At 47.4% G+C, this 57,671-nt stretch carries 55 protein-coding genes and 1 pseudogene (1 of these 56 running past the window's edge); 31 read left to right on the top strand and 25 right to left on the bottom strand.

What is annotated here, in order from left to right; genetic code table 11:
* The 3 genes in view from G358_RS0125860 to G358_RS0125850 are tightly spaced (at most 35 nt apart) and all read left to right on the top strand, a layout consistent with a single transcriptional unit that may run on beyond the window.
* Positions 1 to 574, top strand: partial view of a sensor histidine kinase gene (locus tag G358_RS0125860; protein WP_019640167.1) — the 3' portion only. Its footprint begins 1,148 nt before the window's first position; the window shows 574 of its 1,722 coding nt (coding positions 1,149-1,722); its start codon lies off the left edge, out of view; it ends in the stop codon at positions 572 to 574.
* 35 nt (positions 575 to 609) lie between these two features.
* Positions 610 to 2,031, top strand: coding sequence for an ABC transporter substrate-binding protein (locus tag G358_RS0125855; RefSeq protein ID WP_019640166.1), 1,422 nt, complete (start codon positions 610 to 612; stop codon positions 2,029 to 2,031).
* Positions 1,988 to 3,577, top strand: coding sequence for a response regulator (locus G358_RS0125850; RefSeq protein WP_019640165.1), 1,590 nt, complete (start codon positions 1,988 to 1,990; stop codon positions 3,575 to 3,577). The genes G358_RS0125855 and G358_RS0125850 overlap by 44 nt, the downstream gene beginning before the upstream one ends.
* A 93-nt stretch (positions 3,578 to 3,670) precedes the next feature.
* Here G358_RS0125850 and G358_RS0125845 read toward each other — a convergent pair whose 3' ends face one another.
* The 12 genes from G358_RS0125845 to G358_RS0125790 all read right to left on the bottom strand — a co-directional run bounded on the left by G358_RS0125845 (position 3,671) and on the right by G358_RS0125790 (position 15,001).
* A complete protein-coding gene (locus G358_RS0125845) occupies positions 3,671 to 3,925 on the bottom strand; it encodes a GlsB/YeaQ/YmgE family stress response membrane protein (RefSeq protein WP_019640164.1) in 255 nt (84 codons plus the stop codon).
* A 104-nt stretch (positions 3,926 to 4,029) separates the two neighbouring features.
* Complete coding sequence (locus G358_RS0125840) at positions 4,030 to 6,183, bottom strand: CotH kinase family protein (RefSeq protein WP_019640163.1); 2,154 nt, start codon at positions 6,181 to 6,183, stop codon at positions 4,030 to 4,032.
* Positions 6,180 to 6,881, bottom strand: a complete 702-nt coding sequence (locus G358_RS0125835) for a DUF4956 domain-containing protein (protein ID WP_019640162.1) — start codon at positions 6,879 to 6,881, stop codon at positions 6,180 to 6,182. Before G358_RS0125835 ends, G358_RS0125840 begins: the two co-directional genes overlap by 4 nt.
* A 5-nt stretch (positions 6,882 to 6,886) precedes the next feature.
* Entirely contained in the window at positions 6,887 to 7,600 is a 714-nt protein-coding gene (locus G358_RS0125830; RefSeq protein ID WP_019640161.1) for a polyphosphate polymerase domain-containing protein, read from the bottom strand.
* A gap of 519 nt (positions 7,601 to 8,119) precedes the next feature.
* Positions 8,120 to 8,944, bottom strand: a complete 825-nt coding sequence (locus G358_RS0125825; protein ID WP_019640160.1) for a Cof-type HAD-IIB family hydrolase — start codon at positions 8,942 to 8,944, stop codon at positions 8,120 to 8,122.
* A 28-nt stretch (positions 8,945 to 8,972) separates the two neighbouring features.
* Complete coding sequence (locus G358_RS0125820) at positions 8,973 to 9,551, bottom strand: YdcF family protein (RefSeq protein WP_084662903.1); 579 nt, start codon at positions 9,549 to 9,551, stop codon at positions 8,973 to 8,975.
* A gap of 25 nt (positions 9,552 to 9,576) precedes the next feature.
* Entirely contained in the window at positions 9,577 to 10,419 is an 843-nt protein-coding gene (locus G358_RS0125815) for a carbohydrate ABC transporter permease (RefSeq protein ID WP_019640158.1), read from the bottom strand.
* Positions 10,416 to 11,288, bottom strand: a complete 873-nt coding sequence (locus G358_RS0125810; RefSeq protein ID WP_019640157.1) for a carbohydrate ABC transporter permease — start codon at positions 11,286 to 11,288, stop codon at positions 10,416 to 10,418. Before G358_RS0125810 ends, G358_RS0125815 begins: the two co-directional genes overlap by 4 nt.
* Positions 11,289 to 11,372: 84 nt before the next feature.
* Complete coding sequence (locus G358_RS0125805) at positions 11,373 to 12,737, bottom strand: ABC transporter substrate-binding protein (protein WP_019640156.1); 1,365 nt, start codon at positions 12,735 to 12,737, stop codon at positions 11,373 to 11,375.
* A 292-nt stretch (positions 12,738 to 13,029) separates the two neighbouring features.
* Positions 13,030 to 13,629: a glycerol-3-phosphate responsive antiterminator gene (locus G358_RS0125800; RefSeq protein WP_084662902.1), complete on the bottom strand. Its 600-nt coding sequence runs from the start codon at positions 13,627 to 13,629 to the stop codon at positions 13,030 to 13,032.
* Positions 13,630 to 13,864: 235 nt separating this feature from the next.
* On the bottom strand, positions 13,865 to 14,431 hold the full coding sequence (locus G358_RS0125795; RefSeq protein ID WP_019640154.1) for an HXXEE domain-containing protein: 567 nt from the start codon (positions 14,429 to 14,431) through the stop codon (positions 13,865 to 13,867).
* A gap of 123 nt (positions 14,432 to 14,554) precedes the next feature.
* Positions 14,555 to 15,001 carry an OsmC family protein gene (locus tag G358_RS0125790; RefSeq protein ID WP_019640153.1) on the bottom strand — a complete coding sequence of 149 codons (447 nt, stop codon included), beginning with the start codon at positions 14,999 to 15,001 and terminating at the stop codon, positions 14,555 to 14,557.
* A gap of 159 nt (positions 15,002 to 15,160) precedes the next feature.
* Here G358_RS0125790 and G358_RS0125785 point away from each other — a divergent pair, with 159 nt between their 5' ends.
* The 12 genes from G358_RS0125785 to G358_RS0125720 all read left to right on the top strand — a co-directional run bounded on the left by G358_RS0125785 (position 15,161) and on the right by G358_RS0125720 (position 27,185).
* On the top strand, positions 15,161 to 15,907 hold the full coding sequence (locus G358_RS0125785; RefSeq protein ID WP_019640152.1) for a YqcI/YcgG family protein: 747 nt from the start codon (positions 15,161 to 15,163) through the stop codon (positions 15,905 to 15,907).
* 85 nt (positions 15,908 to 15,992) lie between these two features.
* Positions 15,993 to 16,619, top strand: a complete 627-nt coding sequence (locus tag G358_RS0125780; RefSeq protein WP_019640151.1) for a LysE family transporter — start codon at positions 15,993 to 15,995, stop codon at positions 16,617 to 16,619.
* Between the two features lie 154 nt (positions 16,620 to 16,773).
* Positions 16,774 to 17,250 (top strand): hypothetical protein, encoded by a 477-nt coding sequence (locus G358_RS31960; RefSeq protein ID WP_026342472.1) that lies wholly within the window; start codon positions 16,774 to 16,776, stop codon positions 17,248 to 17,250.
* A complete protein-coding gene (locus G358_RS31955; protein WP_026342471.1) occupies positions 17,210 to 17,518 on the top strand; it encodes a hypothetical protein in 309 nt (102 codons plus the stop codon). Before G358_RS31960 ends, G358_RS31955 begins: the two co-directional genes overlap by 41 nt.
* Entirely contained in the window at positions 17,515 to 17,637 is a 123-nt protein-coding gene (locus G358_RS34325) for a hypothetical protein (RefSeq protein ID WP_019640150.1), read from the top strand. The genes G358_RS31955 and G358_RS34325 overlap by 4 nt, the downstream gene beginning before the upstream one ends.
* Positions 17,638 to 17,646: 9 nt before the next feature.
* Positions 17,647 to 17,781: a hypothetical protein gene (locus G358_RS34320; protein WP_019640149.1), complete on the top strand. Its 135-nt coding sequence runs from the start codon at positions 17,647 to 17,649 to the stop codon at positions 17,779 to 17,781.
* 1,005 nt (positions 17,782 to 18,786) lie between these two features.
* The gene (locus tag G358_RS0125750) at positions 18,787 to 20,628 is read left to right on the top strand and encodes a sensor histidine kinase (protein WP_051107735.1); all 1,842 of its coding nucleotides are present in this window, start codon (positions 18,787 to 18,789) and stop codon (positions 20,626 to 20,628) included.
* Between the two features lie 336 nt (positions 20,629 to 20,964).
* Positions 20,965 to 22,299 carry a response regulator gene (locus G358_RS0125740; protein WP_019640146.1) on the top strand — a complete coding sequence of 445 codons (1,335 nt, stop codon included), beginning with the start codon at positions 20,965 to 20,967 and terminating at the stop codon, positions 22,297 to 22,299.
* 118 nt (positions 22,300 to 22,417) lie between these two features.
* Positions 22,418 to 23,257, top strand: a complete 840-nt coding sequence (locus tag G358_RS0125735; RefSeq protein WP_033404524.1) for a carbohydrate ABC transporter permease — start codon at positions 22,418 to 22,420, stop codon at positions 23,255 to 23,257.
* A 1-nt stretch (position 23,258) separates the two neighbouring features.
* Positions 23,259 to 24,125, top strand: coding sequence for a carbohydrate ABC transporter permease (locus tag G358_RS0125730; protein WP_019640144.1), 867 nt, complete (start codon positions 23,259 to 23,261; stop codon positions 24,123 to 24,125).
* A 116-nt stretch (positions 24,126 to 24,241) separates the two neighbouring features.
* On the top strand, positions 24,242 to 25,687 hold the full coding sequence (locus tag G358_RS0125725) for an ABC transporter substrate-binding protein (protein ID WP_019640143.1): 1,446 nt from the start codon (positions 24,242 to 24,244) through the stop codon (positions 25,685 to 25,687).
* A 160-nt stretch (positions 25,688 to 25,847) separates the two neighbouring features.
* Complete coding sequence (locus G358_RS0125720) at positions 25,848 to 27,185, top strand: amino acid permease (protein ID WP_019640142.1); 1,338 nt, start codon at positions 25,848 to 25,850, stop codon at positions 27,183 to 27,185.
* A 298-nt stretch (positions 27,186 to 27,483) separates the two neighbouring features.
* On the opposite strand, the gene G358_RS0125715 is transcribed toward G358_RS0125720, so the two are convergent.
* Complete coding sequence (locus G358_RS0125715; RefSeq protein WP_019640140.1) at positions 27,484 to 28,221, bottom strand: helix-turn-helix transcriptional regulator; 738 nt, start codon at positions 28,219 to 28,221, stop codon at positions 27,484 to 27,486.
* Between the two features lie 313 nt (positions 28,222 to 28,534).
* Here G358_RS0125715 and G358_RS0125705 point away from each other — a divergent pair, with 313 nt between their 5' ends.
* The 4 genes from G358_RS0125705 to G358_RS0125690 all read left to right on the top strand — a co-directional run bounded on the left by G358_RS0125705 (position 28,535) and on the right by G358_RS0125690 (position 33,091).
* Positions 28,535 to 29,740 carry an AraC family transcriptional regulator gene (locus G358_RS0125705; protein WP_019640138.1) on the top strand — a complete coding sequence of 402 codons (1,206 nt, stop codon included), beginning with the start codon at positions 28,535 to 28,537 and terminating at the stop codon, positions 29,738 to 29,740.
* A 42-nt stretch (positions 29,741 to 29,782) separates the two neighbouring features.
* Complete coding sequence (locus tag G358_RS0125700) at positions 29,783 to 30,835, top strand: ABC transporter substrate-binding protein (protein ID WP_019640137.1); 1,053 nt, start codon at positions 29,783 to 29,785, stop codon at positions 30,833 to 30,835.
* On the top strand, positions 30,832 to 31,656 hold the full coding sequence (locus tag G358_RS0125695; RefSeq protein WP_019640136.1) for an alpha/beta hydrolase: 825 nt from the start codon (positions 30,832 to 30,834) through the stop codon (positions 31,654 to 31,656). Before G358_RS0125700 ends, G358_RS0125695 begins: the two co-directional genes overlap by 4 nt.
* A gap of 391 nt (positions 31,657 to 32,047) precedes the next feature.
* Entirely contained in the window at positions 32,048 to 33,091 is a 1,044-nt protein-coding gene (locus tag G358_RS0125690; RefSeq protein ID WP_019640135.1) for a DUF4850 domain-containing protein, read from the top strand.
* A 216-nt stretch (positions 33,092 to 33,307) separates the two neighbouring features.
* On the opposite strand, the gene G358_RS0125685 is transcribed toward G358_RS0125690, so the two are convergent.
* The 3 genes from G358_RS0125685 to G358_RS0125675 all read right to left on the bottom strand — a co-directional run bounded on the left by G358_RS0125685 (position 33,308) and on the right by G358_RS0125675 (position 36,163).
* The gene (locus tag G358_RS0125685) at positions 33,308 to 34,879 is read right to left on the bottom strand and encodes a hypothetical protein (RefSeq protein WP_019640134.1); all 1,572 of its coding nucleotides are present in this window, start codon (positions 34,877 to 34,879) and stop codon (positions 33,308 to 33,310) included.
* 124 nt (positions 34,880 to 35,003) lie between these two features.
* On the bottom strand, positions 35,004 to 35,384 hold the full coding sequence (locus G358_RS0125680) for a hypothetical protein (RefSeq protein WP_019640133.1): 381 nt from the start codon (positions 35,382 to 35,384) through the stop codon (positions 35,004 to 35,006).
* A 194-nt stretch (positions 35,385 to 35,578) separates the two neighbouring features.
* Positions 35,579 to 36,163 (bottom strand): DoxX family membrane protein, encoded by a 585-nt coding sequence (locus G358_RS0125675; protein ID WP_019640132.1) that lies wholly within the window; start codon positions 36,161 to 36,163, stop codon positions 35,579 to 35,581.
* A gap of 921 nt (positions 36,164 to 37,084) precedes the next feature.
* Between G358_RS0125675 and G358_RS0125670 the strand changes: the two genes are divergently transcribed.
* Together G358_RS0125670 and G358_RS0125665 are read left to right on the top strand one after the other, a co-directional pair.
* Positions 37,085 to 37,768 carry a hypothetical protein gene (locus G358_RS0125670; protein WP_019640131.1) on the top strand — a complete coding sequence of 228 codons (684 nt, stop codon included), beginning with the start codon at positions 37,085 to 37,087 and terminating at the stop codon, positions 37,766 to 37,768.
* Between the two features lie 699 nt (positions 37,769 to 38,467).
* Positions 38,468 to 39,232 carry an SDR family oxidoreductase gene (locus G358_RS0125665; RefSeq protein ID WP_019640130.1) on the top strand — a complete coding sequence of 255 codons (765 nt, stop codon included), beginning with the start codon at positions 38,468 to 38,470 and terminating at the stop codon, positions 39,230 to 39,232.
* Positions 39,233 to 39,408: 176 nt separating this feature from the next.
* On the opposite strand, the gene G358_RS0125660 is transcribed toward G358_RS0125665, so the two are convergent.
* The 4 genes from G358_RS0125660 to G358_RS0125645 all read right to left on the bottom strand — a co-directional run bounded on the left by G358_RS0125660 (position 39,409) and on the right by G358_RS0125645 (position 41,749).
* Positions 39,409 to 39,777: a VOC family protein gene (locus tag G358_RS0125660; protein ID WP_019640129.1), complete on the bottom strand. Its 369-nt coding sequence runs from the start codon at positions 39,775 to 39,777 to the stop codon at positions 39,409 to 39,411.
* A 3-nt stretch (positions 39,778 to 39,780) separates the two neighbouring features.
* Positions 39,781 to 40,101, bottom strand: coding sequence for a luciferase domain-containing protein (locus G358_RS0125655; RefSeq protein WP_019640128.1), 321 nt, complete (start codon positions 40,099 to 40,101; stop codon positions 39,781 to 39,783).
* Entirely contained in the window at positions 40,098 to 40,487 is a 390-nt protein-coding gene (locus G358_RS0125650; RefSeq protein ID WP_084662900.1) for a MarR family winged helix-turn-helix transcriptional regulator, read from the bottom strand. The genes G358_RS0125655 and G358_RS0125650 overlap by 4 nt, the downstream gene beginning before the upstream one ends.
* A gap of 404 nt (positions 40,488 to 40,891) precedes the next feature.
* Positions 40,892 to 41,749 carry an alpha/beta fold hydrolase gene (locus G358_RS0125645; protein WP_019640126.1) on the bottom strand — a complete coding sequence of 286 codons (858 nt, stop codon included), beginning with the start codon at positions 41,747 to 41,749 and terminating at the stop codon, positions 40,892 to 40,894.
* A gap of 700 nt (positions 41,750 to 42,449) precedes the next feature.
* Here G358_RS0125645 and G358_RS0125640 point away from each other — a divergent pair.
* The 5 genes and pseudogenes from G358_RS0125640 to G358_RS34660 form a co-directional block, all read left to right on the top strand.
* Positions 42,450 to 43,079 carry a TetR/AcrR family transcriptional regulator gene (locus G358_RS0125640; protein ID WP_019640125.1) on the top strand — a complete coding sequence of 210 codons (630 nt, stop codon included), beginning with the start codon at positions 42,450 to 42,452 and terminating at the stop codon, positions 43,077 to 43,079.
* 73 nt (positions 43,080 to 43,152) lie between these two features.
* Positions 43,153 to 44,076 carry an ABC transporter ATP-binding protein gene (locus G358_RS0125635; RefSeq protein ID WP_019640124.1) on the top strand — a complete coding sequence of 308 codons (924 nt, stop codon included), beginning with the start codon at positions 43,153 to 43,155 and terminating at the stop codon, positions 44,074 to 44,076.
* Between the two features lie 10 nt (positions 44,077 to 44,086).
* Positions 44,087 to 44,797: an ABC transporter permease gene (locus tag G358_RS0125630; RefSeq protein WP_019640123.1), complete on the top strand. Its 711-nt coding sequence runs from the start codon at positions 44,087 to 44,089 to the stop codon at positions 44,795 to 44,797.
* Positions 44,798 to 44,835: 38 nt separating this feature from the next.
* On the top strand, positions 44,836 to 45,678 hold the full coding sequence (locus G358_RS0125625; protein WP_019640122.1) for an enoyl-CoA hydratase/isomerase family protein: 843 nt from the start codon (positions 44,836 to 44,838) through the stop codon (positions 45,676 to 45,678).
* 169 nt (positions 45,679 to 45,847) lie between these two features.
* Positions 45,848 to 45,961, top strand: a pseudogene (locus G358_RS34660) (IS3 family transposase); the annotation flags it as partial.
* A gap of 309 nt (positions 45,962 to 46,270) precedes the next feature.
* Here the strand turns inward: G358_RS34660 and G358_RS0125620 are convergent.
* Positions 46,271 to 47,185: a Nif3-like dinuclear metal center hexameric protein gene (locus G358_RS0125620; protein WP_019640121.1), complete on the bottom strand. Its 915-nt coding sequence runs from the start codon at positions 47,183 to 47,185 to the stop codon at positions 46,271 to 46,273.
* Positions 47,186 to 47,348: 163 nt separating this feature from the next.
* Here G358_RS0125620 and G358_RS0125615 point away from each other — a divergent pair, with 163 nt between their 5' ends.
* The 4 genes from G358_RS0125615 to G358_RS33270 all read left to right on the top strand — a co-directional run bounded on the left by G358_RS0125615 (position 47,349) and on the right by G358_RS33270 (position 52,708).
* A complete protein-coding gene (locus G358_RS0125615) occupies positions 47,349 to 48,920 on the top strand; it encodes a class I adenylate-forming enzyme family protein (RefSeq protein WP_084662899.1) in 1,572 nt (523 codons plus the stop codon).
* Positions 48,921 to 49,158: 238 nt separating this feature from the next.
* On the top strand, positions 49,159 to 50,772 hold the full coding sequence (locus tag G358_RS0125610) for a xylulokinase (protein WP_019640119.1): 1,614 nt from the start codon (positions 49,159 to 49,161) through the stop codon (positions 50,770 to 50,772).
* A 527-nt stretch (positions 50,773 to 51,299) separates the two neighbouring features.
* Positions 51,300 to 51,776: a hypothetical protein gene (locus G358_RS30905; protein ID WP_420836074.1), complete on the top strand. Its 477-nt coding sequence runs from the start codon at positions 51,300 to 51,302 to the stop codon at positions 51,774 to 51,776.
* Positions 51,777 to 52,459: 683 nt separating this feature from the next.
* A complete protein-coding gene (locus tag G358_RS33270) occupies positions 52,460 to 52,708 on the top strand; it encodes a hypothetical protein (RefSeq protein WP_157274488.1) in 249 nt (82 codons plus the stop codon).
* A gap of 358 nt (positions 52,709 to 53,066) precedes the next feature.
* Here the strand turns inward: G358_RS33270 and G358_RS0125585 are convergent, their stop codons facing one another.
* From G358_RS0125585 to G358_RS0125565, 4 genes are all read right to left on the bottom strand, one after another.
* On the bottom strand, positions 53,067 to 54,068 hold the full coding sequence (locus G358_RS0125585) for a quinone oxidoreductase family protein (RefSeq protein WP_019640113.1): 1,002 nt from the start codon (positions 54,066 to 54,068) through the stop codon (positions 53,067 to 53,069).
* A 51-nt stretch (positions 54,069 to 54,119) separates the two neighbouring features.
* The gene (locus G358_RS31940; RefSeq protein ID WP_019640112.1) at positions 54,120 to 54,725 is read right to left on the bottom strand and encodes a TetR/AcrR family transcriptional regulator; all 606 of its coding nucleotides are present in this window, start codon (positions 54,723 to 54,725) and stop codon (positions 54,120 to 54,122) included.
* A 480-nt stretch (positions 54,726 to 55,205) separates the two neighbouring features.
* Positions 55,206 to 56,066 carry a sulfurtransferase gene (locus G358_RS0125570; protein ID WP_019640110.1) on the bottom strand — a complete coding sequence of 287 codons (861 nt, stop codon included), beginning with the start codon at positions 56,064 to 56,066 and terminating at the stop codon, positions 55,206 to 55,208.
* Positions 56,067 to 56,090: 24 nt separating this feature from the next.
* On the bottom strand, positions 56,091 to 56,303 hold the full coding sequence (locus G358_RS0125565; RefSeq protein ID WP_019640109.1) for a hypothetical protein: 213 nt from the start codon (positions 56,301 to 56,303) through the stop codon (positions 56,091 to 56,093).
* Between the two features lie 185 nt (positions 56,304 to 56,488).
* Here G358_RS0125565 and G358_RS30890 point away from each other — a divergent pair, with 185 nt between their 5' ends.
* Positions 56,489 to 57,139, top strand: a complete 651-nt coding sequence (locus G358_RS30890) for a hypothetical protein (RefSeq protein WP_019640108.1) — start codon at positions 56,489 to 56,491, stop codon at positions 57,137 to 57,139.
* The last annotated feature ends 532 nt before the right edge of the window (positions 57,140 to 57,671 follow it).

Raw genomic sequence — 57,671 nt, 5'->3', positions numbered from 1 at the left:
TTCTCTGGAATCGATCAATTCCATGGCCGTACTGCAGGGGAATAAAAGTATTAGCAAGATGGTCGTATCTCTTGGCAAACTGCTGCGGATCAGCATTAGCGAGAATCAGGAGTTGATCCCGCTGCAGATGGAGATGGAGCACGTCCGGCATTATATGGATATTCAGAAATTCCGTTTTGAGGATAAGTTTACTTATGACATGCACATATCGGATTCGCTTAAATACTATAAGACGCAAAAGCTGATTGTTCAGCCTATTGTGGAGAATGCGTTATACCATGCGATCGAACCAATGGAGGGCAGCGGAACGATCACGATCAGATCGCAGGAACAGGGCAGTGATATTTTTATATACGTTATGGATAATGGACCTGGCTTCGATCCGGAGACGCTGCGGAAAATGTGGAATAAAGATTGGGGCAATCTAAGGAAATACCGGGAAAACGGCGTCGGCCTTAAAAATGTTCATGAACGGCTGCGTATCCAATTTGGCGGGCATTACGGCATCATGATATGTTCTTCCCCGGGATTCGGGTCTACGATCCGAATTCGCATACCTAAAATTGTTTCGTAATGAACTTAACAATAGGTAAGAAAGGGGGAACAGTTATGAAATGGTTGCTGAATTGGGGTTGGATGCTGCTTTATACTACTGTTCTTGCCGTATCCGTTATAATCATAACAGCGGGCAACCGAGATCCGATTGAGGAGAATCAGAGCGAGAAGATCACTTTAACTTTTCGCCATTTTTGGATCAAGGAGCATGATCGGCCGATGCTGAACATTTTTGAGGACGTAGTGTCAGAGTATCAGAATGCCCATCCCAATGTAAAGGTGAATTTCGAAGGGATGGACCAGACTACGCATCGGGAACAGAAGCTGAAGAGCGAAATGGTAACCGGAACACCGCCTGATATGTTCGTGCTGTTTGGCGGGGCTGAAATCGAGCCTTACGTTCGGGCTAACCGCCTGATGGATTTAAGCCAATTTGTCAAAAATCGGGGATTGAAAGCGAAATACCGTGATCTGCAATTGTGGACCTTCGATAAGCGCGTATACGGGCTGCCGATCGAAGGAAATGCGGAGCCTTTGTATTACAATAAGATGATTTTTAACGAGCTTGGGCTTAAAGAGCCGAGTACGTTGTCCGAATTGGATCATGTGATTTCTGTTTTAAGGGATAATGGCTATATTCCATTTGCACTGGGCAATGAAGATCGCTGGCCGGCGGCTATTTTTGCTCATTATTTAATGGATCGGTATGCCGGGCCAGAATTGATCCAGGCCTTATCGCATGGGGATGACAATTACGACTTCCGCAATGAAAAATATTTGCAAGCTTATGAGCATTTGGACAGATGGGCGAAGTCAGGAGCGTTTGCCGCTTCGGCAAACGGCTACTCTACCGAAGAGGCCATTGCCCAGTTTACAAGCGGCAAAGCAGCCATGTATTTGAATGGGAACTGGGACATAAACCTATTTCACCGAAACGAAAAAGATACAAAATCTGCGACCAGTTTTCAGGATGAAGTGGGGGTTATTCCCTTTCCAGTTTTACGGCAAGGGGAGACAAAATCCATAGCAGGCGGATATACAATTGGGATTGGGCTGTCCTCCAATTTGGAGGATGCCAAGAAGGAGGCCGCCCTGGATTTGCTGGAGTATTTTTATACGGAGGAAGTGCAGAGCCGCATTGTATATGAAGGCCTGCGGCTGCCATCTATAAAGATCAGCTTTGACCCCGAAAGAACAGGTCCTGTATTTGCCCAGGTCATTACATTAATGGAGAAGAGTACACAGAGCTTTGTTCCATATGACAACGTACTGTCACCTGAGGTCAAAAGATCCTTTTTGAAGGGTTTGAAGGAAATGATCGGGGGCCAACTAGATGCGGGGGAAGCACTGGAGGAGCTGCAGCTCAGCTCAGAGCTTTATTGGGATCTGCGCAGTAGTTCTTTGCCCTTTAAGAATTCGGGAGGTGCAGTAAATGAGCTCGACGGAAGCGAAGTACAGAGTAATTCTGGTCGATGATGAGCCGATTATTCTACGAAGCTTGAAAGCGGCCATCCCTTGGGAAGAGCTTAATTTGGAAATTGCAGGCGAAGCCCGAAATGGGGAGCAGGCTCTTCAGTTAGTGCGGGAGACATCACCACATATGGTTATTAGCGATATTCGTATGCCTGGCCAGGACGGTATTTCCTTAATGAAGGAAGTATTGTCTGAAAATCCGCAAAGGTTATTTATTTTTATAAGCGGTTATGGTGAGTTTGAGTATGCTAGAGAGGCGCTCCGAGAGGGAGCTTTTGATTATTTATTGAAGCCGATTGATCATGATGAATTGATTGAGATGATTTTGCGGGCCAAGCGGCATTTGAACAGGCAGCAGGAGAACGACAAGCTGCTGCATTCTGTGCAAGTATTGTCTTTACTGGCCCGGGAGCGTTTATTCGCTGAATTTATTGAAGGAAATCAAAGCCCGCTGCAGCATATGCGCTGGTTGGAAAATAGTGAATTAGAGCAAGGGTATTTCATGGCTGTTGTTCAGCTCGATCACTTCTTAAAATTGAATGAGCAATGGCCGATGGATGAGAAGCGCCTCTGGTTGTTTGCTATTCGTAATATTGTCAGCGAATGGTCGTTGAATCAGGGGGGGCTAACAACATTTCCGTTCCATAGCGGGGAATGGGTTATATTATTTCCTAATACGCTAAGCGACAGAAAAGAAAGTCTGGGAAAGGACTTAATTGGGCAAATTAAAACAAATACAAAGCTGTCGTGCTCTGTAGGCTTTAGTCGAAGCAAGATCGGCATCGATCAGTTGAACGAAGCATACCAAAGCGCTGTTGAAGCATTGTATCAACGCTTTTATTCTGGTGAAGAAGGGGTATACGTCTACTCAAAGAGTGAGGAGACTTACTCCGCTTCTAATGTGAAATATCCGACGCAATTGGAGGAAGCGCTTCTGGAATGCGTCCGTACTTTGGATCGCCAGCAAATGCTGTATCTTTTTGATGAGATAAAAAGTTATTTGGAGCAACAGGCATTAACTAAGGAGCAGGCAGAGCGAATGATCGTCGAGCTTACTATTGTATTGTATCGGCAATTCGAAGGCATGAACCTGATGCTGGAATGGTCGATGGAAGGCTTGCTGCAGGAGCTCTACGCCTCATCCACTCTTAACGAGATGATTGCTGTACTGAAGAAATGCTTCGGGCAGTGGATCATGGAGAGTAAGGAGAATTATTCGCGCGGAGATGTGCAAGCTGTTATTGCCAAAGCCACCTCTTACATTATGCATAATTATCATAAAGATCTTAGCATTGAGGAGGTTTGCGAGTTGGCGGAGCTTAGCATAAGCCACTTTTGTATGCTGTTTAAGCAAGAAACAGGCTATACCTTCCTGGAGTATTTAACGCAATGCCGGATCGAAAAGGCGAAGTTTATTTTACAAAATACGAATGTGAAGGTGTATCAGGTAGCTCCATTAGTCGGGTATCAGGACCCAAGGTATTTCAGTCAGGTATTTAAAAAGATTACGGGCAAAACCCCTTCCGAATACCGGGAGGAGGCCGGGTAGTTTCGGCTCCACATCAAAAATTGCAGCATATAATAAAAACGAACGGCCGGTATTTCCGGCCGCTCTTATTTTGATAAATTTATTAACCGCTTACTAACGGTTCCGCTGCATCGAACCCATTATTAAACTCACGATAAAGACTAATACGATCGCGCCAATTAGTGCGGGAACGAAGTAGAAACTGCCGATGACCGGGCCCCAGTTGCCGAGAATAAGACTGCCCAGCCATGCACCGATAAAGCCCGCAACAATGTTACCGATAATTCCGCCGGGAATGTCCCTGCCCATAATGAGTCCGGCTAACCATCCAATTATACCTCCGATAATTAATGACCATAAAAAACCCATCATTATCACCTCATCCTTAGGATTAGTACGCCTGTTTACTATTAACCACCTTATGCATTTTTAAACATTTCGTTACTCGTTTGAAATCTCGAAGTTTGAAAATGCTACAGCCGCTTTCGCCGGAAATAAAATACGAATGCACAGGCTGCAAGCAGTACAAGCAATGATAGGCCTGCCGTTATGGCTTCTGTTGTCGTGCTGCCCTGCTGCTGGCTTTGCTGGCCAGCCCACCCAAATTCGCCTGGATTGCCGAATCCTTCAGGAGGGCTAAAGCCCATGCCGTCCGGGGAACGCCTTCCTCCCTGGAATCCCTCTTGGGGCGCTTGCCCGTCAGGAGCAGCAGTTTCCGGGTTGCCGAAGGAAGGGGCGGTCCCTTGCTGTGCCGGTGCTTCATGCTCTGACTCTGCCCGGTTAGCGCCTTGCCCGTTCTGTGAAGGGATGGGGGCCTGTGTCAGGGCACTCTGCCCTGCTTGCACTCGGTCTGCACCCTGCTGCTGATTTAGCGCCCCTTGGCTCTCCGGCCCTGCAGCTGCGCCTTGCTGTGTTTTCGCCCCTTGCTTGTTCCGGGCAACTCCAGCATCTTGCTGTCCTGCAGCTGCGCTTTGCTCTCCAACGGCTGCGGGAGCATCGACATGATTGCGGATGTCCGGTGCTGCGCCAGCCCCGAATCTGCCACCTATACCCCCGCCCATACCACCACCGCTGCCCGAACCATCCCCGGAGGAAGGAAGCGTTCCGGCGAGCTGCTGGGCAATGTTGTCGACCTGCTTCGCATTGGTCGCCATCAAATCCGTCACGCCTTGCAGATATTCCTCATACGTGTAGAATGCGTTAGGGTCCTGCTCAACGTATTCAGAGATCAACTGCTTCAATTGCTCCACGCGAGCGGAAAAGCTGTCCTCCGACAAATAACCTCCGATCGCCTCTTTAATGATGTCATGATATTTCTTTTTATAAGCATCCACCGCAAGCAGCTTGGCGACGAGAGGCCGATCAGCCAGTGCCCCTTGGGTAGGCTCGTCGATCAGCAGCGCTGTACCGGAATGTCCCGGTATTGCATTTGCCGCTGGATCCCCGTTGATTTCAGAACGTTCTTCTGCCTCGCTGGTTTGAAATTGCGACGGAGCAGCGGGGTTATTGCCTGTATCTTTGCCTGTACTTCCGTCTAGGTCATTTTCAGTGCCGTTCCCCGCTATAGGGTTGAGCCACAGCCCTCCTTGTTCAATGCCTCCAGCCGTGCCTCCACGGCCTCCAGACATGCCGCCGCGTCCCATGCCCATGCCGCCGCCCAATCCGCCGAAGGCCATGTTGTAGTCCCAAGGCAGAATCGAGAACACGCCGTCTTCCTCGTACAAATAGTAGTTCTGCTTATTTCCGCCGATGTAGCTGTCGGTATTGTTCGTGACCACGTTCAAGGCGATATACTTCAAGGCCTCCTCGACAAAGATCACACTTTCGTAATCGGTGCCATGATTGAGCTCGTCCAGCATATCGGTCAGCACGTTGCCATTCTCGGACTTGGACTTCAATTCCAACCCGGTATATAAATCGGGATCATCGCCCAGCCATATCAAATCGCTGCCGCTCCCTGTCATTACGCCTTTATACAAGGCACCGTAAGCATGATCGAAATGGCGCTCCAAGTACGCGGTCCCGATCTGCTCCATGGCCAGGTAGAAGCCCCAAAGCTCATCATTGATATAAATGTTGACGAATGAATATTTCGGCGTCGGCAGACCCATCGTTTCCGCCAGCTCGTAGGCGAGATATTCCCGCATAGAAGAGGCGTCGCTGTAATTGTTGTTCAGGTTGATTTTTTCCAGTCCGCCCAAGGTTTGATTCACGTATTCGTTAAAAGACAGCTTAAAGCTGTACCTGTCCGAATCGCTCATTTGCACCACGCTGCGCAGGGACAAGTTTCCTTTCGTACGGATGCCGATATTGTCGATCTGCTGTCCGTTGTAATTGACGGAGGCCGGTTTATATTCCTCGGCGCTGGCATTGTCCAGCATGTCCTGAAAATCGTCAGGATCAATCGTAATTTTGACGTCGATGACCTTATCTTTGGGAAATACGACCTCGTCGAGATACTCGGCCGCCGCTGTTCCAGAGGCTAGGTTATAAGCGCTGGTGGCAGCCGTGCCGTTATTGCTGGAAGATACGGATGCCGGCACATGGGCAGCGGAGCACGCGGCGAGCCCAATGGACATAAGTACAAGGGACAGGCTCTTTAGAGCGCTCTTCAGCCTAAAGGTCATGATACATAATCCCCGTTGTAGCTGATCAGCACCGCGTTTCTCACTCCGTCCAGCTCGGAGATCCGGTTGACGAACACGCCTTCACTGTCGCGGAGGCGAACCTCCAGCGTCATCTCGATGTTGCCGGGAGATACGGTTTTTTGCTTCACATTATAGCGTTTGACAAGTCCGGATATGGCCCGGTGAATCGCCTGCTCGCTTTCATCGCCGCTGCAGTTGATCACAAGCAGATAAGGGGTTTCCAATGCAGAGTTCTTGATGAACAGGAACAGCACCAGCCCAATAATGACGGAGCCAATGGCCGCTAGCGTATAGAAGCCAGCCCCAGTGACGATGCCTGCGGCAGCGGCCCAGAACAGGAAGATCAGATCGGTAGGATCTTTGATCGGCGTTCTGAAGCGGACGATCGACAGGGCGCCGACCATGCCAAGCGACAGGATCAGGTTGGAATTGATCGCGATGATGACCATCGCCGTCACCAAGGTCATACCGATCAAGGAGACGTTAAAGCTTTTTGAGTACAGCACGCCGCTGAATACCCTTTTGTACAGAATATAAATAAATAAGCCAATGATAAATGCGATGCCCAGTGTGATAAGAATTTTGGACAGGCTGATATCGGATGTAAAGTTGTTTAGCACCGACTTCTTGATAATGTCGCTAAAGGTGGTAGATGATGCATTTGTGGTCGTTTCCATAGTGATTAATAATCCTCCCATGAGTTTTCTTTAAGATATTTGCAGCAAATGACGTATTTCGATGCGGATTGGCGGGTAAGCCCATCAAACTGGATCGCGGCCCGGATTGTCTCAGGGATGAATTCATCGTATTTGACTTCCAGAATGATGAGCTTATCGTCAATCGCGGATACCGGTCGCAATTGATGATCGAAAATATCGATCGCATGCAGCCCGGTTCTTAAATCCTTGTCAAATGTAATCCGGACGTTGCCATTTGCAAAGACGAACGGCTCGCGCACGTAATCCACGATGACCTTTGGTCTAAGCAGCCGGTGGTTCATCTGCTGATAGAGCTCCATTAGAAGCGGCTTCTCCGGTACATTAAGGACTTGGAAGTCGCCGTCAAGGATTGAATGGTACATATCGCGGGTGATGGGCTCCTTCACCTTGGCGATGTAGTCGTTCAGCTTGATTTTTTTCTCAAAGTGAATCACGTCGTCCTGCATATTGTAGATGCGAATGCGGTATTTGCTGCGCTGGCGGATTCCCCCCAGCTTTTCGTGCAGCGCCGTATTATCAATGTCGTCGAAATAGAGGCTGCGGATGTGGTACTCCCCGTTAGAGCCTGTATGCCGATCATGATCCATCAAGTTGACCAGACGCTGCCGCAAAAGGAAATATTGCTGCCGGTTGATTAAAAATTTGAGTTCGTGCCGAAAGTTGAGTTTTGTGCTCATGATGCATGTACACCTCTTTTCTTGGGAAATTGGCTATATCGTTCATTGCTGGTTCATACTGCTCTACTCTGTGCGAGTTAGGATATATGTTAGCAACCGTTCCTGATTTCTCACTTAATGTAAACTGAATGTAAACTGAAAGTTAATTACAGAGGAGCGAAGATATAGATGTGGACGTAGAAAAGAATGTAGAACAAAGACGCAGAAAGAAAAACGTAGACGAGGGACGCAGAAAGAAGACGTAGAACGAAAAAACGCAGAACGCAGGATTGAAGAACGCAGAACGGGCTGGCAAATAGGTAGAGGGGAAAGGAGAAAAAAATAGAAGGACCAAAGAATACTGTAAGTAACATGAGATGCCGCCATTGCAGTAAAAACGTTGGTGGTATCATATCAGCAGCTAGTGACGGCATCAACAGCTAGCCTTACGCTCAGCTCATGTTCCAGACATTCCTTCAGTCCTCTTAACATTTGAGAGGATAGAGTATTTGGAGTATTCAGATGTGATGGTCTAAAAATTCATATACGGGCTTTAGCCCAGCTGCTATAAATGAACAGCTCAATCGCTTCCAGTACGCCGTCTCCATAGCTGTTGACGCATACGTAATCAGCTATTTCCTTGAGTTTGTCCGGACTGTTGGCTACGGCGACGCCTATACCCGCTGTCAGCAGCATCGGCAGATCATTCATCTGGTTGCCGATCGCCATAACTTCTTCAGGTCGAACTTCGAGCTTCTGCATCAGCAGCTTCAATGCAGTGCCCTTGCTGACGTGGCCGGCAACCAGCTCAAGGTAGTTAAGCTCGGATTGGAAGGCGGCGGCAGCGCCAGCAAGGGCAGGAGCCCACTTCATCCATAAGGAATAACTTGTCTCAACCGGCCCCAGCAGGATGACTTTGTCCAACTCACAGTCTCTCCAGACCATTTCCTCCTCGTAAGAAATTACCGAGCAGGTGACACACTCTTTATGCTCATAGTCCGCGATGTCCGTTGTATGGCGGAAGGTGTAAACCTGATCCCCGCGATACAGGAGTATGTTAAGGCCTGCTTCATTGGCCTCACGCAGCAATCCGCTGAGCAGGCCGGCATCTAAACCGTTCCTCTCGGCAATAGCTCCTCTGGCCGTTGCCATTACGGCTCCGTTGCACAATATAAGCGGAAGCTGGATTCCCAGTTGTCTGGCGATTGGCATCGCGGTGATATAGGGGCGTCCAGTTGCAAGCGAGAACCATCCGCCCTGCGATTGGTACCGCTGGATGGCTGCGATGAGCAGGGGGGACAGCTGTTGGCTTGGAGAGAGCAGCGTCCCGTCCAAGTCGCTGACAATTAATCGTATTTCGCTCACCGAAAACTACCCTTTCTTTCGCCTGATATTATTTTATGACAGACCTGTTCTTGATTACTTTTATGGTGGCGTAATATGCTTTCAATTCATAAAGCGTACAATACCCTTGCTTGAATACAGCCCGGATACTCCGATTAGCATAATAATAAGACGGAAATCCCAAAAATTTAGCAATCCATTGAGTGCGCCTAATGTGAAAAGAGTTGGAAATCACCGTAGATGTTTTTAGATTGAACCGCTGCATAATTGTTTGGCAGTTGCTAATGTTTTGAACTGTATCCCTCGCATGTTGTTCCAGTACAATTTTGTCTTGATTGACACCGTGTTGTACCAGGTAATCCTTCATAATCACTGCCTCGGATTGAGCAGATGTTACGGGTCCGCCGGTCAAAATTATTTTTTTGTAGTCATACATTTCCAGCAGTTCAAGCGAAGCAGCTAAACGGTCAAGCAGCAGCGGATGGATGCGATCATCATCACACTTATATCCTAATATAATCATCGCGTCTGTCCCTTTTTTATGAAGAGGGGCCGTATGCATCCATGAGAAATACAGCAGCAGAGCGACAAGCGGGCAGACAATCAAACCCAGCAGCATTATCATCATCTCTCATTCCTTTTACGCATAAAGTTCAGCCTTTTATCCCGGAAGTCATCATGCCTTCCATAACGAAGCGTTGATTGAATACATACACAATAATCAGCGGCAGAATCGTAATGACAGAAGCGGAAAGCAGCAAATTCCAGTCCGTCGTATACTCTGATTGAAATTGTGACAAACCGAGGGTCAGCGTTCTCAGCTGTGGCGACTGAATGTAGAGAACCGGCCGCAGAATTTCATTCCAGTTGTTCATAAAGGCGATAATAAACAGCGTAGCGAGAGAGGGTTTCGCAACCGGCATAAATACATGCCAATATACTTTCAGGGGAGAGCACCCGTCAATGATCGCGGCCTCCTCTAGGCTCGCGGGTACCGATTCGAAAAATTCCTTCAGCATAAAGGTTCCAAATGCCCCCACAAGTAATGATGGGACAATCAGCGGGGCATAGGTGTTTAGCCAACCAAGCTTGGAAAACAACAGAAACTCAGGAATGATCGTAACTTCGGTGGGCACCATCATCGTGGCTACGAGCAGTGCAAAAATCATTTGCTTTCCTTTGAACTGCATTCTGGCGAAAGCAAATGCGGCAAGAGAGCAAGTAAGTAGCTGGCCTAACGACGAAGTGACCGAGATAAACGAACTGTTCCATATATAACGGAGAAAATTATGCTTGGTGAGCACCTTAAAATAGCTGTCCCACATTCCCGGTTTAAACAATAAATCAGGAACCCATTGCGGCGGAATTTCAAATACGGCGCCCGATGACTTGAAAGAAGAGAGCACCATCCAGAAAAAAGGGAATACAGTTGCAATGCTGTACACTGTCAAAAATACATAAACGATCAAGCTCTTGATCTGTTTGTTCCGCTTCATTGGTAGTTCACCCACTTTTTCTTAACAACGAAGTTAAGCCAGGTAATAATTAACGTAAAGAAAAATAAAATGTAGGCTAAACCGGAAGCATAGCCCATCCGATAGTGGACGAATGCGTTTTGATAAATGTAATACGAAAGGGTTGTAGTGGTCTGATAAGGACCGCCTCTGGTCAAGGAATAGGTAATATCAAACGTATGGAACGACTGGATAATCGTAATAATCAGTACAAAAAAGAGAGTCGGCGTCAATAAGGGCAATGTAACTGAGAAGAAAGAGCGCGCCTCGTTTGCCCCGTCAATCCTGGCCGCCTCACGTAGCTCGCCGGGAATATGCTGGAGGCCGGCTAAATAAATAATCATCTGATAACCTACAGACTTCCAAATATACACTACTATGAGAGTGCCGAGTGCGTACTTTTGATCCCCCAGCCAAGAAGGCGAACTCGTCAGGTGGAATATCCGGTTTAAAAGGCTGTTCAGAACACCGAATTGCGGGCTTAAAATCCAGTCCCATAAAATGCCGACAGCAACAACAGAGGTAATAACGGGCATAAAAAACAAACCCCGAAAAAAATGTATCCCCCTCAGCCTTTGATTGAGCATTACAGCGAAAAACAGCCCGAGAACACATACCCCTGCCGTGAAAAAAAATGAAAATTCAAACGTTCTTTTCAATACACTCCAAAATTCTTCCGAACGGAACATGTGAACATAGTTGCTTAATCCTGTCCATTGGGGAGGTGAATAAATGTCCCAGTTCGTAAAACCCGCGAATATCGAAATGGCAATAGGAATCAGTCTGAAAAAGAGCAGTCCCAGCACTGTCGGTATTAAAAATAAATACGCATAGTTGTTATAAAATCGCAAACAGTCACGCCCTTGTGAAAAAAATGGTGGAAGGTTCCCGGGATAGGAACCTTCTTTCAACGATTTATCATCTATTCATCATCATTATTTGGTACGGTTCAAAACCTCAAAGGCATAATTCAAAGTCTCATTGGCATATTTAGTCACGCTGGCAATCGCATCGTCCAGGCTTTTTATACCATCCAATACCTGATCCAGTTCACCGTTCAAGCCAGAGCCTTCTGCGGCACCGTAGCCTCTCCATTCGGACCAGGCTATCGTATAAGAGTTACGGCCTACATAGTTGCCTTGTTCCAGAATAAAATCTTTATTGGCAGGCTGCATATCCGCTTCAAGCCACTCCTCGGACAGAGCAACCGGTTTATAAATAGGAACTTTACCGCCTTGATAATGTTCCACGCCTCTTGACTCGCCGGTCATAAATTGAATGAACTTCCAAGCCTCCTCTGTATGCTTCGAAGTGCTCGAAATCGCTAAGTTATCCGGCCAGCCATAAGTAACTTGGTCTTTATAATGAGGGCCCCGCGGTACAGAAGTCATCCCCCATTTAAAATTATCGCCAATGACATTTGGGTTGTTATCAATCATAAAGGAGCCGTCGACCCACATCGCTGCTTTTCCCATTGCAAAAATGTCTTCTTGCTTAATTCCTTTCATATCTTTAGGAGCTGGAGAAACTTTGTCCGCTGTAGTCAAGTCCGTTAAAAATTTTAATGTTTCTTTTCCGTTTTTGTTGATCTCAAATTGGCTTTTCTCCGGGTTTAGAATGTCCCCGTTATTTTGGTACAGCCAAGGCTCGATTTGTGCATAACGCCCAAAGAACCAAAAGCCCCACTGATCCGTCGTTCCGTCACCGTTCGTATCTATTGTCAGCTTCTTAGCGGCATTCCGGAACTCTTCCCATGTCCACTCTTCGGTTGGATAGGATAAGTTGGCCTGATCGAACATATCCTTGTTGTAATACAGCACAGTGGTTACCCAAGCATAAGGAAACGCGTACATGTCTCCTTTTTCCTTATCCGGATAACGTACCGCGTCGAAAATGCTTGTAAAATAATCGTCCTGTTTAATATCGCGATCGATCCATGTTTGTAAATTTGCAAGAAGGCCTTTAGATGCCCACTCGTCAATATAACCAGAACTCATATCAAACACATCCGGCATTTCTCCGGAAGCGGCCATCGCGCTGATTTTCGTCCAATAATCGGCAGGTTTATAGCTCTGCATCGACACTTCAATGTTCGGATTTTCCTGTTGGAATTTCTGGATCATCTCCCCGAGGGCTTCTTCTTGAGAGGGATCCCAGCTAAAATAAGTCAGCTTAACTTTCTCATTTGCCGACAGGCTGCTTGCAGATTTCGTCTCGCTGCCGCCATCTTTGTTAGCACACCCTGCCAAACCTCCTAAAATTATTATTAATGCGGACAAGATTAAAGTTATCTTTTTCAAAATGAATTCTCCTTTTCCTACCCTGGAATATAGTTTTTGCGGATCTAATTAGTAAACTCAATCTAACGATAAACTTTGATATTGGCCTGTACCGGTGATGATTAGATGAGTAATGACCAGACAGGCAGGTATCCGGCTTCAAAAAAGCAAAGCGATGGATAGGCATAATAAAAAGACGATTAAGATAACAGAAAAAAAGCATACCACCTCCCATTAACAGGGTAATAAGCAGTCTGCTTCAGGGTTATCTCATCGTCTCCACCCGTCCACAACCATTATTATATTGTTTGGTTTACCAAAATCGCATATCTCCAACAGAGACAAAATCAGCTCCATGCTGCAGAGCACTCTCTATTTCGGCCTGATGCCGGATCAGTCCTCCGACGATCAATGGCCGGTGCAGCACGGTCTTCAGCTCGCGGATAATTCGCGGCATTAATCCTGGCATCAGTTCTACTTCATCCGGCTTTGCTTGCTCTATGACCTTGATTGCCGTATCGACAGCAGCTGTATCGATGGCAAAAATGCGCTGAATTGAACGAATTCCGGCCTGCCGGGCTGCCGCAATGGCGTTGCTCTTCGTCGATACGATTCCATCGGCTCCGAACTTTTTCGCTAAGTAGTGAACCGCAGAATGATCGCGGCCCAAACCGCCCACCATTTCCAAATGCACGTATACCTGCTTATCTGTTTTTTGCAGCCGTTCCATAATGTCTGCCATTTGCAGGATGTCTCCCGTCATAAGAATGACCCGCTGCACCTGGCTTTGCACGGCGGCTTCAATTTGCTCAGGCTTGGTGATGGAAGCGATGATCGGCATAGGCATATGTAATTTGCACGGGCCCTGTTCCACAAGCGGCTCTTGATGCATATATGGTTGGATCACATGCATGTCCCCTTTGCTGATTTATACTCTAAGTTACACTTCAATTGTTAGGGTTCAATTAAGCAAGTGTTAGCGGAATGTAATGATGCAATTAAATTCCAATCGATAATAATGAGGATTAAAGAAAAGCAATGATAAAAGAGGGCCAAGTGGTATTAAACATACCTCTAGGCCCTCTTAATTCGGTTGGATGTGGTTGACCAACATCATGAGATGCCAAGCCCCACGCGTTGGGAACTGCTTAAAGTTTGGTCTGCGTGTTATTGACATACCGCTTGCGGCCCTGGAGCAATAAGAGGAGCGCAGGCGGCAGAACGATGAGCAGGAGAATCAGTCCCCACAGCAGATCACGCGGCCCTACGATGTGATCCGTAAGCAGCCGGTAGTAAGCGTAGAGCGAGTAAGGAAGCACAAGTACGATAGAGGTCAAGACGCCCGGGGTATACAGCCTGAAGTAGACGGATTGGAAGACATGGGTAAACACATGCAGAAAGAATAAATGCAGGGCGGCGATAAAGGGCAGATAGAAGGAGTAAAACACAGCGAGTACCGTAACGGTCACAATGACGATGAATACGGCCAGAACGTCCTTGGCAAAATTCAAGGTGTTCAATTGAAACGAAGCCTGGTACAGCTTGCGGGCAAACGGGGGCAGCGAGCTTTGAACGCGCGCTCCATGCTGCGTAACCCAGCGCTCTATCGTAAGAATTTCCTCGAAGTCATGAAACACAAAAATGATAGGAAACAGCCATAACAGACTTAGAAAATGAATGTGTTCATTTAGCTGGATCAACGCGTCTATTAACATGATTCTCACGCTCCTAGAGATAAAATATCATATTTATGGATGGGAAATCCATTGGATGTCTCTATTCCAGCTAAAAAAGAGGTACAGCTTGTCCATGGTGACAAGCTGTACCTCTTTGCATGATTAGTTCTCGATTACGATCCGATCGAGCTTCAGATTAACCGGGTTGGCGATCGTATCGCCTACTGGACATTTACTCTCCAGAAAATGTACGAACTCTTCCACTTTTTCACGAGGGGAGCTGGTTTTAACATAGAACGTATACCGTATATCGGAGTATCCCGGACGAACGTCCGACCGATTGAAGAAGCCGTCCAAATCGATATCGCCTTCTACTTCCACGCGGAAATCCTCGAGCTCAACATCGAATTTCGGGGCGTACACCCGGGCGACAATTGCCTGACATGCGCCGAGCGAGGCCAGCAGCGCCTCGACCGGATTCATTCCGGTATCCGTTCCGCCCAAGCTCTTGGGCTCATCGATGATCAGTTCGAATTGGCGGGAAGCCGTCTTGACTTGTACGCCGTTTTGCAGGTGTGCAGTTGCTTTGAAGGTTTGTACAGCAGCCATTACTTCATCTCTCCTTTGTTTAAAACATACTTATCCGCTAGGTTTTATTGAATTATATGCCTGGATTACCCGAATGTCAATACAAAAGTAATGCGGACGGGACATTCACACATCTCAGACTCCTTCAATACTGTGTACTACGAAGGAGGATTGGGAATTATGCTTTACGATCAAGCTCTTATGAACGGGCTGTCGCCCAAAGAAGACGGCTGGAAATACGATGCTTATCGGCAGTTTGCGCTGAAGCTGGCTGACACGGAATATTTATTTCCTTGCATTCCGGCAACGATCGGCTTTAAACGGGGGCAATTCAGATACGGCTTCGTCAGTGACCCTCGTAGGGATGAGGCAGTGGCAGAGCTGGCTGGTCTGCTGGGGAGCTTCGGTGAGGAATCGCGGAGCTTCGGGAAATACACATCGTTGATACTCTTTTTCGAGACGCCGCAAGAGCTGGTAGAGAGAAGTAACGTGGAGGAATACAGGAATATCTTCTGGAGGCTGCTGCGCAAAGTTAGGGAACTGGATGACCGGGATTGGCCTGAGCATATCCCTACAGATCCCCATGATCCGCTCTGGGAATACTGCTTCAACCAAGAGCAATATTTCGTGTACAGTGCCACTCCGGCCCATCGTCTGCGGCAAAGCCGGCATTTTCCTTATTTTATCATGGCGATTACGCCCCGTTGGGTGCTTGTGGAGTTTAACGCATCAGGTGAAGCTGCAGCCCATATTAGGACTAAAATCAGGGAGCGAATCCTTGTGTATGATGCAGCCGGCATTCACCCCGATCTGAACAGCTATGGTAGCGATAATAATTTCGAGTGGAAGCAGTATTTTCTCGGGGATGATTCGGCTCCATCAGCTTCACGCTGCCCTTTTTCCGGTTTTCGCTCCAATAAAACTTGACCTGGTAGTCGTACAATCCTCCCTCCCGGAATAAAATGGTACAAGTTCGGGCGACGATTTGCGCCATGGGAGGAGAGGATGAGGCTTGAGTTTGTTTGTTAGCTATCTTTTACTGGGATTGTCGCTGGCTGCGCCGATCGGCCCCATTAATGCCGCACAAATGGACCGGGGGATTCGCGGCGGCTTTTGGAATTCCTGGGTGCTGGGACTCGGGTCTTTGTGCGCCGATTTTATATTTATCGGCCTCGTTTACTTCGGCACGGTTCACTTCCTGCAGGTTCCTTTCGTAAAAACCTTTCTTTGGCTGTTCGGCAGCTTCGTGCTCCTGTACAGCGGCTGGGAGGGGCTGAGGGGAGCGAGAGAGATAGCGGAATATCGGAACGCCAGGCAGGAGTCCCTATATAAATCCTTTGGGGCGGGCTTCTTCCTGTCGATTTCCAACCCTTTGTCGATCATGTTCTGGCTGGGGATTTACGGCTCAATCTTGGCGAAGGCGGCTCAAACCTACGGCACGAAGGAGCTCGTCCTTTATACTTCTGCAGTCGTAATGGGCCTGGTGATTTGGGATTTGACCATGGCGGCCATGTCCAGCGGGTTTCGCCGGCTGTTGACTCCGCGCCTTTTGACGGGCATTTCCGTGCTTTCCGGGCTGTCGCTCATTGCCTTTGGCTTTTATTTCGGTTGGCAGGCCTGTCTTGAGCTGTTCGGTTAACATCGTTAAAACGCACATAAGCTTCTTAGAGCTGGACATTTGGCGTATTCGGTTCTTTGGCTAATCTGGATATGAACGTTGGGTACAGAAGCAAGGGCAAGGCCCGGCATCGGGCGCAGCGCGTACAGATTAGCACAAAGGAGTGGGGGAAAGCATGCCAAAGATTGCGGACAAATATTTGGCGGTAGATCCGTGGAAGGTCGTGGAGGAAGGTTTTGATCCGGGGCGGAACCGGGTGTCGGAATCGATTTTTTCACTAGGCAACGAATATATGGGGGTCAGGGGGTATCCGGAAGAAGGGTACCGCGGGGACACGCTTCTCGGCAGTTACTTTAACGGGCTGTTTGAAGAAAGCAAAGTGGGGGCGCATTACAAGGGGATCATCCAGTCGCTGCGCTTCATGGTCAACGCGGTGGATTGGCTCTATACGCGGATTATGGCGGACGGAGAGATCTTTGACATGGCGGCGAGCGCGTTCTCGAACTTTCGGCGCGAGCTCGATTTCAGGAGCGGAATATATAAACGTGAATTGGTATGGCATCTGGCTAACGGCAAAAGGCTTAAATTGACGTTCGAGCTGTTTTGTCAGCATGCGCATATCGAACCTGGGCTGTCAGCGCATTACCTTTGAGCCGCTGAATTTCTCCGGCACGATCCGGGTCATAGCGGGCCTGGACTTTGCCGTGCTGCACGAAGATCAGGGGCGCATGTACTGGGAGGCGGTGCGGTGCGGCGAACAGAATGGGAATACCGCCATACTTGGCCGGACGGTACAGACGAAGAACCGCCTGTTCTCCGGGTTTCGGCTGGAGGCGACCGATGTGGTAGAGGACGCGGCGGCGACGGGAGCAACGCATGCGATGGGCGCTTTATCGGCCGGGAGCTTCTGCTTAGCTTGAAACAAGGCCAAAGGACGGTTATGGACAAGCTGACGGTAAATCTGGCGGGAAAAAGACGTAAGCCGCTCGGACGAGGAAAAAAATATGGAACGAACGGGCAGCAAAGCGCTGGGGCTTAGGCCGTCCGAATGCGTTGTATTGAGGATGCCGCTGCAGGAGTGCAGGCGGGAAAGGCGGCTGGCTGCAAGGTGGTGGGGATCGACAGCCACGATATTTTGCAGCAGGCAGATCGCGTAATTGCTGGACTATATGAACTAATTTAATCAAATCAAGCGAAACTAAATTTATTCGTTTTAGCGATCCTGCTTTTTGGGCAGGATTGTTTTTTTGCGTGAGCATGAAAAGTGGGAGAGGACAACGCTTGGATCTTTCGCAGCCAGGTAGGGCTGCGTTAAAAGCTGGCGCTCCCCGGGGGACCGGGGGGCTCTGCAGCAGAATAGCGCACACCGGAGCAGAATAGCGCACATCGGAGCTGGATGCTCCGATGTGAGTAGTGTTCCTCGGGCCCGATGGCAGGCAGCAGGCTAGCCGGGCGCGTCCTGCTGCACTACACTCACCCGGTGGGGCTGCAAGACGAGCCCGGGGCGAGGTGCTCCAGGATGCGCCTAAGGTGAAGTGTTGCAGGATGAGTCCATGGTGAGGGCTGCAGGGTGCGCTCCCGGCATGTAGTGCTGCCGGATGATACTCCCCGTGTGGTTGCTCACAAATGGAGGGCCATTGTCTGTAAAAGCTAAATGTATTTTATACATCTAGTTAAGCTCTTTTATCAAAAATCCATGCATTAAATGTAAAAGATGCAGTTAGTTGGCCTGAATGGAGCTCATTCGTTGAAATCGCCTAAAACTAAATGTAGGTTTTGCAGTTAGTTCCCCCTAACAATGCAAAAACCGATGAACTAACTGCATAAAATACATTTAGTTACCTAATCATGACCATCTAGCAGTTACGTTTATTGGATGGAAAGACTCCACTTTTATTAGAGGGCGTGAGGAATGTGCAGGAATTGTTCCAGTCTAGGGCTAATTTGAAGGAAGGCAGGTGATCATTTTGCGCTTTAGCATCATTCAGGCCAATTGTATGGAGATACTCGGAGAAACTCTGCATTATTGCAGTATTTCCGCAACCAAACTTGAACCCACCGAATTGGCCGTGTGTTATGACGTGGACCGGGTAGCAGAATCGAAGAAATGCCCATGATGTGCATAGAAATGCGCATACTTGCCCGTTTTCGCAATTGATATAGTTGAGATGCCGGGGGTGCATGGCAGGTGAAAATAAGACTAAAAAGTCCGCTCTACAGAATGAATGTGAAGCGGCAGCTTATTTTGCTGTTTCTGGTCGCAATCATTCCGTTATTTGTCCTGAACGCTTATGGCAACTACCGGGCTGGGCAAATATTGAAGCAGCATGTGACGAACGCCTACATCGAGCTGAACAAGCAAAACTTCAAGCTGATCAGCCGGGATATCGAAGCGATCAACAAGGTGAGCTCGACCGTATTCCAGAATGCGCTGCTGCAGAAATTGAATCCGGTTTCAAGGGAGGAGACGGTGCTGGAACGGGTAAAAAACTACGAAAACCTGGAGAAAGTTCTGGCTTCTTACTCCCAGGACAGTGACGAACGTGAACCGCTGTATTATTCGCTGTACGTTTACGATCCTGACACTACATACAGCTTCGCTCCCTTCTATCCGGGGCCTCGCAAATCAGGTGTATATTTTTTTGACGACGCGGAGAAGCCGGAATGGTTCGATGAGGCAATCGGGAAGAAGGGGCGCGGATATTTGCGGCTTGTGGAGCATTTGTCTCCGCCCACAAGGGGGCAGAGCAGCCAAAAAACACTGGCCTATATCCGGGCCATAAATAGTATTTACACAAATGGAACGATCGGCGTCCTGGTGGTGACGAACTTGGATGCCCGGATCGGCGAATCACTGCGGACGGTATCGCTGCCGGAGGGGGAGCTCTTTTTTACCGATGGGGAGAACCGGATATTGGCGGCCAGCACACCTGGGCATGAGGCCGTGCTGAGCTTGCCTGCGGAGGCTGATTCTGGCGAGGCGATGATCGGGGTGACGGATGTCATTACCGACAAGTTTATTTATGTCATTAATTATAATTACGTTCTTCAGCAGAAGCTCGTATACAAGGTCCCCTTGCAGGCACTGCTCCAGCAGCAGAACGAGATCAAACAGGTGATCCAGCTGATTTCAATCGTTTATTTTGCGGTTGGCCTGTTTATTTTGCTGTATTTCTGGCGTTCACTAATGACGCCGTTGCAGCGGCTGGTGTATTTCGTAAGAAGATACGAACCCGGGAACGTTGTCCCGGAAACGCCGAGGATGAAGAGAAACGACGAGATCAGCGTGCTGATTTATACGATATACGACATGGCGCGGCGCCTGAATTCGCTAGTGCATTACAAATATGCGATGGACTTGAAGCAGAAGGAAAGCCAACTGCAGCTGCTGTATCAGCAGATCAATCCGCATTTGTTGTACAACACGCTAGAGAGCATTTATTGGAAAAGCACACTAGAGGGCAATACGGCCTCCGCCGAAATGATCAAAGAGCTGTCCAAGCTGATGAAGATCAGCCTGAGCCGGGGCAGGGAGCTGATTACACTGGAGGAAGAGCTGGAGCATGCCTCGGCCTATATCAAGCTGCAGCAGCACCGGTACGAATATCAGTTTCACGTTGGCATCGATATTCCGGCGGAGCTGCTTCCGGCAGCCATTCCCAAAATTACGCTGCAGCCGCTTATCGAGAACGCAATCATCCATGGGGTGAGGCATATGGGAGAAGACGGCGAAATATGGATCAGCGCCTCTGGAGATGAAGAGCATCTGTTCATTCGCATTGAGGATAACGGTTATAAGTCTGTGGACTATGACAGGATCAATCGTCAACTGCATGAAGAGAACCCTGACCCGTCGTTTGGTTACGGGATTCGCAATATTAACCAGCGCATCAAGCTGCACTTCGGAGCGTCTTTCGGATTGAGCTATGCCGGACGCCCGGGAGGCGGCACCAGGGTGACACTGCATCTTCCGAAGACATTCCAAGGACGTGAGCAGCAGGAACCGGGCGATGATAGCCGACTGACGTAGCAAGCAGGAGAAGACAGCAATCAGGCGCAGCAAGCAGAAGATAGCAATTAGATGTAGCAAGTAGCAAGCAGATGGCAGCGAGTAAACGGCAACAAGTAAACGACAGTAAGCAGTGGCAGCAAGCAGATGGCAACAATCCAAATAACAACAACATAACAGACACAACGAACAGGTACAACAAGCAGACACAACGAACAGGTACAACAAGTAGACACAACGAACAGGCAGAACAAGCAGACACAACAAACAGAAACAACAAACAGACGCAACAAGCAAATGTAACAGCAAAATAGCAGGCAAGCGTAACAAGAAACATCACAGGCAGGGGGAGTGCATATGTACAACATTTTGCTCGTTGACGATGAACCGTTGATTTGCAAAGGCTTGGCGGGATTGCTGCAGGAATCCGGGCTGAACCTGGGCTTGGTGCATACTGCCTACAGCGGCCAGGAGGCGCTTGACAATATTCGCATGGAAGAGATCGATTTGCTCGTCACGGACATACAGATGGGAGAAATGAGCGGCATCGAGCTGATGCAGCAAGCCAAACTGATCAAACCCTGGGTCCAGACGATTATTATTTCAGCCCATGAAACGTTTCAATATGCGCAGATGGCGCTTCGGCTGGGGGCGAAGGACTACCTGATCAAGCCGTTGAATAGCGAGCAATTTCTCGATTCGGTGCGGAACGCTCTGCTCAAAATGGATAAGCCGTTTCCGCCAATCCATGATTATTTGACGCCGGAAGCAGAGCACTTTCAAATGGAGGAGCTTGAGCCGAAGCAGAGCGAAGGGCTGAAGCGGTTGCTGGCTGGCCCTGTCCCCGCTGCGGCCGGCATGACTTTGGATGAGTCCGTGGTACAGCAAGGAGAGCTGGGTCTGCGGGGGCCTTATTTTGCCGTGATGAAATTGAAGCTGGATTTGCCGGTCAAAGATCATGGCGCTTATACTGCCCGGGATCACCAACTGCTCGAATATGCGGCTCTAAATGTGACGAAGGAGCTGCTCTTCCAGGAATGGAATGCGTTGTCCTGCTGCACCGCAGAAGGGGAAATCTCTCTGGTGCTCCAATGGAACGAGCAGGGATACGCCGAACTGGACGTCAACAAAATCAATCAGCTTGAGATGATTGGCCGCAGCCTGCACCATCATGTTCACAAATATTTGGGTGTGGCCACCATGATTGGTGTCAGCCAAATTCTGAAGGGAGCGGAGTTCTTGCCCGTGCTGGCGCAGCAGGCCGGAAAAGCGATACAGTGGGGCGAAGGACATGGGGATTATCATGTGTTCTATTACGGCGATTTTAATTGGCATAACTACGCTAAAGACCCTTCCGCCGAGGAGCTGACGACACAAAGCAACCGGATCGTCGAAAGCGCCAGACTTTACATTGAAGCGAATTACAATCAGAAGGGACTGACCATCCATGAAGTCGCAAAGAAAAATCATGTCAGTCCCAATTACCTTAGCTATTTGTTCAAAAAGAACACCGGCCACAATTTGTGGGAATACGTGGTCAAGCTGCGTATGGAGGAGAGTAAATCCCTCATTTTGAATACCGACCTTCGCCGCTACGAAATTGCGGAGCGCGTCGGTTATGAATCCCCGGAGCATTTCAGCAAAATTTTCAAAAAATATTTCGGTGTCAGCCCAAGCGAGCTGAAGAAGTAAGAACGGCTATAGTTCGCATAGTTTTGCACATGTTCGGCGCCCCCTCGTTTTTTTAAGATAAAAGAAAGGTTCCAAGTTAGACATTACAGAGGAGTGAGGGAGTCGCGTGAAAAAATATATGTGGGGGTATTTGTTTCTCGTCCCGGCGATAGCGGTATTTATCGTTTTTTTGTGGGTACCGATCGGAAAAGGCATCGTGTACAGCTTCTATAATATCGATTTCGTGAAAGGGAACACCTTTGTCGGCTTCGACAACTATATCAAAATATTTAACAATCCCGATGTGCTCCTGTCGGTTCGCAACACGCTTTATTTCATGCTGTTAACTTTGGTCATTGGCTTCTGGGTGCCGATTGCGGCCTCGATCGCCATATCCGAGCTCCGGTTCTTCCAAGGGTTTGCGCGGATCGCCGCTTATTTGCCGTTCGTCGTACCTGGCGTCGTGCTATATGGGATGTGGAGGTGGATGTATGACCCGGTCGGTCCGATCAATGCGCTGCTGGGCTGGTTTGGAGCAGAACCGATTTCGTTTATTTCCGATGGCAGCTGGTCCATGGTTTCGCTGGTCGTCATGGAGACCTGGCAGCAATTCGGTTCGGCGATGCTGATTTACTTGGCTGGGGTGCTGAGTATTCCAAGGGACTGGTATGAGGCGGCGGAAATCGACGGAGCCGGCGTCTGGAACCGGATAAAATACATCACGCTGCCCTCGATGCGGAATCTGATCGTATTGATGCTGATTTTGCAGCTCATCGGCACCTCCCAGGCCTATCAATCGCAGCTGGCCATGCTGGATGGCGGCCCGAACAAGGCGACGCTGACCTATGCGCTGCTTACAGTGAAATACGCCTTCACGCAGCTTGATTACGGGGCGGGAACCGCGCTGGGCGTATTGATGTTCCTGGTGCTGAGCGTGCTCGGTATCATGCAATACAAGCTGAACAGGGAGGATTATTAGGATGGAAGAGAGAGGTATTCTATCGGCAGCCGATTTACGGAAGCCGCTTAATAGAGCCGTATACGGTCTGATGGTGCTGTGTATTGCGGTCATGGCGTTCACGATGCTGTACCCGATCGCTATGACAATGTTCAACGGACTGAAGACGAATCAGGAGATCAATACGTTTCCTCCGCGCTTTTTTCCAACGGAATGGCACTGGGAGAATTTCGCGAAGGGCTGGAGCTACATCAAGCTGCCTGTGTTTTTGAAAAACACGCTGCTGATCTTTGGCGGCAACCTGGTGATGACTGTACTGTTGCTGGGGCTCGCGGCCTTTAGCATTTCGCGCATACGCGTGCCGTATAGCCGGGCGATTTATTTCTTCATCCTGATGACGCTGTTCATTCCGGCGGCCAGCTACATGATTCCGAATTTCGTGAATCTGAAGGAGCTCGGTCTGTTGAATACATACTGGGCATTCTGGCTTCCGGCCGGGGCGAGCGCGTACTATTTTCTGCTCATTAAAAATTTCTTCGACGGCATCCACCCGGAAATCTTCGAAGCGGCGCGGATCGACGGTGCCTCGGAGCTGACCAGTTTTGGACGGATCGCATTGCCGCTGTCTGTGCCGATTTTCGCTACGCTGGCGATCTTTATATTCTCCACGGCCTGGAACGACTGGTTCTGGCCCTCGTTGGTCATGCATACGGAGGACAAATACACATTAGCTACCGCAATCTACAAATACGTGATCAACGCGAGGTCGCTGGACAGCAGCGTTAAATTCAATATTTTGTTTATGGTCATGGTTCCGCCCATTTTCGTCTTCCTTGCCTTTCAGAAGTTTATTATGCGCAGTGTCAGTCTGTCGGCGGTTAAAGGGTAGTGTGCGCGATTCCGTAGCCCTGCACATGATCGCCATATGAATGCACATCGTACATGGAGCGGCCGTCTTCTATGATAAAGATGCAACCAACAACAAATAGGAAAAGGGGAGTATCGATGCGCAAGTTCTCAGCAGTACTGATATGCCTTCTGCTGTCCGGAACGCTGCTTGCGGCATGCAGCGGCGGCAGTACGAAGGTCAAGGAAGAGGGAGGGTCTGCCGGCAATGGGGGCGGCAGCAGCAATACCGGGCAGGCCGAAGAGCCGGCCGACGACATCATCTCGCGGAAAATTACGATTAAAGTCCATTATCCGCTGCCGGACGAAACGACGCTCAGACAGCAGGAGGACGATAAAATAGCCCGGTTCCAGGCGAAATATCCGAACGTGACGATTATTAAAGACGACTGGGCCTATGACGTGAATGAAATCGGTGTGAAAATGGCCGCCAACGAGGCTCCGACATTTTATAACACTTGGGCCACCGAAGCGAATTTCCTCGTTGAACGCGGCTGGGTGGCCGATATTACAGAGCTGTGGAACAACTGGGAATACAAGGATCAGATGAATGAGGTATTGCAAAGCCAGTTTAATGTGGACGGCAAAATTTACGGCGTTACGCAGAACGGTTATATTACTTCAACGGTTGTGAACAAGAAGCTGGTGGAGGACAAGGGCATTACGCTTCCTGCCCTGGACTGGACCTGGGACGATATGTACGAAATGGCCAAGGCGGCTGCCGATCCGAAAAAAGGCATTTCCGGCATCGCGCCGATGGGCAAAGGGAATGAGGCCGGCTGGAACTGGACGAATTTCCTGTTTGAAGCCGGCGGGGATATTGAGACGGTGGAGGACGGCAAGGTCAAGGCGGTGTTCAATTCTGAGGCCGGTGTGAAGGCGTTGGACTTCTACAAGAAACTGAGATGGGAAGCGAACGCCATTCCGCAGGACTGGGCACTGGGCTGGGGCGATGCGGTCAGCTCCTTCCAGCAGGGCCGTACGGCAATGGTCATTGCCGGTGCGTTTGACGTGCTGCAGGCGGCGTTAAATGAGGGCGGCATGAAGCCGGAGGACGTCGTGGCATATCCAATGCCTGCCGCGGAGAAGGGCGGCAAGCACTACGGGATTCTAGGCGGCAATTATCTCGTCATTAATCCAAACGCGACGAAAGATGAACAGGAGATGGCTTTCCGGTACATCACGTTCGACTATTTTACCGATGAAGCGCTGAAGTCCGTGGAGGATACGATCCAGGCCCGCAAAGCGGAGGGCAAGTATTTTGTTCCGACGCCGCTGGAGTATTTCAGCGACGATTCCGAGTATGCGGCCAAAGTGAAGGCAATTTACGAAAAATACGACAACGTGTACAAGTATGATCCAGAGCTGTTCAATCTGCTGGAAGGCAAACCCGAAGCGCAGTTTGGCACGCAGGACTATTATGCGACAATGTCCAATGTCGTGCAGGAATCGTTCTCGAAGAAAGGAACGGATTCCAAGAAGCAGCTCGATGCCGCCGCGAAGTTTGTGCAAGAGAACTATTTCGATAAAATCGAGCAAAAATAGCAGGTGGCTGCTTAAAGGCGGCTCCGTAATTGCGGAGCCGCTGAGCCGCTTTCTTGGCATACCGCCGCTGCGTCAGGTGGCCGCCTGAATATTTACACTCCTTTGTCAGCACAATAAACCATAACTATGTGCAAATATATGGATAAGGGAGTCCGGTGCGTTGGATGAAACAAGCAAAGATGCGAAGGACAAGCTGATGAAGTGGTGGCAACTGTCCTTGATGGGGGTCGCTTGCACGATCGGGACGGGATATTTTCTTGGGACAGGCGTGGGTATACAAATCGGCGGGCCCGCTATTATTCTGGCGTTTATTCTAGCTGCGGCCGGAACATTCGTCGTTTTTGACGTGCTTGCAAAAATGTCCTCGAAAGACCCTCAGGAAGGCTCATTTTGCGTATATGCGCGCAATGCCTTTGGACGCTGGGCCGGCTTCAGCAGCGGCTGGGTGTATTTCTCTTCGGAGGTTCTCATTATGGGGAGCCAAATGGCGGCCTTATCCCTGTTCACCCGGCTATGGTTCCCGGGAGTCCCGATGTGGGTATTCGCCTCGGTATATGCGGTGCTTGGTTTATTTATTATCATTTTGGGGACAAAAGGCTTTGAACGGGCGGAGCATTTGTTTGCGGTAGTCAAGCTAGCGGCAATCATTGCATTTCTGGTATTGGCCGGCTCCGCCCTTCTGGGCTGGCTCGGCGGCGGCAAGCATGCGCCAAGCTGGCCAGTGCCTCTCTTTCCGACAGGAGCGATCGGCGGATGGTCCAGCCTTATTTATGCCTTTTACGCATTCGGCGGCATCGAGGTCATGGGGATGCTGGCAATCCGGTTAAAGAACCCGGAGGAAGCTCCAAAGGCAGGGCGCTGGATGATCGGAACATTAGCCATCCTGTACATCGCTTCGCTGGTGGCGGCTTTAAGCCTGGTGCCCTGGAAAACGATGGGGGCGAAGGAAAGTCCGTTTGTCATAGCACTAAAAGGGTACGGCTTAAGTTTTGTGCCTCATTTTTTTAATGGGATTTTCATTATTGCCGGATTTTCCACGATGGTTGCATCACTGTTCGCCGTCATTACGATTCTGGTGACGCTGGCCAAAAACAAGGACGCTCCGCCACTGTTCGCCAAGGTAAGCCGCGGGAAGAAGAAAACTCCTTATTACGCGATCGGGGTTACAGCCGTTGCCCTTGGCGGCTCCATTCTGTTAGCCCTTCTCCTGCCGGAGAAGATGTATGAATACGTAACAACGGCAGCGGGGCTTATGTTGATGTACAATTGGATTTTCATTCTCTTTACATCGGGTAGGCTGCTGGAGTTTGGCGGATGGGAGCAGGTCAAGCGCTGGAGCAGTACGGGCATCATTTTGCTGGCGGTAAGCGGCACGATGTTTCATGACAAGAGCCGGCCAGGGCTATGGATTAGTCTAGGGGTTGTTGTGCTGATTGGTGGAATAACCTTGTTTATGAGACGGATATGGCAAACGGGCAAGAAGCCGGCAGGCAATTAATTGAACGAGAAAGAAGGCAAGAAGCCATTGAACAAGAAAGAAGAGGCAGCGTGTATCGCTGCCTCTTCTTTGGGTCACCCTATGATGCCTGCTGGTGTTGGCTAAATTAACGGTGAACCCATCCCCGCTTACTCAGCCGTGCATGGAGAACATCATATTCCCTTAATGGGCTAGGGCTATTATGTTGTTGAGTTAGGGTAATGCTAATCTACAGGTATTTATTAAAAGTGTAGCACAGATTAATGTTTACTTCACCTATAGGAATGTATAGGTTTTAATTAGGCAGGCTACAAACAGGCTACAAATAGGACATGCGGCTGGCGATCGATACAGCTTCAGCACTCGATTGCACACCGAACTTCTCAAATATTTTCTTTTTGTGATGATTCACTGTACATTCTTTAATATTCAGCTTTATGGCGATTGACTTGACTGTCTGGCCTTGAGAAATCAGCTGAAGCACGTTTAATTGGCGTTCCGTCAACTGCACGGGACGTTCCTCTACAGACCGGATTTCGGACTGATTTTGCATATGGCTGAGCATATTTCCCGGAATCAGCTTGGCAATGGCGATCAACTCGCTCTTCATATTCGCGTTGATCGTGGAGACGTCAAGGTAGCCTATTGTCCGGGGACCTAGCATCAATGGTGTGGAGAAGCAATGCCAATTTTTAAAAAAAGGGCTTTCATGCTCATCCGGAGGCAAATAGATTGGACTGCGGCGCGCCATCGCTTCGGAAATGGCATTCACCCCGCAGCTTTCCTCGGTAAAATACATGCCTAAACGCATCTGAGATTGGATGACGACTTCCTTAAGATTTTCACAATAATCCATGGATAGCAGCACGCCATCTGCATCTGTCAGCAAAAATAAGAATGTACCCGATAAATGCTCCTTAATGTTCGAAATACATTCTTTAAAAATAGTGATTAAGGATTGATTGCTGTGCTTAATCTGCTCAAACTGCTGTTTGGATGTAAATATAGCGGCTGATTGCGAGGATTGCCGTTGTAAAGTATGTATTTTTTCTGACATTATGCGTAACCCCCTTACTGCCTTTCGCTTTAAAAATTCAAGCTCTCTCTTATTTATCGGGTGATTGGACATAAATTTTGAATGCAAGGCAAAGAAAATGCCATTTTAGTAAAACTATTAGAGCAGCGCCTCTTTATAATAAGCGTAGAAAGTGCTATTATCAATAATGATAATCATTATCATTACTATTATCATTACCGGCTCATGTTGTTATTGCCGCGACCCATGATCATTGTGCTGATCAATGCCGGTCATCAAGGTTATGCCTGTTGGCATGCAGGGAGCTGCAAAAATAGAGGAGAGAAGAGATGAGATGAGGAACGATTCAAAAAATTCGGTTTCCTTGCCGGATAAATCTCACCGTAATCCATTGGCGGACATCCGTGATTTTATGATAGAGCATTATGACAAGCCGCTGTCTATTGGGCAATTGGCCAATATGGCAGGGCTTAGTCCTAAGTATTTCGTCGACTTATTCAAGAAAACATATGGGCAAAGCGCCATGGACTTTTTGACCGATCTCCGCATTAATCGCGCTAAGCGGTATTTATGTGAAACTGATTATTTACATAAGGAAATAGCGCAAAAAGTAGGCTATAGTGACGAGTTTTATTTTAGCCGCAAATTTAAGCAGAAAGTTGGCGTATCCCCCACAGCTTATACCCGAAATCCCCGAAAGCGCATCGCGGCGGCTTCCGCCTCTGCGTTTGGTCAGTTGCTGGCCCTTGACGTCGTTCCTGTTGCCGCACCGCTCGATTCAAAGTGGACGCCTTATTATTACAACCGGTATTATTCGCAAGTTGCCGCGCCCCTTCAGCTTACGGAAATGCAGCAAGGGGAGTGGAGCAAACTGATTCAATCGTGCCCCGATGTTGTAATAAGCCATCAGCCTCTGCCTGAACAGTTAAAGGAGAAGCTGGGGAACAGTGCGCTGCCGTTTTTCGTTCCGGAGGGACAGACGAGCTGGCATAAGCAGTTAGAACAGATCGCTTCATTTCTCGGACGGGAAAAGCAATGTGAGGCATGGCTTGACGCCTACCGCCAAAAGGCGGAAAAGTCGCGCATGCAGTTAGAGAAAGTCATTGGTCAAGACGTCTGCCTCGCGCTCCGCTTATATGGGCGAGCGATGCATGCCTATTGTAACCAGGGCATTCATGATGTACTCTGTGAGGATTTAAATATCAATTTGTCCGTTTCGTGCGATAGAGCAGGTTTTTGCAATGAGGAGCTAAGCATGGAGCAGTTGTATGAGCTCGATCCGGACCGGATTATGCTCTTTGTATGCCCGGAGACGGCAACACGGGCTTACTGGCTGTCGCTGCAGCATAATAAGAAATGGCTCCAGCTCAAAGCGGTTCGCAAAGGATATGTTTATCTCATTCCATCCGATCCCTGGTTTGAATATTCGGCCGTCGCCGTGAACCGGATTCTCGATGAAATGTTGTTGATGTTTACAGGATATTGTCCAGGTTCGCTTCTGGATCATGTCCATGGCAGATCATATGTCCATGACTTATAATCCTTCTAAATGAGAAAGGTTATCACTAGGAGGAGGTTTAGGATGCATCAATTATTATCACCATGGGGGAGAGTGTTGAAGCCTGGGAGGATAGCACTGCTGGCGCTTCTGCTCGTCATGAGCCTGCTGACCGGCTGCGGTTCCAAATCGGCATCTACAGTAGAGCCAGCCGCGGCCAATTCCACCGAGGCAGGTAAACAAGACAAAGACAAAGACAACGAGTCATCCGGTCAAGCTGAAGAGAAGCAAAGTGAAAGCTTCACTCCTGTCACCGTGAAGGATGAATTAGGAAATGAAGTGACTATATCTGAAGCTCCAACGCGCGTGTTTGCTCCTTATATGGAGGATTCACTGCTTGTGCTGGGGGTTCAGCCTGTAGCGCAGTGGTCAAATGGCAGCAAGCTGCAGGAGCATTTAAAGGATCGGATGCCGGACGTGCCTGCGATAAATTTTGTTTCCGGATTGCCGCCTTCGGCTGAGGCCGTCATGTCTTTTGAGCCGGATCTGATCGTACTGCATAATGCCTCTTACGCTCAAAACGGAGTTTATGAGAACTATTCACAGATCGCCCCTACTTACGTGTTCAAAAATGCCGCAGGCGACGTGGAAAGCTCGGTTAGGCAGCTAGCCGAACTTCTGGGGAAATCAGTGGAAGCGGAACAAGCATTGCAGGCCTATCAGCAGAAGGTTACGGATACGAAGGCCAAACTGGCTCCTGTCATCGAAGGGAAGACCGCTGCGATCATCCGTTTAAATGGCAAAGGGATGTTTGTTATGGGGGGAGAATATTTCGGCGGTTACGTCCTGGCGCATGAACTGGGGCTCGCTAAGAGCAAACTGGTAGAGGACGCGAACAGCGCCAACCTTTCCCTCGAAATTTTGCCGGAGCTGGGCGCCGATTATATTTTTCTGGCGAACGATGGAGGGACAGGCGATGCTTTTGTCAAAGAGCTGACCGAAAGCAGTATTTGGAAGGGGCTGGATGCAGTCAAGAACGGGCATGTCTATGAGGTGAATACGGAATATTGGTTTGGCGGCGGCTTGATAGCGTATGAGAAAATTATGGATGATGTTGTGGAGCTGCTAGCACCATGATTGAAACAAGCGCTGTAAAATATTACGTTGCTAATTGTGAAGAACGACTCATTCATTCAAGCGCAGGAAATTTAGCGTACCGGATATTAATTTCACGGCCCAAAGAGGCTCCTCCTGAGGGAGGATATCCCGTTATTTACGCACTGGACGGGGATGCTGTATTCAACACGCTGGCGGAAACGGTACGTCTGCAGACGCGCAAGCCTCATGGCTTTGATCCGGCCGTTGTGGTAGCAATCGGCTATCCTTCGAGAGAGCCTTTTGATATGACGCGGCGCTGTTATGATATGACGATACCGGCGCAAAAAGACTCGCTGCGCGCTCGGCCGAATGGGGAAGAGTGGCCGGAACACGGCGGGGCAGATCAATTTCTTGACTTTATTGAGCATGATCTTAAACCGCTTATTGCGGCGGAGCTTCCTGTCGATCAAACCCGGCAGACGATATTCGGCCATTCCCTTGGCGGCTTGTTCGTCCTTCATGCTTTGTTCTCCCGGCCGCAGACGTTCCAAAATTATGTCGCAGGCAGCCCGTCGATTTGGTGGGGCGCCCATGAGGTGCTTAAGCAGAAGGCTCCCTTTGTGGATAAGCTTAGGGAGCAGGAGGGTGCTTGTCAGCCTCGCTTGTTAGTGACTATTGGCGGCGAGGAGCTTAATGATATGGTGAAGGATGCGGAGCAGTTGGTCCGTGAGCTTCAGCTCACAGTTGCCGGGTTCGATGTTAGACTGGCAAAGTTTCCTGAAGAGGGTCATGTGAGCGTGCTGCCGGCTGCGATTAGCCGACTGGTGAAGTTCGCTCTGGAGAAGAAGCCGCAGAAATAGCTTGTTACCGGGATGATGGGACAGGTTGTTATGGATCGTCGTGGAACAGCTTGTTATAGGAATTATGGAACAACCTGTTATGAATTATGGAACAACAATGCTATGCTCATGGAGCAACCTGTTATGTATCATAGTGTATTGAGAATTGAGAATTTCGGAACAATTGTAGAGGCCGGGTGCTTAGCGCCCGGTCAGTTTTTTGATGCAGGATGACGTTATTAGCAGGATAACGAAATTAATGATAAGGCCTCACTTTTTCCAATATTTCCTTTATAATAAGATCAGCGATTTGGCATAGAGGGAGCGGATTACAGCGAGCAGAGCGGGCCGCCATTAAAAGCTGTGCAAGATTTTAAATTAAATATATTATGAAGCAGGGGTTGTCACGATAATGAGCAATGATCCACTGAAATCGGTTAAATCGATGCAGATACGTCATCTTCAGAACACCGCATCAAGCTTAAAAGACCGTCTGCACGTTGTGTCCGTTTTTGGCGGTGTATTTTTTATGTTGGCGGGGATTTTGCTTCTTGGCGGCTGTCAACCCTTGGGGCAAGCGCAGGAGCAGCAGGCTGTAAAGGAAACGGCGTCTTCGTCTCTGACGGCAGACCGGGCTGAGGCTGCTGACCCGACTGCGGTCTCTGCTGAAACTGCTGACCCAACCGCGGTTTCGGCTGAAGATGCCGACCCAGCTGTAGTCCAGCGACCAGCTGCGGAGAATGGGAGCGAGACGAAGAATTCGGCACTGCCGCAACCTGCTACGATCATGTTCCCTGGCACAAATGGAGACAAGGTGCTGCTTCCGCTGCAAGTGGTGAAAGCTGAACTCAGTCTGGACGATGGGGCAGCAACTTTTACCAAGCCGCCCAAGCCGCCCAAACCGCCTGCTATGAGTTATAAAATACCGCCGGAAATGCAGGAAAGGCTGCAAGCGGTGCTAGTTTACCGTTCGGACATGCCTGGCGGATATCTATTGCTTGCTCCAGCCGGATGGAACGCCTCTGCCGCCGTAGGCGCAAATGGCTCTTATGGAGTAACCTTGAGTGACCGCGAATATCCGGTGCAAACGTTGACGTATTCCGACACTGCAGGTTCTTGCCAAGGCTGCGCTATTAACAGCATAGGCACCTATTTTCCTGATCGGGCAAAGTGGGCGGATGAGCAAGGCTTCACGGTGTTTGAGCCGCTGTCATTTGCAGAGTGGACTCAGCAAGGAACTACGGGGCAAGACGCCAGAACAGCAGTGTACACGACCGGACTCAAGGAAGGCATTTCTCACACTGGCGTGGTCTATTACGAAGAAGCTGCCGAAGGATATCTCTTCCGCGAGTTGGAATTTACGCTGCTGCAAGAAAAGCATATTCATGACGATCAACTGAAAATCGTGCTTGATTTCTTCAGGACGCATCACGGAGCGCTGATTATAGAGGAATAGAGGGCTTTGCGATATATGTAGGAGCATTAAGGAGTGTTAAGGGATATCTAGTAATAAAGAGATATTGAGCAATATTAAGGGGTATTATGATATTTGATGAATATCGGGAAATGTGTAATAAACGTGTAGGATCATCCCTAAAACAAAAAAAGAGTCCCGAATTTTATCGAGACTCTATTCAACATCATGTCAAAGTGATAATTATAATTTTACCCATCATTTGACCGAAGCCAGCTTTACAACCGATTTAGAAGACGATTCTAATTTATAACCTAAGGGGAGCAGCTCCCTAACGGGTACAAACCAGGTATCCCCTTTTTTCACAGCTTTCTGGTATGAGATTTCAGTTTGTAAATTGCCTTTAGTAAGCTTCAGTCCGTTCTGCTGTATTTGAACCGTCATCTCCTGTTGTTTAGCGAAGTCTTCAATCGGAATGATTACCGCGTTCTCGTCGTAAATCGCCCCCTGGCCGCTGTAGCGAACGGGCTCATTATCCACCAAAATTGAAACCGGCAGGTCCAATGTGATCAGGCCATTATAATTAAAATTGTCCCAATACGGAGAATTGGTTTTGAAGCTTTCCTGGTGTTTATAGAACGAGCGGGAAACGGTAGCTGTTCCTGTAGGAATGTCATAGAAAAAATCAGGATATGAATCCGGAGAGGACGTGGCGTACTCCAGCCTGATTAACCGGTCATTGTACCATTTTAAATGGAGCAAGTATAGCTTGTATTGCGGCTTGATTTTGTGAACCAGCTCCATAGTGCTCGTATCGAAAACGTAAAAGGCCGAGTCTGCATACGCCAACTGCTTGCCGCGTATTTCATTGGCGACGATCATATAGCGGCCGCTTGGCGAGAAGCTTGGAGTTTTAAAGTTATTAATGTAGCCTTTGACATCGAGTAAAACTTTTTTTGAGTTTCCTTTTATCCATGTCAGCGTTGACGATTCCCGCTCCGAGCCAATATGCTGATGCGTCAGCAGCAGCTTGCCGTTCTGATTGGCAAGCGCCAGGGAGTAGGTCTTGTCGGAATATTGGAACTGATGATGAAGCGTAACAGGGTTCATTTTGCCTCCATAGGACAGCAAATAAGTCGTGGCAGCTCCTTTAGCTGCCGCAGCTTTCCCTTCAACGATATAGTCACTGGACTGGCAGACTGGGGCGCAGTTCAGTTTTTGAACCGGAATTGGTTCAATGAAGCTGTAGTTTCCTTCCGGCAAAATGGGCTTGTTTTCAGGAATGGAGTACAGCTGGTGCTCTTTAATGTTTGGCAGTTCATTACTATAAGGCGGGTTTGCATAGGTTTCGTATAGGCCTAAAGAAGCGTACAACCGGACGCTTAAGCCTTGAATGTCGGCAATTTTAGTGAGCTGCTTCGTTGTCAGGTCTAATTCATAAATGATGCTGCTCTTAGATGCGTAATCATGGATTAAAGCATAAGCTTTCAATCCCGCAGGCGTTAAGGCAATGGAACCGTCCTCTTTGCGGGGCTCTATCCGATGCTCCGGATTTAATGAAGAATCCTCGAAATGGTATGTATGAGTAATTGTTTCGCCCGTGTCAAAGCTTGTTTGCATGACTTCGGCTTTTGTTTGCAGCTTATTGTTGTCCGTGTAAGTAAAATCAAATCTGACCTCGTATCGCACACGCTCTGATTCCGAAAATGTTTTGGTTAGGGCTGCATCCTCGGCTTCTGCATTAGCAGAAGGAATATACGTAACAAGTAATATACAAAGCTGCAGGCCAAGTATTATTAACCCGCTTTTTAAGACCCTATATAATGCCACAAACATCCCTCCTAAATAAAATAGGTTTGAAGCAGTCAGCTTTTACATTTATGTTAGAAAAATCCCGCTAAAAACGGGTTTTTCTATAGCCGGACTCATTTGGCTAGGGCTGCGGGAAAAGGCTTTACTCTGCTGCGCCATGAGATACAGCAGAGGGAGCGGCAGCCGGCGATCCCCCTGAAGCAGCGCCGCTCATTTCAGCCTGTTCATAATGCTGCATGGCGGCTTGCGAAATTTCGACCGTATCTCCATGCTCGTTCGTCGTTTCTTCGCTTCCCGATTGAGCTTCTTTCTGTTGAGGTTTCGCATTGTCTTTTATTTCCGGAATATGAGCCAATAGGGTATTCATATTCTCGCCTTCCATTTGCTTTTGCATATTTTTGACCATCATTTTTTTCTCAGCATCTGATGCGCCGCTTTGGGCTATTTGCATCAGCTGTTCCATTCTGGATGACGATTTAGCCTGGTTGGCATTCGCAGAAAATGATAAGGGCTGTAAATTCATTTTTAATTCCTTCTTCCTCGAATAATTTGGAGCTCTTTAGAATATATCGGAAAATCATCGACGTTAGTTAATATTTGGAAAACACAAAAAAGGCTGCAGAGACCGCCAATTGACAGCCTGCTACAGCCCGCAAACATCATAATTCAATGATCGATAAAGTTAGACCCAGCTACCGTCGTACCGTCGTACCTAACTTAGGTTGAAGCCGATTGCTTGCTCTTATTGCGGTGACGGTTGCTCCACGGTGTCCCGAGAAGAGGCAGCGCCCATCTATCCAGCCCGTACCATCCAGCCACCTTCCAGGCCAGTACAATCCAGGTCGCGAGTATGAACAACAGCGGATTTGTACTCAAAGTTCCAGCGAACAGAAAGCTTGCGTTCATGAAGGCGCCGAAGAAGGCGGCGATACCCGTCAGTAAGCCAAGAATCAGGCCTAGGCCCACGAGCACTTCACCAAAAGCAACGAAGTAGGAGAACAGCGTCGCATTGGGCAGGACCATATTTTCCAAAAATGTCGCATACCACCCCGTGACGTCCTTGCCTTCCGCCGCTTTGCCCATCGCCCCTTTAACGAATCCCGTCAGCGCTGCACCCGCATCGCTGCCTACCCATTGATCGCTTGTTACTTTGTGCCATCCTGCGTTTAACCAGGCATAGCCTAAATATAACCGAATCACTAACCACAATAGAGCCGACCTAGTGTTATTGAACAAAAAATTAGATACCGGATTTTCTGGAACAAGGATGTTCTTACCCTTTAATTCTTCTTTAATTGTCATTTCATCATCCTCCTCATTATTTCAATTTTTAATCATTCAAGTTTTATCGTATAACATTTGCAGCAAACAGAAAAGGAGAATGATGGATACTATGGTTCATCATAGGAATAAAGATGGGATTTATTCGTTCGATACAGAGCGCGGGGCAATATAGTTTAATGCCTTGCCGAAGGCGGGAGGCAGGAAATGAGTTTCCAAGTAGAACAGGACAGGATAAATGGATAAGCGATCGTCTAAGATGAAGAAGAGGGGGCGCTGTCTACTACGAATATGTCGGTTCCATCCAAAGTCCAGATTTGGTTTGAGCGCTGGGTTTGATGGATTCGATTGATTTCTTGATTTGCTTGATTCAATTGATTCGAAAGTCTCGAAAGTCTCGAAAGACTCGAAAGACTCGAAAGATTCGAAAAACTCGAAAAACTCGATAGATTCGAAAGTCTCGAAAGACTCGAAAGACTCGAAAGACTCGAAAGTCATCGTGTGATTGTGTATGAAAATTCATATAGAATTTACGTTGAAAAGGAAAAATGGGCGAATCTGTATGAAAAATCAAATAGAATTTATCATTTAGCGTTTATTTCGATAATTGTATGCGAAAAATCATACAGATCAATGAAGCTCACTAGATTTGTGGAAGCGAGGCACAAAAAAAACCAAAGAGGGCTGCAAAAGCCTACTAACAGGCAACCAAATCACAGCCACAAACCTGTGCCCAACGCGGCAAGCAAATTTCAAATGTACGGAACAATAGGCGCTGCATCGGTTCCCTTATCTTGTTGCACTCCCTGAAACTTTGTGGCACACTATGAATATCATATAGCAGCTCAGCGGCAAAGCATGCCCGGCTTCCTTTCTATACCGGAGAGGAGTCGGGCTTTTTTATGTCTGTTAGAACGAAAATGTGAAGGCGGGAGGCAGGAAATGAGTTTCCAAGTAGAACAGGATAAATGGCTAAGCGGTCATTATAGACGAAGAAGAGGGGAGCGTCTTGATGCTCTAAAACGCGGTCATGGTTATGGAAATCGTTTGTTCGTTGAGCAAATATGGTGGCCGTTGGTTGGACATTTTCATGGATTGCATCCTGAATATGAAGTTAGGGACTGGCGGGGACGACTCTATTTTGTGGATTTTATGTGGGTTATAGGGTCGATACGTATTATTTTTGAAATTATGGACTTTGGCTCCCACGGTACGGACCGAACCAAGTATCGAAGAGATTTAAACCGGGGACTTTTTCTTCAAGCCCAAGACTGTTCGGTCTACTACATCTCTTTGGATGAGTTGAAGGAAAATCCTTCGTTCATCCTTTCTGCATTGCGGAATTCTCTATCCCCATATCTGGCGGCGGAGTTTGGTGTTAAAAGAACCGTTGCTAGATCTTATTCCAAAATCGAACGAGATTTAATGCGGGCAGCAATTCGCCACAATCGTGTCATTCGCCCAACCGAGGCGGCAAGGGAACTGGAATTGCACACGATGACGGTCATTAAATATTGCCGCTTATTAGTGGAGAAGGGAAAGTTTAGAGCCGTAGCAAGAGGAGTGTCTGGGCGGGTCATCTACTACGAATATGTCGGTTCCATCCAAAGTCCGGATTTGGTTTGAGCGCCGGGTTTGATGGATTCGCTTGATTCGCTTGATTGAATCAATTGAATTGCTTGATTGAATTGATTCGCTTGATTTGCTTGATTCAAATTGATCAATTGATCGATAGACTCGATAGACTCGATAGATTCGAAAGACTCGAAAGACTCGAAAGACTCGATAGTCATCGTGTGATTGTGTATGAAAATTCATATAGAATCTACGCTGAGCAGGCAAAAAGGATGAATCTGTATGAAAAATCAGATAGAATTTACCGTTTAGTGTTTATTTCGAAAATTGTATACGAAAAATCATACAGATCAACAGATGGGCACAGATCAACAGGTAAGCAGGTGGATAATGCGTGTGTCATATGAGGTTTGTCAGCAGCCGACTTGACCGTTGATACGTCTGATCTTAACCCTGTATCCGTCGATTTTGGACTCCATGACCCCACCTTCTGAAGGTTTTGTTTGCAAGCCGTTGAAAGAAAAGTCCAAATGGAACCGCAACAGCCTGCCGATCAATGACTTGTCAAAGCGTCAAAATTTCCGTCTGATGCGGATTTCCGGCTTTACTATAATTCCCGACATTTACTATATACGTTGAGTCCGTCAAACCTCCTCTTACTGTACTAGAGCATGGGAATATAGGAGCAACATTTCGAAATCCCTGCTGTGCTATAACTGAAAATGAAATAAGAGGAGGAGCTGATAAAATATGAAAAAACTAAGTGGAAAGGTTGCTCTTGTTACAGGAGCGAGCCGGGGGATTGGACGTGCTATCGCGCTGCGTTTGGGGCAAGAAGGCGCTTTAGTAGCTGTACATTATGGCAAAAATCGGGATTTCGCAGAAGAAGTCGTTCGCGAGATTGAGCACAATGGAGGGGAGGCATTCACCCTGGGAAGGGAACTTGGCTCAGCAGATAGTGTGACGGCTCTTTATGAGACATTGGATGAAGCGTTATATAGCCGCACGGGGAACAATCACTTTGACATTCTTGTAAATAACGCTGGGATCGGCTTGCCGGCATCCATTGAAGAGACTACGGAACAAGCCTTTGATGAAATCATGCAGATTAATGTGAAAGTACCGTTTTTTCTGATCCAGCAAGCTCTTCAGCGTTTGCGGGACGAAGGGCGAATTATTAACCTGTCATCCGCTGTAACAAGAATTTCCCTGCCTGGCATTCCTGCTTATAGCATGAGCAAGGGAGCAATTAACACGCTCACACTAGCATTATCCAATCAACTAGGACCTCGCGGGATTACAATCAATGCCATACAGCCTGGATTCGTTGCCACGGACATGAACTCAGCAATGTTGCAGGATCCTTCTGCTAATAAATTCGGTGCCGAATATTCGATTTTCGGAAGATGGGGAGAACCGTTAGATATTGCAGATGTTGCAGCATTTCTAGCCTCCCCGGAAAGCCGTTGGATCACCGGCCAATGCATCGACACAAGTGGAGGATCACACTTATAACTTAATTACTAAAGACGCTGCCCCAACAGCAGATTACTTTGCTGAAAGGCAGCGTCTTTTTTTTGAATAAAACTTTTTTCGCCAAGAAATGTAGATAAGTCGACACTGCCAACCGGCTGACAAGCATCTTTCGAGACAGCGCTTGAGCATCGCTTTTGCCCACAAATTCGTTCCTGTTAGCTTCGATAGTAGGATAACACCCAGCATACGCCGTTACGGTCGGTCACAATGGCCAGCAGTCCGTTAAACGGTGCTTCGTATGCTTCAGCAATGATCGTCCCGCCGACAGCTAATCCGTCAAAGATTCTATGGAACTTCTCTTGCGTATCCATTTTTAGAAATACTCTTACGTAATCGCCTATCTGCTCCGGTTTTGACGACTGCGTGTCGGCAAACTTCAGCGTAGCCCCTTCCACATGCAAATCCGCATTAAGCACCTCTTCTCCCTGCTTGCGCAAAATCTCAATTCTGCCGCCAAAAATGCTTTGATAGTGCTTGATTTCGTCTTTGCAGTTATCCACTGCGATAAACGGTAATGCCAGCATGACTTACACCCTCCTCAGGATCATTTGATCGTACTTGGAACGAGCGATTTCAATCGCGTGATCAACATCCAGTCCAGTATTTAAATACACGGACAGCCAATTTGAATGGGGATACATATGATGGACACTAGCTTTTCCTTCTTCAATCCATCGGTCGTGCTCTGACTTCGTTACGGATAGATCAAACAGAAAAACGCCATGAAGATGTCCAATCTCCTTGTGACTGTACTGAAACTCCACGCCTCCAAAACGATGAGGATGGATTGTTACCCCCGCCCAAGAAAGCAGCTCTTCGGTTAACCGCTCCCCTCCGTTAGCGTTCATTCTGGCATCTCCCCCTGTTCGCTAAGATTGTAAAGCACGATCTTCAGCAGGCCCAACAACAAGTCATATTCCTCGTCAGTTATGCCCTTACGGGTTTTGCTCTTCACGCGTCCCAGTGCTTCCTGCACTTTCGGCACCACCTTGCGTCCCGAATCTGTTAAAAATAACAGGTGATAGCGATTATCGACGGGATCGGCTTCTCTTCGCACATATCCTGCTGCTTCCAACTTTGCAATTGCCTTTGCAGTCGTCGTCTTGTCAATGAGCAGCTTCTCGCTAAGCGCCTTTTGTGTAGTCGGCTGCCGGGATGCGATAGCCATGAGAAAAATGTACTGCCCAGCCCCGATCCGGTACGGCTCCAGCTCACTTGAGATCAAAATCTGCATATGACGATAAATAGCGGAGATGTAATGACCATGCGATTCCGTGGTGTCCTTACCATTCGAATGTATTTTCCAATGTTCGCTCAGTTTAGCTCCTCCTTCATTAGGTTGTTATTGCAACTAATTGGGGTGTGTGTTGAATTAGGAAGTTAATGCAATTAGTTGGGTTTTATGTTCAATAGGATGTTATTACAGCTAGTTGGAGTGAATGTTTAATAGGGTGTTATTGCAGCTAGTTCGAGGGAATGTTCTATGGGTGTTATTATAGCTAGTTGTGGTGTATGTTCAATAGGGTGCTATTGCAACTAATTACAGTGTAAGTTAAATAGGTGGTTATTGCAACTATTAGTTTGCCAAATTGATTAAATTATTTCATTCACCACAGCCGGGTGAACCTGTGATAGCCTCTAGCCGTGCTGCCGCGATAAAAAAGAAACAAGAGCTTGATCATACTCTTCAGAGTGCTTCCCAATCCATAAGAGATGCCCCCATGAATCAAGCAGGCATAGTTCCGAATGGGGGATGAGTGCTTTTGCGTTTTCCGGATGACTTAGGGGTACCGAGCTATCGTTTTGACTGTGCATGATCAACGTTGGCGCTTGAATGGCTGCCAGTTCCTTAGAATAATCACATTGGGATTGTTCCAAGTCAATAAAGAAACCCGAATAAGAGCGCTGCCGATTGTTCATTCTACGAAACGCATCAGCGTAGTGGTCGTCAAGCCGCTTCTGAACTTCAGAATAAGAAAGTTTAGAGAAAGAAGATGCCATCATCCTGAATGTAAGTTTAGGAAATAGGTTATTCATCGCCGCAAGGACCTTCCAAGTTCTTTTTTCATTTTCCGGTTTGAAAAGACGACTTGCCATTTTGAACTCTGTATCCTCAGGTGCAAGCCAGGGTTTCGTGACCGCACATTGAAGCGTGAAACTGGAAATCCCTTCAGGGAACATGGAACAAAACACGATTCCGGTAGGGCCTCCTGCGGAAACCGCGATAACATGAACTTTGTCGATGGTCAGATGATCCAATAATGATTTATAGAGACGACAGGCCTGCTCCAAGTCCGTAATGGGGGAAGAATGGCCGTATCCCGCACGGGAAGGGGTGATAATGGAATAGCCATCGTCCAGCAACCTCTGATAGCCAAACTCCTCATGACAACTCGAATGGCCGCCATGAAACAACAATACAGGGAATCCCTTTCCGATAACTGAATATTCTAACGCAGTTTCACCAGACTTAAATATACTAATTTCCCGGTTCATAGGATCAACATCTCCTGGATATTGAATTTGTTGAAATAAAGATACATGGATTGGAACGAGAAATCAACAAAAGGCTAGATTCGGAGAGTGATTGCTGCTAAGGCATACTTACCGCAAAAGTTCATGTTTGAAAAATAAGCGAATATAGCCGCAAATACAGGTTCCAGGAAAAAAATGAGCGTTGTATGCGTTGGTGTCACATATTTGCGCGGGTCGTCTGAGTGATATATGCGGTTGCCCTGCAAATTTACCATACGGATTTCTGACAATAGATGACCATGCCGAGATTTAACTTGACCTTGACGCTTTGTGCGATTGAGTATGAATTATCATGCAGAATTGGCCGAAAAAGGGTAAAATTGGGGAATCTATATGAAGTATCATATATAATGTGCCTTTTGCCGTTTATTTCGAATATTCTATACGAAAAATCATACAGCCTGCCACAGCCCGTCGCAGCCCGCCACAGCCTGCCACATGGCAACCTATCACAAGGCAACCTGCCACAGGCCAGCCCTCAACCCGCGCTCTGAAGATAAAAGACAAGGCTGCAGGCTTTGTCCGCCGCGGCCACTCAACTCCAGCTCTTCTCCTGCCGCAATCGGACTTTCGTCATAACTCCCAAAGTCTTCTTGACATGGGGGATTCACTTTATTATTATTGGCTTAACGAATGTTAAGTGAAACTCGAGGAGGCAAGCATGGATCAAACACATAAATCAAAAAAGCCGACCAGCCGCGATCTTCAGGCTGCCGAGCGAAAAAAGCAGATTTTAACTATTGCCAAGCAACTATTTGCAGATCAAGGGTATCATGCCACATCCATGAGAGAGTTAAATAAAGCAATCGGCATGACGGAAGCATTAACCTATCACTATTTCCCCGGGGGGAAGCTGGAAATATTAAGATCCGTCCTACAACATGCGCAAGAAGAAAGAATTTCCGGCTTCGTTGCTTTTTTTCAAGCTGCCTTTAGCCTGAACGAAAATTTGAAGACGATCCTATGCCAGCTGATACAGGGCCTATCGGAAAGAATCATCCATGATAAAGAGTATTTCCAGATTTTAATTCGAGATCGAAATTTGCTCGAGCAAGACGACAAGGAAGCACTGGATACGTTAACTCGTTTGCCATTTGAAGCCATGGCGGATTTTTTGGCGGGGCAGCACGAGCAAGGCGTACTTCGCCAGATGGATTTCAAGATGGCTGCATCCCAATTTTTATCCCATATCGTGGTCCTGATCGTTCAGCAATTGCTGGACGGACGAACGCTGGAAGCAAAAACCGTCCAAGAAATAACCGATTTTTATGTACGGCTTTGGTCAACCTAATGCAAGGCCGTTTTTTTCACCCATTTAACTCAACGAACGTTAGGTTAATTAAAACGGACAGGGAGTTTTGAGCATGAAGGAAATGATTCGTACAGCCGGGCTAACAAAAGTATATGACGGAAAAACCATTTTGAATGAAGTGTCTTTAACGGTAAACAAAGGAGAAATTTATGGGTTTCTTGGTTTGAATGGCGCAGGCAAAACGACGATCATTCGCATATTGCTTGGCATGATCAGGCCAACGTCAGGCGAGGTGTACTTAATGGGGAAGAAATTAACCAAGGGAGGCGATCTGTGGAACCACGTAGGCTATATAGTGGAAGTACCCTATGCATATCCAGAATTTACCGTGAGGGAAAATCTAAAGCTGTATGCAAAGATTCGCGGCATTAAGGAGGATCGCAAGGCGGTCGATTCCGTTATAGAAAAGGTCAATTTAACCGATTATGCCGAGACCAAAGCAAAGGATTTGTCATTAGGCAATGCACAGAAGCTAGGATTGGCGAAGGCGCTTATCCATAATCCGGAAATATTGATATTGGATGAACCGACCAATGCTTTAGACCCTGCAGGAATCGTTGCGGTCCGGGAGTTGCTAAAATCGTTGTCTTCTGAGGGGGTGACCATTTTTATCTCCAGTCACATTTTGGAGGAAATGTCCAAGCTGGCATCACGGATTGGAATTATTCATAGAGGGACCTTGCTTCAGGAAATTTCAACACTTGAATTTGAAAATCTGCGCCGAAAAAAATTGCATGTCGGTGTCCGTAGCACTGCCAAATTGGCTGGGGAGCAATTGGCGAAAGCCGGCTATGAAGCGAGTGTAACCGGGGATGGAATGCTCGAAGTGTTGGATGAACGAGCTGTTCGGCATCCTGAGCGCGTTTCCAGGCTGTTGGCTGATGCAGGTATACCACTTTATTTGCTTAGCGTCGTAGAAGAGGAACTGGAGTCTTATTTTCTGAACACAGTCAGTGGAAATCCGTCAAAGGAGTAGATGAAGCAGGATGAAAACACTTTTATCAGTTATCGCGGTTGAAAATAAAAAGCTGGTCCGTTCGTATGTGCTGTGGGGAACGCTGGCCCTTTACCTCTTGGTGTGTGCGATTCGTGCCGGTGAAGCGGATTGGAACACTTATCTCGGGAATGTTGTGTTTATGTTCTCCTCTGTGCTTGGGCTTGTCGGCTTCGCTGTTTTGACAAGTTGGGCGTTCGGCCGCGAGTACGCAGACCGTACGCTTAAGGATTTGCTTGCGCTGCCTGTGTCGCGAGGCAAAGTCGTCGCCGCGAAAGTAGCAGCCAGTTTTGGGTGGTGCCTCATCCTGGCTGAAATATCCTTTCTTTTTTCACTATTCATTGGCTTTGTAGCTGGAATCCCCGACTTTTCAAAAACATTGGCCCTGCATTATTACATTCAGTTACTGATTGTTAGTGCGATAAATTTACTGTTATGCGGACCTGTTGTTTTCTTGGCCAGTCTATCACGGGGGTATCTCGTGCCGATCACGTATGCATTTGCGACGTTGATGGTCGCCTTGATTGCTGGGCCAACCGAGTTAGGTCGTTATTTACCCTGGGATATCCCGTCTCTTCAGCTTGCGGGAAGCAGTAGTGCCGTGTTTCCGCTCGCCTCTATCAGTTACCTCATTGTTGCTATAACGGGGGCTGCTGGATTTGCCGCAACCTGGGCCTGGTGGCGTTGGGCGGATCACAAGTAATGTTTGGAAAAAAATCATTTATTCAAGGAGGATGACCCATGCCGGAAAAATTATCAAACTGGTTCCAGAGAACGGAGCCTTCCCAGTTCGAAGTATATTCAGAGAAATATAAGGACTTCCTAATGATGAAGCGCAAAAATGGAATTATTGAGGTAAGGCTGCACACTGCTGGCGGACCTTTCCAATTAAGCTGGGATGCGCATAGCGTTTGGTCTCAAGCCTGGATAGATATTGGACGCGATTATGCTAACGAAGTGTTGATAATTACAGGTACAGGCGATAGATGGCAAACAGCTAATCCTGACGTCTGGAAAACGAAATTCAGAGATTGGACAGCAGATGACAAATTAAAGATGTACCATGAATCTATGAGGCTGCTCGAAAATTTGATTTTCTGTATCGATATTCCGACGATTGCCGCAATAAATGGCCCCGGCACTCATTGTGAGCTGGGAACACTATGCGATATTACTCTGTGCACGGAGGATACGGACTTCTTTGATCCGCATTTTCTGGGAGGTACACCACCTGGAGATGGAATGGCACTAACCCTGCAAAAAACGATTGGCATCAAGCGCGCTGCATATTATGCGTACACCGGTCAAAAAATCGATGGCAAAACGGCGGTGGAGCTGGGAATCGCCAATGAGGTGCTTTCTCGTGACCGCCTTCTCCCACGCGCCTGGGAGCTGGCAGAAATGATGATGGAGCGTTCCCGCTCCACGAGGCATTTAACTCATTCCATCTTGTCTCGCCCATGGAAACAAGCGTTTGTTAATGATCTGGGCTTTCACCTCGCTCATCAAATGTATGACATGGCTAACGATGAGGTTGGACCTCACTCCAGACTTATGCAAGTTAAGGAGCGCTTTAAGGGCTAGGTCTGTTCGAAAGGCCTTCGGAAATTAGGATCAGAAATAGACCGCGTTCCTGGCAGGGCCGGTTTTAAAGAGTCACCGTCATGTTACGCCGGCCACCGCGCGTCAGATTTTCGTCGTTTGCAGGACAGTGCCTGGGTATATACATGTTCAGCAAGCTAAAGAATTAAGATTCCGGTTTATAGAGGAACAACGCTCCGAGTTCGCTTTGGAGAAGATGTGCGCCGTACTTCAGGTGTCTCGGAGCGGTTATTACAATTGGAGAGCCAAGAAACCCAGTTCACAATAACTCAGAAAAGATACCGTCATGGAGCGGATCTGATATAACGATTGCTATTGCTGTTAATCCGCAATTTTTTGATCTTTTGGGAACCTAACGGTTGTAAATGCGGTTATTCTAACGTTTTCATTATGCTGCGAAGTATTCTGCACAAATAACGTGGATTACAACCGCTAGAACACCGAAGTGCTCATTTTCGATTGATTAACGGCTGTGGCAACCGTTAGAAAATCTCGGCTCTAGCCGCAATCCGATGCTCCATATACGAGATGCAATCGCTGCAACAGCCTGTTGACAGTTGGTTGAAAACAACAATCAAAGCCACCATTTATGTTGAGGTAACAAGCAAATATTTACTGGGAAGTTTCGTGAAAACCAACTTTTCATTTGCGTCCTCATAACAAGATACTCAGATGCGGAATGGGATACCCCGATAAGTGAAAGGCTGGTTTCTTTTATGTAATCTCGCATCATATTATATTTATATCTTCCGTACTCGTTATCGATATGGCAATGTATCTCTCCAGTAATATAGGCTTGAACGCCCATCGAAGATGCGTTTTTCATTTCGTCAACCATGTCGCCACACCCAGCAACAACTGCGATTTTCTGAATCTCTTGATGTTCACGGCCTTCAAAATCTACATAAGGTATCTCAAATATCTTTTGGAGTTTCTCAATTAACTGTTTAGTATTCGTCTGATTAATCTCACAGATTAGTCCGGCCATGCCATTCGCATAGGGTACAAAACGGTCAATGATTGTAGCATCAAGTTCTTCAGCAATCGCCATATTTGTTCCAATATACTCGTTATAATCCATTGGAGCGTGGCACGTATATACGGACAGCCGTTTGTTTATAATTCGTTGCAATAAATCTTCTCGAATCGGAACAAACCCTCTTCCCCAATTACCTCGGGGATCGCCACATTCCATGAATAGAGGATGATGCATGAATAATAAATCGCCTTCCCGAGATTCTTGAATGAATCGTTCTAGCACTTCATCGGTTGGAAAAACGGCAAGAAACACGGTTGAAACTTCCTCCGCACCCCGGATCATGAGGCCATTAAACCTTCTTGAGAAATCCTCTTCGAAGTAGTTCTCCCATTGCAATTTGATCGGCTCATACACCATGGGTTTAAACTTGCTGAAACCGGGATCCTTTTCTAATTCCATTACTCTAAACAAGGAGTCCAATTCTGATTTAATTTTGATTAAAGAGTTCATACTATCCCTCCCAGTAAAATATAAAAACATGTCAATATATTCAATTATAAGGAGATTTAGTTAATAGCTATAAGAAAATGATATTGGTAGGTCAAACCCTTTTACTGTTACAATTACCAATACATAGTAAGTGTATAGGTACTGTGGGATATAAGGGGATGATATGATGCTTCTATCAAAAATACTACCTCACGTTGCTCAAATGCACCCAAACAGTTATGCCATGAAGTATAAAGATGAGAAATTAACGTATGATCAATTACTGAATCAAGTGAGTCGTGTTGCACATGGTTTATACAGCATAGGTATGCAGCCAGGTGATCGGGTTGCTCTTCTAAGCGATCCTTGCCCACTCCTTGCTATTGCGGAATGCGCCGTGATTGCTATCGGCGCAATTCCGGTTACGCTATTCCCTGGTCTAGCGTCTAATGAGATACATCAGATCGTTAATGATGCATCTCCCACTGCTATCGTATTTGACTCTGATCATTATATAATATCAAATTGCATTTCATCGCTAAATATCACCATCTCCATCCCTTGTAAGTCGGATAATGGCTCTCCATCGATAGAACACTTTATTTCCAAATCTCCCCCTCTGATGGAATGGTTTACAGCAGATCCTGACGATATCGCTCTTATTATTTACACAGGAGGCACAACGGGCCGCGCCAAAGGAGTGATGCATTCCCATCGTAATATCAGTTATTGGTCTTTTATGAATCCCGCAAAAGGCGGGGGACATAACCCAGCGAAGAAAACAATTGTCCCTAATCAAGCGCATCTAACAGGGCAATTTATACTTTGGTCTACGCTTTATGAAGGCGGTTGTCTCATATACCCGGAAACTTATCCTTTGAGAGCTACAGAGGTTGTGGATATTATTGAACGGGAACAAATAAAGTTCTTAGGAACAGTTGGACTTCTATTCAGGGATATAGTCCACATGGAAAATATACATACTCGACAAATCCAATCGATTGAAGGCATATCCTGTGGTGGTACTCCTATCAGCGAGAGAACCTTGTATAAAGCACGTGAAGTTTTTCCAAATGCCAATATAACAGAAGTATATTCACAAACGGAAAGCGGTCAATTCATTAGTTTCTTATCCATAAACCAGTGCTTTACTGAGGGGAAGCTGCATCGGCTTTTATCCGTGGGAAATCCTTCAGACCCCGTACAATGGGGTCAAAAGCCATTTGAAGTACGTATAGTCGATGAATCAGGTGACGATGTTAAACAAGGAGAAATAGGCGAGATTATTTGCAAAAGCGAACAAATCATGCTCGGTTACTGGAACAATCCAGAAGAGACAAACAAAACAATACGAGATGGGTGGCTCTATTCTGGGGATTTGGGGAGATTCGATGAAGACGGCTATTTATATCTTATGGATAGAAAGAAAGACATGGTTGTAGTGGGTGGTTCAAATGTCTACTGTTCTGAAGTGGAGGAAGTGTTAGGCAAGCACCCAGCAATCCTTGAGATTGCTGTAATAGGAACTCCTATGTCAGATGATGGTGAAGAGGTCACTGTCGTGGTCGTACTAAAAAAACAAACATCACTTACCCTGGATGATATAAAATACTTTTGCCACCAGCACATAGCCGAATACAAGATACCTACTCGCTTGGAAATCGTCGAAACCCTTGCTAGAACATCCGTAGGCAAAATAGACAAACAGGCGATTAAAAAACAGTTCTGGCTTGGGGGGTCACGCATGATAAACTGAAATGGCAAGCTGTTGACAGATAAGCCCAAAGAAGGCCGCGCAGACCGCTACTCGGTAATCTGCTTGCCGCATAAATCACTCGATTCTTTGTGCCTACTCTATTGACAGAGGTACACTTGCTCCTTAGTGTGGGATATAGAAATATATTCCTCTTAATAAATGGTATGGTGCGCCGTACTCTATCATGCCCTTTTGCATATTCGGCTAAATTTCTAATTCAGAGGGGAGCAACGCCATCTTGGATCAAAATATGAAACAAGCGATAGTCAGGGGAGAAACCTCGCTTGGCATCGAATTTGGATCCACACGAATCAAGGCTGTACTGATTGATTACAATTTTGAAAAAATCAGCTCCAGCAGCTATGAGTGGGAAAATCAATTGATCGACGGTTATTGGACCTACGATCTCAATGAAGTGATTAACGGGTTGCAAGAAACCTATCGCCAATTAAAGCAAGAGGTTGAGAATAATTATAGCGTAACATTGCAAAAAATCGGATCAATCGGATGCTCTGCCATGATGCAGGGCTATATTGCTCTTGATCAAGCAGGGGAGCTATTGGTTCCGTTCCGTACATGGCGCAATGCCACAACGGGTACTGCTGCATCGGAGCTAACCGAGAAATTCCAGTTTAAAATTCCAGAGCGCTGGAGCATCGCACATTTGTATCAAGCGATTTTGAACGATGAAGAGCATGTCGCCAATATAGATTATATTACGACACTGTCGGGTTACATTCATTGGGTGTTGACTGGCAGCAAGGCTCTTGGCTTGGGGGATGCCTCCGGTATGTTCCCAATCGATGAATCTGCGCAGCAGTATAATGAAATTATGATGAAGAAGTTTGACGATTTAATTGCCGATAAAGGCTACCCGTGGAATCTTAAAAATATTTTGCCTAAAGTTTATACTGCAGGCGAACATACTGGATGTCTCAATGAAGCTGGTGCTCGACTATTAGATCCATCAGGCAGCCTACAAGCAGGTATTCCGCTATGTCCTCCAGAGGGTGATGCCGGAACAGGCATGGTCGCTACGAATAGTGTCAAAAAGCGTACCGGCAACATTTCCGTAGGTACGTCGATTTTTGCCATGTTCGTATTGGAGAAAGATTTGTCCACGGTGTACCCTGAGATTGACATCGTGGCTACACCTGACGGCAGCCCTGTCGGCATGGTTCTTGCTAACAACTGCTCCAGCGATATTAATGCATGGCTCGGCTTGTTCCGAGAATTCTCTGAAGCAATGGGGTTGAAGCCCGATATGAACCAATTATTCAGCGTCCTGTTCAATAAAGTGCTGGAAGCAGACGCTGATGGCGGCGGCTTGCTGAGCTATGGCTACTATTCAGGCGAGAACATTACAGGGCTTGCAAAAGGTCGTCCGCTGTTCGTGCGTTCTCCAGAAAGCCGCTTCAATCTGGCTAACTTTATGAGGGTACATCTGTTTACCGCGTTTGCTGCACTAAGGCTGGGGATGGATATTTTGACACAGAAGGAGCATGTAACGATTGACCGTATTTTTGCGCATGGCGGATTGTTCAAAACACCACTAGTCGGTCAAAAAATATGTGCCGCAGCACTGAAGGTTCCTGTTTCGGTCATGTCTACGGCAGGTGAGGGCGGCGCATGGGGGATGGCCATATTGGCATCTTATATGGTTAATAAGGAGCAGCACGAGGGCTTGGCTGATTATCTTGCCACTAAAGTGTTCAAGGATGCAGAAGGACAAGAGGTTTATCCTGACAGCGCAGATGTAAATGGCTTTGCCTTGTTTATGGAGCGTTACACGGAAGGGCTGGCCATTGAGCAGGCAGCGGTAGATCACTTTGTGGAAAATTGGAAGAAATGAAGCCGGTGGGGAGTGGCTTTCTGGCTGCTCCCTTTTACTGTCTTTACGTGGCTCTCACGAGTAAGGGCTAGCTCTGTTCGGTCCGTTCAATCGGCCTTCGGAAATTAGGATCAGAAATAAACCGCATTTCTGGCAAAGGGGCGGTTTATTTCTTTTGTTTGGCTGCGCTGACGATTTGTATAGGCCGGGTGTTTACACACTCGGTCTTTTTGAATTTATTTTAGAATAAGCAATATGGTTCTGAACAAGTGAGAGGAAGTCGTCATCAGTTGTCTTCCAAGATGATTAGAAATCACTTTCCTCCCGTTTTTGTTTGCAAACAATCACGATTAAGCTATCGTATTCGTTTAGTTAAACGAAGAACTTGTTTCTCTTACTCCAGTCCAATTCCTTCGTCAAATCCAAGCATAATATTCATATTTTGAATGGCTGCTCCCGAGGCGCCTTTTCCCAGGTTATCAAACCTGGAAACAAGTAATATTTGATCTCTATGACCAAATACAAATATGTCTAAATAATTTGTACCATTGCAGGATTCTGCCAAGGTATCTGTTCCTGGATGTCATGCCACAGGGTTTATTTTAGCTGCACACCCTTTGGTAGCCGAGGGAATTATGCCAAGGGATTATCCTGCGTTCTGTTATTCGCTTACAGGATATAGTGGTGGAGGCAAGAAGCTTATAGCTGAATATCAGAACTCAAATAGAGAGCAGCTTTACGCTCCAAGACAATATGCATTAGGCCTTAACCACAAGCATCTTCCGGAAATGCAACTGTATTCCGGGCTAGACTCGGCTCCAATTTTCACTCCAATAGTCGGCAACTATTATCAAGGTGATGCAGTCACTATTCCTCTCTTTCCCAGAATGCTTACAAAGAATGTAACGGCAAAAGATATTCAAGAGCTGCTTGCCTCGTATTATAAAGATGAACGTTTTATTAGAGTTATGCCGTATGAATCCGAGGCATATCTTGAAGACGGCTACTTTAATCTCATGCAATGAATAAAATAGTTAATATCCTGAGCGAAGTTGGCATCTGGACTTGAAGTCTAAAGGGGCTATGTCTAACAAAGCTAAGGCTTCCTTTATTAGTTTCTGTTGCATCCTCATCCTCCTAATAAAAACCGATTTACAAAAACTAGCCATCCAAACCACGACATCAGTATGGTTCGGATGTACGTCCAGCTAAACAACCGTGACCTGCTAGAGCAACATTAAAGCTATAATTTTTAATTAAAGCACACGACGGGTTTATGTCTTTCAGTCACTTTAACATACTATAAATTTAACAAACCTTATCATTTGCAATAATACAGTATGCTTGATGTATAAGACAAAATTACGAAAAAGGAGGAGGCTAGTTGTTTAAAATAAAACCGATTTTGCCGTGTCCATCCATCAAAGAGCAGGTGTCCTTTTATGAGAGCTTGGGTTTCAAAACCATTCAAATTTACACTCGACCAAATCCATATGCAGTGGTTAGTTATGAATCACTTGAGCTGCACTTTTATGGAACCAATCGAATATTGCCTAATGAAAACCCCTAGATGTGCTATATCGAAGTTGACGATGTAAAGCGTGTATATGAAGATTTCACTGTTGGATTGAAACGACACATCGGGAAAATCCCTCGTTCCGTACCGCGAATATCTAAATTGAAACATTTAGTAGATGATCGAAGATTTATGATAACAGATGTAGGCGGGAATACGTTTTACATAGGAACACCGCATGCTGATCCTGCTTTTTATAGAACCATTGAGAGCGAGGAGTATGCAAAAAATTTCGAAATGCTCTACGATTTAATGTATTCAAAAGAGGACAGCAATTCAGCGTTCAATATGTTGGGAAAATTTTTTCCGGCAGATGTAAATTCGATAAATGTAGGAGATTTGGATCTAGCCAAAATATTACTGGTTGCGTTCCTGATATAAACGCCTCACCCGCTTGTGGATGACCGGAAGTAAAACGTGCGAGCGTGTCAACAACAACCTGATCCGACCGCCCTGCTGTGAGCAGCTCTAGGCCGCTTGCAACTGCTTTCCTCGGTGTTTTGTTTGCAAGTTGTTGACAGAAAGACCAAAAGAGGGCGCAAAAGGTCACTTGCTCACCACCTGTCACAGCCCTCCAACCCGCGTCCGACGCGGCTTCTCGGCTCTCCTGTCGCGATTGGGTTATCTTCGTGTTGAACCCTTTGAATAGTAGTGCCGCATAAAATCAGGCCAAGGTGGGCCGTAAAGTACTCCCCGAAGCCAGGATCTTTGCTCACAGCGGCCTCAATTCGATATGTAATCAAACTAGGCTGCTTGGTTTCAATACAAGTGTGCCTACCGTTTGGCGCGATTCAATCAATTGATGAGCCATTGCCACATCCTCAAGTGGAAGAATATGTTGCACAATCGGTTTAACTCGGCCTGAAGCAATGAGACTGAATAACGACTCGATGCCCGTTTTCGCGTGATTAGGATTGCTCTCAAGCAGGTGGGCGATGTTAAAGCCAATGATTGTTTTATTCGCCAAGATGTCTACCAATTCAGCTTGGTCCCAGCTAGTTGATCTTGCAGAAGCGGAACCGTAGTACACTAAGCGTCCGAATGGGGCAAGAATTTTAAGACTAGACTCTAAAATCACCCCGCCAGCCGAATCTAAAATCAAATCGGGCCCTTTCCATCCGGCTATGTCCATTACTTGCCTAGACCAGTCCGGGTCATTATAGTCGATGGCATAATCAGCTCCTAATTCGAGGGTGAGACTCCGTTTTTCTGAAGAGCCCGCCGTTGCAATTACGATTCCTGCACCGCATGCCTTTGCAATTTGAATGGCCAAACTCCCCACTCCACCGGCGGCTGCATGAATGAGTACAGTTTCCCCCGTTTGCATTTTACCTGCTGTCATTAGTGTATGAAATGCCGTTTGACCTTGTGTTAAAAGAGTGGTCGCCTGCTCCGGGCTGATTCCTTGCGGGGCAGGCACGAGCAAGTACTCAGGTACAACGACATACTCGGCATAAGCACCAGACGGTACTTGGGCGATCACATACGCTCCGATATGAAGAGATTGGACTCCTTCTCCGATTTCGACGATGGTTCCGGCAACGACGGCCCATTGCCCCATGACACTGGGTAGAGAAATGGGGAATGGGTATATACCCTTGCGTTGCTGAATTTCGGCATAGTTAACGCCAATCGCATGAACTTCAATCACGACTTCGTTTTTTCCGGCAGATGGTTTCTCGGCATCCTCGATTTTCAGCACTTCGGGACCCCCGTATTCATAAATGCGGACAAGTTTCATTTGAACATCTCCTTTATAGTTGAGTGATCATCTATTTTGAAGCAAAAAAAATTATGTCTTCACCCCAATCAAGTTATTAACATAAGACATTTGTGATATGAATATATTTGCGTCGTTTTGGACTCTAGCCATTAACGATAAACCTTCCGAGAAGCTCAGGAGCGAGCGAGCTATGTTCGGAATATCCGCTTCAAGAATCTGTAGAAGATTGTTGCGGTATGCCTCGGTAAGCCATGTTTCGAAATAGCCGACAAATTGATCAAAAATATAAGAGATTTTATTGATTACTTCCTCATCATGCACGGCTAACTCGCTACCAACCACTCCGAACGTACAACCTAGTACCGGTAATCCCTGCATCTTTCGACTGTCGTGAATATAAAATAAACGTTTAAAAAAGTCGTTAATTTTATCGACGGGAGTTAAGTCGGAGTTTTCGATTGGTTGAAAAATGTACTCTAGCGTCTGTTGCCAACGCCATTCAAGCACGCAAACCATTAATTCTTGTTTGGACGAAAAGAAATAATAAAAGCTACCGGGCTTTATGCCCGCTCCATTACATAACTGTTGCACTCCAACCGCGTGGAAACCGTATTTCGGAAACATCTCGGCAGCCGTTTCGACCAGCCGCTCTTTTGCATCGCTTGTTCTGCCCAATTTCTCAACCCCTTGATTAGTAGGTGATCACTCAACTATTTAATGCTATAATAATTCCCAATGAAAGTCAACATCATAGAGCATACAATAACCCCCTCCAAGTTAACTTTAGCGCTCTTACCAAAGTCTTAACTACTAAAGGGGATTTCCCCGTTCACGCAATTAAGAGGAAGTACCTTGCCCCGGTTGACTGTCACTTGTTATCACGGCGGAAGAACAAGAATAAATAATCCGTTCTCTTGAAGCTAAACGCTCCGCTTTTGACCCTACCGGGGTTGTGGCTGAATAATGCTTTTGATCTCTTCGCTCATTCAACAACTACCTGACCCGACTGCCTCACTATGGCTGGCTCCGGGGTTCCTGTAACTACTTTCGTCGACTCCTTGTTTGCAAGCTGTTGACAGAAAAGCCCAAAGAGGACTGAGACAGGCCACATGCTCATAACCTGTCAAAGCCCTCCAGTCCGCGTCCGACGCGGCCCTACGCCTTTTCTTCTTTCCCTGTAGCCACCGGATTCTCCTCGTAACTAATCCAATCGCTCCAGCTTCCGGCATACAGCCGGACATTGGAATAGCCGAGCGAGTGAAGCGCTACGATGTTTGGGCAAGCGCTGACGCCGGAGCCGCAGTAGACGATCACTTCACGGCCGGCATCTAGGGCATCGATAACTTCGGATAAACTGGCACGGCGCTGCTCTTCTGACGTCCATTTCCCTTCGGCGTCCAGGTTGTTTTTCCAAAAAGCGTTGATCGCGCTGGGGATGTGTCCTGCCTTGGCGTCGATCGGCTCGGTCTGCCCTAGATACCGCGGCGCTTCGCGGGAATCGACCAACAGAATATCAGGATTATTGGTCGCACTACGGACATCCTCTACATCGGCGATTAACTCATCACGTACTGCAGGCTGGAAGGACGAAGGGATGACAACCGGTTGATCCGCGGTTATGGGATAGCCGTCTTGCTGCCATGCCGAGAATCCCTCTTCCATTACATACACCTGCTCATGACCAAGCCAGCGCAGCAGCAGCCAAAGCCTGGATGCGTACATGCCTCCCTGGTCGTCATAAGCTACGACGACGCTGTCGTTGTTGATGCCGGCCCGGCCGAGGCGCTTAGCTAGGGTTTCCGGTTCCGGCAGTGGATGCCGGCCGCCATGCTCGTCGATGGGAGCGGAGAGGTCGCTCTCCAAGTCGAGATAGATGGCCCTAGGAATATGGGACTCGGTGTAAGCCGTCCTGCCGGCCTCCGGTGCTCCGAGTTGAAACCGGCAATCTACGATGGCCATATTAGGCTCATACATGCGAGCAAGAAGCCACTTTTTGGACACGAGTGGATTTGACATAGTATTGCTCTCCCTTCAAACGATTTATTTTTTCAACTCAAAAAACTGGCAGTGACTGCGGTTATGGTAAGCAAGATCGCTAACGCTGGATTGCGTAATCACAGTATCATCTGTAAGGCGGATAATGATTGAGCCCGATTCGATAAGATGGTTGTCGCGGAAGACGCGGATCCGAAGGCCTTGCTCCATGGCCATTTGTAAATCATGCTCAGTGATGAGACGTCTAATCGTTGGCATACGGAATCCAACCTCCTTCAAGCAGAGTGATCTGCTTATTTGCTTATACATATTTCTTCTGACTTCTCTATTGTAGATACAACCGCCCAACCGTGACAAGCGGCTGTCCCATATATTATAGAAAAGTGTTCTTGAGCAACGAGAAACGGAGCCATGTGACTCGTTTCTATAAAGGAGGAAGGGTTATGGGAAGGGCAAGATTGCAGGGAAGAAGCGGAGGCTGCGAGTGTGGGTGCGGCTGCGCCAGTTTCAACAATTCCAAGGTAAATGCGAGCGTATTGCAAAAGACAGCGGCCAGCATGCTGCCATTCTATAGCGCCGTCGCGACAAACAAAAAGTTTGCGACCCTATGGAGCAGGGCGGTTGTCACGGCGAACCTGAAATTGATGAAAAGGCTGCTCGCCTCGGCAGCCCCGCACGCGGCTAGACAGGGCCTTGGCACGAACGGAATCGGTTATTTTGTGGATTTTGGCTTCCCAAAACTGGTGTATACCAACGGCACGACAATTCCGCCGGGAACCGTGCAATTCGTGTTCGATCCGAAGGTCCATCAGGCGATAGCCCGGGCCATGCTGCCGTTATATCGCAGACTTGCCTGCGACAGAACCTTTGCTTGCAAACTGGCCATCGCGATTCGGCGCGGCAATCGACGGCTCGTGAACCTGCTTGTGCGCAGCAGGGTGCATACGGCGGCTTTGAAGGCGATCAAAATAGAGGATGAGGGTATCGCCTTATCCTTCAAATATCCGTTCAGCAAATTCAAGTATCGGAACTTGTTGTTTCGCGAAAGATTTTTTAAGGGCAGAAGGCGAAGAAGGGGAGTAAGAAGGAATTAGGCTGAAGAGTGAGGGCGAAGCTTTAGCTTAGAAACCGTATCTAAAAAACCGTATCTAAAAAAACGACCCGCTATGTAACGCTATATTGTCCTTCACCCTGCAGAACATTTACAGATTTCTGCATCCAACACTTCTGCATCCTATACTAAGTATTTACGAATGGCCACGCAGTCACGCTGGAAAACCACGTCGTTAACTTCGGTTTTGGAGAATATTATTCCTTACAAAGATTGGATTCTGTTGTTGATTCTAGCTATGATGAACGATAAACAGGCAGCCCTCCACATTGCTACATCTCGTAGGTTAAAATGGAAAGTGGAAAGACCAACCATTTCAGAGCTACATAGCAAAGGAGAGCTGATACTATGCAGTCTATCACAAAATTCGTCGGTTTAGATGTATCCAAAGAAAAAATTTCGGTGGCCATTGCGGATTCAACCGGGGAAGCCCCTCGCTATTACGGGAGCATTCCACATTCGGCGGCGGCACTTCGTAAACTCATCAAAGAACTGGGGCCAGCCGATACCCTTTC

It is taken from the genome of Paenibacillus fonticola DSM 21315 (genome assembly GCF_000381905.1).
GTDB classification, from domain to species: domain Bacteria; phylum Bacillota; class Bacilli; order Paenibacillales; family Paenibacillaceae; genus Fontibacillus; species Fontibacillus fonticola.
This window is presented reverse-complemented; position numbering and strand designations above follow the sequence as displayed.

Bases quoted from the DNA above. Each gene is read 5' to 3' on its own strand.
- G358_RS0125855 (WP_019640166.1), top strand. From the start codon at position 610: ATGAAATGGTTGCTGAATTGGGGTTGGATGCTGCTTTATACTACTGTT.
- G358_RS0125850 (WP_019640165.1), top strand. From the start codon at position 1,988: ATGAGCTCGACGGAAGCGAAGTACAGAGTAATTCTGGTCGATGATGAG.
- G358_RS0125845 (WP_019640164.1), bottom strand. From the start codon at position 3,925: ATGGGTTTTTTATGGTCATTAATTATCGGAGGTATAATTGGATGGTTA.
- G358_RS0125840 (WP_019640163.1), bottom strand. From the start codon at position 6,183: ATGACCTTTAGGCTGAAGAGCGCTCTAAAGAGCCTGTCCCTTGTACTT.
- G358_RS0125835 (WP_019640162.1), bottom strand. From the start codon at position 6,881: ATGGAAACGACCACAAATGCATCATCTACCACCTTTAGCGACATTATC.
- G358_RS0125830 (WP_019640161.1), bottom strand. From the start codon at position 7,600: ATGAGCACAAAACTCAACTTTCGGCACGAACTCAAATTTTTAATCAAC.
- G358_RS0125820 (WP_084662903.1), bottom strand. From the start codon at position 9,551: ATGATGATAATGCTGCTGGGTTTGATTGTCTGCCCGCTTGTCGCTCTG.
- G358_RS0125815 (WP_019640158.1), bottom strand. From the start codon at position 10,419: ATGAAGCGGAACAAACAGATCAAGAGCTTGATCGTTTATGTATTTTTG.
- G358_RS0125800 (WP_084662902.1), bottom strand. From the start codon at position 13,629: ATGCATGTGATCCAACCATATATGCATCAAGAGCCGCTTGTGGAACAG.
- G358_RS0125795 (WP_019640154.1), bottom strand. From the start codon at position 14,431: ATGTTAATAGACGCGTTGATCCAGCTAAATGAACACATTCATTTTCTA.
- G358_RS0125790 (WP_019640153.1), bottom strand. From the start codon at position 15,001: ATGGCTGCTGTACAAACCTTCAAAGCAACTGCACACCTGCAAAACGGC.
- G358_RS0125785 (WP_019640152.1), top strand. From the start codon at position 15,161: ATGCTTTACGATCAAGCTCTTATGAACGGGCTGTCGCCCAAAGAAGAC.
- G358_RS31960 (WP_026342472.1), top strand. From the start codon at position 16,774: ATGCCAAAGATTGCGGACAAATATTTGGCGGTAGATCCGTGGAAGGTC.
- G358_RS31955 (WP_026342471.1), top strand. From the start codon at position 17,210: ATGCGCATATCGAACCTGGGCTGTCAGCGCATTACCTTTGAGCCGCTG.
- G358_RS34320 (WP_019640149.1), top strand. From the start codon at position 17,647: ATGCGTTGTATTGAGGATGCCGCTGCAGGAGTGCAGGCGGGAAAGGCG.
- G358_RS0125740 (WP_019640146.1), top strand. From the start codon at position 20,965: ATGTACAACATTTTGCTCGTTGACGATGAACCGTTGATTTGCAAAGGC.
- G358_RS0125735 (WP_033404524.1), top strand. From the start codon at position 22,418: ATGTGGGGGTATTTGTTTCTCGTCCCGGCGATAGCGGTATTTATCGTT.
- G358_RS0125730 (WP_019640144.1), top strand. From the start codon at position 23,259: ATGGAAGAGAGAGGTATTCTATCGGCAGCCGATTTACGGAAGCCGCTT.
- G358_RS0125725 (WP_019640143.1), top strand. From the start codon at position 24,242: ATGCGCAAGTTCTCAGCAGTACTGATATGCCTTCTGCTGTCCGGAACG.
- G358_RS0125715 (WP_019640140.1), bottom strand. From the start codon at position 28,221: ATGTCAGAAAAAATACATACTTTACAACGGCAATCCTCGCAATCAGCC.
- G358_RS0125705 (WP_019640138.1), top strand. From the start codon at position 28,535: ATGAGGAACGATTCAAAAAATTCGGTTTCCTTGCCGGATAAATCTCAC.
- G358_RS0125700 (WP_019640137.1), top strand. From the start codon at position 29,783: ATGCATCAATTATTATCACCATGGGGGAGAGTGTTGAAGCCTGGGAGG.
- G358_RS0125695 (WP_019640136.1), top strand. From the start codon at position 30,832: ATGATTGAAACAAGCGCTGTAAAATATTACGTTGCTAATTGTGAAGAA.
- G358_RS0125690 (WP_019640135.1), top strand. From the start codon at position 32,048: ATGAGCAATGATCCACTGAAATCGGTTAAATCGATGCAGATACGTCAT.
- G358_RS0125680 (WP_019640133.1), bottom strand. From the start codon at position 35,384: ATGAATTTACAGCCCTTATCATTTTCTGCGAATGCCAACCAGGCTAAA.
- G358_RS0125675 (WP_019640132.1), bottom strand. From the start codon at position 36,163: ATGACAATTAAAGAAGAATTAAAGGGTAAGAACATCCTTGTTCCAGAA.
- G358_RS0125670 (WP_019640131.1), top strand. From the start codon at position 37,085: ATGAGTTTCCAAGTAGAACAGGATAAATGGCTAAGCGGTCATTATAGA.
- G358_RS0125665 (WP_019640130.1), top strand. From the start codon at position 38,468: ATGAAAAAACTAAGTGGAAAGGTTGCTCTTGTTACAGGAGCGAGCCGG.
- G358_RS0125660 (WP_019640129.1), bottom strand. From the start codon at position 39,777: ATGCTGGCATTACCGTTTATCGCAGTGGATAACTGCAAAGACGAAATC.
- G358_RS0125655 (WP_019640128.1), bottom strand. From the start codon at position 40,101: ATGAACGCTAACGGAGGGGAGCGGTTAACCGAAGAGCTGCTTTCTTGG.
- G358_RS0125650 (WP_084662900.1), bottom strand. From the start codon at position 40,487: ATGCAGATTTTGATCTCAAGTGAGCTGGAGCCGTACCGGATCGGGGCT.
- G358_RS0125645 (WP_019640126.1), bottom strand. From the start codon at position 41,749: ATGAACCGGGAAATTAGTATATTTAAGTCTGGTGAAACTGCGTTAGAA.
- G358_RS0125640 (WP_019640125.1), top strand. From the start codon at position 42,450: ATGGATCAAACACATAAATCAAAAAAGCCGACCAGCCGCGATCTTCAG.
- G358_RS0125635 (WP_019640124.1), top strand. From the start codon at position 43,153: ATGAAGGAAATGATTCGTACAGCCGGGCTAACAAAAGTATATGACGGA.
- G358_RS0125630 (WP_019640123.1), top strand. From the start codon at position 44,087: ATGAAAACACTTTTATCAGTTATCGCGGTTGAAAATAAAAAGCTGGTC.
- G358_RS0125625 (WP_019640122.1), top strand. From the start codon at position 44,836: ATGCCGGAAAAATTATCAAACTGGTTCCAGAGAACGGAGCCTTCCCAG.
- G358_RS0125620 (WP_019640121.1), bottom strand. From the start codon at position 47,185: ATGAACTCTTTAATCAAAATTAAATCAGAATTGGACTCCTTGTTTAGA.
- G358_RS0125615 (WP_084662899.1), top strand. From the start codon at position 47,349: ATGATGCTTCTATCAAAAATACTACCTCACGTTGCTCAAATGCACCCA.
- G358_RS33270 (WP_157274488.1), top strand. From the start codon at position 52,460: ATGATAACAGATGTAGGCGGGAATACGTTTTACATAGGAACACCGCAT.
- G358_RS0125585 (WP_019640113.1), bottom strand. From the start codon at position 54,068: ATGAAACTTGTCCGCATTTATGAATACGGGGGTCCCGAAGTGCTGAAA.
- G358_RS0125570 (WP_019640110.1), bottom strand. From the start codon at position 56,066: ATGTCAAATCCACTCGTGTCCAAAAAGTGGCTTCTTGCTCGCATGTAT.
- G358_RS0125565 (WP_019640109.1), bottom strand. From the start codon at position 56,303: ATGCCAACGATTAGACGTCTCATCACTGAGCATGATTTACAAATGGCC.
- G358_RS30890 (WP_019640108.1), top strand. From the start codon at position 56,489: ATGGGAAGGGCAAGATTGCAGGGAAGAAGCGGAGGCTGCGAGTGTGGG.